At 49.5% G+C, this 57,671-nt stretch carries 45 protein-coding genes and 1 pseudogene (1 of these 46 only partly in view); 19 read left to right on the forward strand and 27 right to left on the reverse strand.

All coding sequences use genetic code 11. From position 1 onward, the window contains the following. A protein-coding gene (gene ahpF, locus BTA35_RS04330; protein WP_077243162.1) for an alkyl hydroperoxide reductase subunit F crosses the window boundary here: on the forward strand, nucleotides 1-1,091 show its 3' portion. The gene continues 460 nt to the left of window position 1, outside the view; the window shows 1,091 of its 1,551 coding nt (coding positions 461-1,551); its start codon lies off the left edge, out of view; the stop codon is at nucleotides 1,089-1,091. 378 nt (nucleotides 1,092-1,469) lie between these two features. Further along, nucleotides 1,470-3,407, forward strand: a complete 1,938-nt coding sequence (locus tag BTA35_RS18405; RefSeq protein WP_238377478.1) for a hypothetical protein — start codon at nucleotides 1,470-1,472, stop codon at nucleotides 3,405-3,407. Between the two features lie 104 nt (nucleotides 3,408-3,511). Here the strand turns inward: BTA35_RS18405 and BTA35_RS18410 are convergent. After that, nucleotides 3,512-3,649: pseudogene (locus BTA35_RS18410) on the reverse strand (ACT domain-containing protein); the annotation flags it as partial. A gap of 178 nt (nucleotides 3,650-3,827) precedes the next feature. Then, nucleotides 3,828-4,724, reverse strand: a complete 897-nt coding sequence (oxyR, locus tag BTA35_RS04340; RefSeq protein ID WP_077243164.1) for a DNA-binding transcriptional regulator OxyR — start codon at nucleotides 4,722-4,724, stop codon at nucleotides 3,828-3,830. A 269-nt stretch (nucleotides 4,725-4,993) separates the two neighbouring features. On the opposite strand from oxyR, the gene BTA35_RS04345 reads away from it, so the two are divergent. Next, on the forward strand, nucleotides 4,994-5,227 hold the full coding sequence (locus BTA35_RS04345) for a hypothetical protein (RefSeq protein ID WP_077243165.1): 234 nt from the start codon (nucleotides 4,994-4,996) through the stop codon (nucleotides 5,225-5,227). Nucleotides 5,228-5,417: 190 nt separating this feature from the next. Here the strand turns inward: BTA35_RS04345 and putA are convergent, their stop codons facing one another. Further along, the gene (gene putA, locus BTA35_RS04350; RefSeq protein WP_238377479.1) at nucleotides 5,418-9,077 is read right to left on the reverse strand and encodes a bifunctional proline dehydrogenase/L-glutamate gamma-semialdehyde dehydrogenase PutA; all 3,660 of its coding nucleotides are present in this window, start codon (nucleotides 9,075-9,077) and stop codon (nucleotides 5,418-5,420) included. A gap of 264 nt (nucleotides 9,078-9,341) precedes the next feature. Between putA and BTA35_RS04355 the strand changes: the two genes are divergently transcribed. The 3 genes from BTA35_RS04355 (at nucleotide 9,342) to BTA35_RS04365 (ending at nucleotide 12,308) form a co-directional block, all read left to right on the forward strand. Further along, the gene (locus BTA35_RS04355; RefSeq protein ID WP_077243166.1) at nucleotides 9,342-9,818 is read left to right on the forward strand and encodes an Lrp/AsnC family transcriptional regulator; all 477 of its coding nucleotides are present in this window, start codon (nucleotides 9,342-9,344) and stop codon (nucleotides 9,816-9,818) included. Between the two features lie 155 nt (nucleotides 9,819-9,973). Then, complete coding sequence (locus tag BTA35_RS04360; RefSeq protein WP_077243167.1) at nucleotides 9,974-10,918, forward strand: tetratricopeptide repeat protein; 945 nt, start codon at nucleotides 9,974-9,976, stop codon at nucleotides 10,916-10,918. Between the two features lie 223 nt (nucleotides 10,919-11,141). Then, nucleotides 11,142-12,308, forward strand: a complete 1,167-nt coding sequence (locus BTA35_RS04365) for an MFS transporter (protein ID WP_077243168.1) — start codon at nucleotides 11,142-11,144, stop codon at nucleotides 12,306-12,308. Between the two features lie 4 nt (nucleotides 12,309-12,312). Here the strand turns inward: BTA35_RS04365 and rarD are convergent, their stop codons facing one another. Both rarD and BTA35_RS04375 read right to left on the reverse strand, forming a co-directional pair. Continuing rightward, nucleotides 12,313-13,236: an EamA family transporter RarD gene (gene rarD, locus BTA35_RS04370; protein WP_238377480.1), complete on the reverse strand. Its 924-nt coding sequence runs from the start codon at nucleotides 13,234-13,236 to the stop codon at nucleotides 12,313-12,315. Next, complete coding sequence (locus tag BTA35_RS04375; protein ID WP_202931165.1) at nucleotides 13,229-14,305, reverse strand: hypothetical protein; 1,077 nt, start codon at nucleotides 14,303-14,305, stop codon at nucleotides 13,229-13,231. Before BTA35_RS04375 ends, rarD begins: the two co-directional genes overlap by 8 nt. Nucleotides 14,306-14,526: 221 nt before the next feature. Between BTA35_RS04375 and BTA35_RS04385 the strand changes: the two genes are divergently transcribed. Both BTA35_RS04385 and BTA35_RS04390 read left to right on the forward strand, forming a co-directional pair. Next, the gene (locus BTA35_RS04385) at nucleotides 14,527-14,979 is read left to right on the forward strand and encodes an Lrp/AsnC family transcriptional regulator (protein ID WP_077243171.1); all 453 of its coding nucleotides are present in this window, start codon (nucleotides 14,527-14,529) and stop codon (nucleotides 14,977-14,979) included. Nucleotides 14,980-15,147: 168 nt separating this feature from the next. Further along, nucleotides 15,148-16,335, forward strand: coding sequence for a GGDEF domain-containing protein (locus tag BTA35_RS04390; RefSeq protein WP_077243172.1), 1,188 nt, complete (start codon nucleotides 15,148-15,150; stop codon nucleotides 16,333-16,335). 106 nt (nucleotides 16,336-16,441) lie between these two features. On the opposite strand, the gene BTA35_RS04395 is transcribed toward BTA35_RS04390, so the two are convergent. Together BTA35_RS04395 and BTA35_RS04400 are read right to left on the reverse strand one after the other, a co-directional pair. Beyond that, the gene (locus BTA35_RS04395; RefSeq protein WP_077243173.1) at nucleotides 16,442-18,535 is read right to left on the reverse strand and encodes a methyl-accepting chemotaxis protein; all 2,094 of its coding nucleotides are present in this window, start codon (nucleotides 18,533-18,535) and stop codon (nucleotides 16,442-16,444) included. Between the two features lie 181 nt (nucleotides 18,536-18,716). Continuing rightward, nucleotides 18,717-20,216 carry an alanine/glycine:cation symporter family protein gene (locus tag BTA35_RS04400; RefSeq protein ID WP_077243174.1) on the reverse strand — a complete coding sequence of 500 codons (1,500 nt, stop codon included), beginning with the start codon at nucleotides 20,214-20,216 and terminating at the stop codon, nucleotides 18,717-18,719. 405 nt (nucleotides 20,217-20,621) lie between these two features. On the opposite strand from BTA35_RS04400, the gene BTA35_RS04405 reads away from it, so the two are divergent. From BTA35_RS04405 to BTA35_RS04415, 3 genes are all read left to right on the forward strand, one after another. Then, complete coding sequence (locus BTA35_RS04405) at nucleotides 20,622-23,768, forward strand: ATP-binding protein (protein ID WP_077243175.1); 3,147 nt, start codon at nucleotides 20,622-20,624, stop codon at nucleotides 23,766-23,768. A gap of 139 nt (nucleotides 23,769-23,907) precedes the next feature. After that, on the forward strand, nucleotides 23,908-24,801 hold the full coding sequence (locus tag BTA35_RS04410) for a response regulator (RefSeq protein WP_077243176.1): 894 nt from the start codon (nucleotides 23,908-23,910) through the stop codon (nucleotides 24,799-24,801). 306 nt (nucleotides 24,802-25,107) lie between these two features. Further along, complete coding sequence (locus BTA35_RS04415; protein ID WP_077243177.1) at nucleotides 25,108-26,817, forward strand: cation:proton antiporter domain-containing protein; 1,710 nt, start codon at nucleotides 25,108-25,110, stop codon at nucleotides 26,815-26,817. Between the two features lie 84 nt (nucleotides 26,818-26,901). Here BTA35_RS04415 and BTA35_RS04420 read toward each other — a convergent pair whose 3' ends face one another. The 3 genes from BTA35_RS04420 to BTA35_RS04430 are packed head-to-tail and all read right to left on the reverse strand — an operon-like array spanning nucleotide 26,902 to nucleotide 30,024. Next, nucleotides 26,902-27,207 (reverse strand): diguanylate cyclase, encoded by a 306-nt coding sequence (locus BTA35_RS04420; RefSeq protein WP_077243178.1) that lies wholly within the window; start codon nucleotides 27,205-27,207, stop codon nucleotides 26,902-26,904. Further along, on the reverse strand, nucleotides 27,173-29,017 hold the full coding sequence (locus tag BTA35_RS04425; protein ID WP_077243179.1) for a sensor domain-containing diguanylate cyclase: 1,845 nt from the start codon (nucleotides 29,015-29,017) through the stop codon (nucleotides 27,173-27,175). Before BTA35_RS04425 ends, BTA35_RS04420 begins: the two co-directional genes overlap by 35 nt. Next, complete coding sequence (locus tag BTA35_RS04430; protein WP_160055090.1) at nucleotides 29,014-30,024, reverse strand: ABC transporter substrate-binding protein; 1,011 nt, start codon at nucleotides 30,022-30,024, stop codon at nucleotides 29,014-29,016. The genes BTA35_RS04425 and BTA35_RS04430 overlap by 4 nt, the downstream gene beginning before the upstream one ends. Nucleotides 30,025-30,334: 310 nt before the next feature. Here BTA35_RS04430 and BTA35_RS04435 point away from each other — a divergent pair, with 310 nt between their 5' ends. From BTA35_RS04435 to BTA35_RS04445, 3 genes are all read left to right on the forward strand, one after another. Continuing rightward, on the forward strand, nucleotides 30,335-30,775 hold the full coding sequence (locus tag BTA35_RS04435; RefSeq protein WP_077243181.1) for a DUF2383 domain-containing protein: 441 nt from the start codon (nucleotides 30,335-30,337) through the stop codon (nucleotides 30,773-30,775). A 92-nt stretch (nucleotides 30,776-30,867) separates the two neighbouring features. Continuing rightward, entirely contained in the window at nucleotides 30,868-32,082 is a 1,215-nt protein-coding gene (locus BTA35_RS04440; protein WP_077243182.1) for an EAL and HDOD domain-containing protein, read from the forward strand. A 94-nt stretch (nucleotides 32,083-32,176) separates the two neighbouring features. Further along, nucleotides 32,177-33,406, forward strand: coding sequence for an EAL and HDOD domain-containing protein (locus BTA35_RS04445; RefSeq protein WP_077243183.1), 1,230 nt, complete (start codon nucleotides 32,177-32,179; stop codon nucleotides 33,404-33,406). A 40-nt stretch (nucleotides 33,407-33,446) separates the two neighbouring features. Here the strand turns inward: BTA35_RS04445 and BTA35_RS04450 are convergent, their stop codons facing one another. The 10 genes from BTA35_RS04450 to BTA35_RS17850 all read right to left on the reverse strand — a co-directional run bounded on the left by BTA35_RS04450 (nucleotide 33,447) and on the right by BTA35_RS17850 (nucleotide 43,467). Continuing rightward, a complete protein-coding gene (locus BTA35_RS04450) occupies nucleotides 33,447-33,767 on the reverse strand; it encodes a Rieske (2Fe-2S) protein (RefSeq protein WP_077243184.1) in 321 nt (106 codons plus the stop codon). A gap of 20 nt (nucleotides 33,768-33,787) precedes the next feature. After that, a complete protein-coding gene (gene hepT, locus BTA35_RS04455) occupies nucleotides 33,788-34,198 on the reverse strand; it encodes a type VII toxin-antitoxin system HepT family RNase toxin (protein WP_077243185.1) in 411 nt (136 codons plus the stop codon). Next, nucleotides 34,191-34,616, reverse strand: a complete 426-nt coding sequence (gene mntA / locus BTA35_RS04460; RefSeq protein WP_077243186.1) for a type VII toxin-antitoxin system MntA family adenylyltransferase antitoxin — start codon at nucleotides 34,614-34,616, stop codon at nucleotides 34,191-34,193. Before mntA ends, hepT begins: the two co-directional genes overlap by 8 nt. A gap of 229 nt (nucleotides 34,617-34,845) precedes the next feature. Beyond that, nucleotides 34,846-35,391, reverse strand: coding sequence for a putative Fe-S cluster assembly protein SufT (gene sufT / locus BTA35_RS04470; RefSeq protein ID WP_077243187.1), 546 nt, complete (start codon nucleotides 35,389-35,391; stop codon nucleotides 34,846-34,848). Between the two features lie 54 nt (nucleotides 35,392-35,445). Further along, complete coding sequence (locus BTA35_RS04475; protein WP_274378416.1) at nucleotides 35,446-36,678, reverse strand: cysteine desulfurase; 1,233 nt, start codon at nucleotides 36,676-36,678, stop codon at nucleotides 35,446-35,448. A gap of 71 nt (nucleotides 36,679-36,749) precedes the next feature. After that, nucleotides 36,750-38,066, reverse strand: coding sequence for a Fe-S cluster assembly protein SufD (sufD, locus tag BTA35_RS04480; RefSeq protein WP_077243188.1), 1,317 nt, complete (start codon nucleotides 38,064-38,066; stop codon nucleotides 36,750-36,752). Next, nucleotides 38,063-38,815 (reverse strand): Fe-S cluster assembly ATPase SufC, encoded by a 753-nt coding sequence (sufC, locus tag BTA35_RS04485; RefSeq protein ID WP_077243189.1) that lies wholly within the window; start codon nucleotides 38,813-38,815, stop codon nucleotides 38,063-38,065. Before sufC ends, sufD begins: the two co-directional genes overlap by 4 nt. Before the next feature lie 238 nt (nucleotides 38,816-39,053). Next, nucleotides 39,054-40,496 (reverse strand): Fe-S cluster assembly protein SufB, encoded by a 1,443-nt coding sequence (gene sufB / locus BTA35_RS04490; RefSeq protein ID WP_077243190.1) that lies wholly within the window; start codon nucleotides 40,494-40,496, stop codon nucleotides 39,054-39,056. Between the two features lie 79 nt (nucleotides 40,497-40,575). After that, nucleotides 40,576-41,106 carry an SUF system Fe-S cluster assembly regulator gene (locus BTA35_RS04495; RefSeq protein ID WP_077243191.1) on the reverse strand — a complete coding sequence of 177 codons (531 nt, stop codon included), beginning with the start codon at nucleotides 41,104-41,106 and terminating at the stop codon, nucleotides 40,576-40,578. 273 nt (nucleotides 41,107-41,379) lie between these two features. Next, entirely contained in the window at nucleotides 41,380-43,467 is a 2,088-nt protein-coding gene (locus BTA35_RS17850; protein WP_077243192.1) for a methyl-accepting chemotaxis protein, read from the reverse strand. 293 nt (nucleotides 43,468-43,760) lie between these two features. Here BTA35_RS17850 and BTA35_RS04505 point away from each other — a divergent pair, with 293 nt between their 5' ends. Together BTA35_RS04505 and BTA35_RS04510 are read left to right on the forward strand one after the other, a co-directional pair. Continuing rightward, the gene (locus BTA35_RS04505; RefSeq protein ID WP_139363612.1) at nucleotides 43,761-44,006 is read left to right on the forward strand and encodes a hypothetical protein; all 246 of its coding nucleotides are present in this window, start codon (nucleotides 43,761-43,763) and stop codon (nucleotides 44,004-44,006) included. A 42-nt stretch (nucleotides 44,007-44,048) separates the two neighbouring features. Next, nucleotides 44,049-46,094, forward strand: coding sequence for an alpha/beta hydrolase (locus tag BTA35_RS04510; RefSeq protein WP_077243194.1), 2,046 nt, complete (start codon nucleotides 44,049-44,051; stop codon nucleotides 46,092-46,094). 83 nt (nucleotides 46,095-46,177) lie between these two features. Here the strand turns inward: BTA35_RS04510 and BTA35_RS04515 are convergent, their stop codons facing one another. From BTA35_RS04515 to guaB, 4 genes are all read right to left on the reverse strand, one after another. After that, on the reverse strand, nucleotides 46,178-47,527 hold the full coding sequence (locus BTA35_RS04515) for a PepSY domain-containing protein (protein ID WP_077243195.1): 1,350 nt from the start codon (nucleotides 47,525-47,527) through the stop codon (nucleotides 46,178-46,180). Beyond that, a complete protein-coding gene (locus BTA35_RS04520; protein ID WP_077243196.1) occupies nucleotides 47,514-48,551 on the reverse strand; it encodes an Abi family protein in 1,038 nt (345 codons plus the stop codon). Before BTA35_RS04520 ends, BTA35_RS04515 begins: the two co-directional genes overlap by 14 nt. 275 nt (nucleotides 48,552-48,826) lie before the next feature. After that, entirely contained in the window at nucleotides 48,827-50,404 is a 1,578-nt protein-coding gene (gene guaA / locus BTA35_RS04525; protein ID WP_077243197.1) for a glutamine-hydrolyzing GMP synthase, read from the reverse strand. A 200-nt stretch (nucleotides 50,405-50,604) separates the two neighbouring features. After that, complete coding sequence (gene guaB, locus BTA35_RS04530; RefSeq protein ID WP_077243198.1) at nucleotides 50,605-52,074, reverse strand: IMP dehydrogenase; 1,470 nt, start codon at nucleotides 52,072-52,074, stop codon at nucleotides 50,605-50,607. Nucleotides 52,075-52,263: 189 nt separating this feature from the next. On the opposite strand from guaB, the gene xseA reads away from it, so the two are divergent. Both xseA and BTA35_RS04540 read left to right on the forward strand, forming a co-directional pair. Beyond that, nucleotides 52,264-53,799, forward strand: coding sequence for an exodeoxyribonuclease VII large subunit (xseA, locus tag BTA35_RS04535; RefSeq protein ID WP_077243199.1), 1,536 nt, complete (start codon nucleotides 52,264-52,266; stop codon nucleotides 53,797-53,799). Nucleotides 53,800-53,835: 36 nt separating this feature from the next. Further along, the gene (locus tag BTA35_RS04540; protein WP_077243200.1) at nucleotides 53,836-54,843 is read left to right on the forward strand and encodes a M23 family metallopeptidase; all 1,008 of its coding nucleotides are present in this window, start codon (nucleotides 53,836-53,838) and stop codon (nucleotides 54,841-54,843) included. Nucleotides 54,844-54,993: 150 nt separating this feature from the next. On the opposite strand, the gene ykgO is transcribed toward BTA35_RS04540, so the two are convergent. Then, nucleotides 54,994-55,137, reverse strand: coding sequence for a type B 50S ribosomal protein L36 (gene ykgO / locus BTA35_RS04545; protein WP_077243201.1), 144 nt, complete (start codon nucleotides 55,135-55,137; stop codon nucleotides 54,994-54,996). Between the two features lie 60 nt (nucleotides 55,138-55,197). Continuing rightward, nucleotides 55,198-55,461, reverse strand: coding sequence for a type B 50S ribosomal protein L31 (locus BTA35_RS04550; protein ID WP_077243202.1), 264 nt, complete (start codon nucleotides 55,459-55,461; stop codon nucleotides 55,198-55,200). Nucleotides 55,462-55,771: 310 nt separating this feature from the next. Here BTA35_RS04550 and BTA35_RS04555 point away from each other — a divergent pair, with 310 nt between their 5' ends. Next, a complete protein-coding gene (locus BTA35_RS04555; protein ID WP_139363613.1) occupies nucleotides 55,772-56,026 on the forward strand; it encodes a hypothetical protein in 255 nt (84 codons plus the stop codon). A 143-nt stretch (nucleotides 56,027-56,169) separates the two neighbouring features. Here BTA35_RS04555 and cysN read toward each other — a convergent pair whose 3' ends face one another. After that, entirely contained in the window at nucleotides 56,170-57,591 is a 1,422-nt protein-coding gene (gene cysN / locus BTA35_RS04560; RefSeq protein WP_077243204.1) for a sulfate adenylyltransferase subunit CysN, read from the reverse strand. Between the last annotated feature and the right edge of the window lie 80 nt (nucleotides 57,592-57,671).

A 57,671-nucleotide genomic window follows, 5' to 3' on the forward strand; every position in this document is an offset into this window, starting at 1 on the left:
TCGACGGCGGCGTGTTTCAGGATGAAGTGAAAGAGCGTGAGATCATGGCCGTACCTTCCGTGTACCTGAACGGAGAGCTGTTCGGTAACGGTAAGATGACCCTGGCTGAGATTCTGAACAAAGTCGATGACGAGGCGGATGCCAAAGCCGCTGCGGCACTGGCCAATAAAGAAGCTTACAACGTACTGGTCGTTGGCGGTGGCCCTGCAGGCGCATCATCTGCCATTTACTCCGCCCGTAAAGGTATCCGTACCGGTGTTATCGCTGAACGCTTCGGCGGCCAGGTGGCCGATACGGTGGGTATCGAGAACTTTATCTCTGTCTCTTATACCGAAGGCCCCAAACTGGTTGCTCAACTTGAAGAGCACGTTAAAGAATACGACGTCGATATTATGAAGGCCCAGCAAGCAGTTGCTCTGAGGGAAGGTGCCGACGGCCTGAAAGAGGTCGAGCTGGCCAACGGTGCCGTACTGAAAGCCAAGTCCGTGATTCTGGCTACCGGCGCTCGCTGGCGAGAGATGAATGTACCGGGCGAAGCCGAGTACAAAGCAAAAGGTGTCTGTTTCTGCCCGCACTGCGATGGTCCGTTGTTTAAAGGCAAGCCGGTAGCGGTGATTGGTGGAGGCAACTCCGGTATTGAAGCCGCTATTGATCTGGCCGGTATCGTAGAACAGGTCACCGTTCTGGAGTTTGGTGATAGCTTACGGGCGGATGATGTTCTGGTGAAAAAAGCGGAGTCTCTGCCAAACGTGAAGATCATCAAACAAGCGATGACCACCGAAGTGTTGGGCGATGGCAAAAAGGTTACCGGCCTGACCTATAAAGACCGCGCCACCGATGAGGTTCACACGGTCAATGTGGACGGTATCTTTGTCCAGATCGGCCTGGTACCAAACAGTGACTTCCTGAAAGATACGCTGGAACTGAGCAGCCGTGGCGAGATCGAAGTAGACCCTCGGGGGCAAACCAGTATGCCCGGTGTCTTTGCCGCTGGTGACGTGACCACAGCCCCTTACAAGCAGATCATTGTTTCCATGGGTTCCGGTGCAACGGCAGCCCTCGGAGCTTTTGATTACCTGATCCGCTCATAAAGGTCAGACCCACTACAGAATGATAAGCGGTATATCCGGCAGCGCCATCAAACACCGCCGGTCAGAAAGTGTTCCATTTACTTGATCGCCGTCTGGTTTATGACGGAGTTCCAACCAATACGACTCTATGCGCCTGAACCGCAGACTATCGTATTGTTTTACCGAAGGGCTTTTCCACAGAAGAGTTCCTTCGGTTTTTTTGTCCGCTATTAATCAAACAGCATTAATATATGCAACCATACTAAATTTTCACAGCCAATAGCCGATATCATTTTCAGTTCACATTTTATTTATACCAGCTAATCTTAATAAGCAAAATGTGATAGGGATAGCATCACAGATTTGTCGAATCTGTCATTACCACAAGGAAGTCAGACCATGTTGAATACCAGCCATTATTTCGGCCGTTTTTTTAACACCTCAAACACCGCCACGACCGGAACGCAAAACCCCTCATCACCTTCTGAGTCTGTTCAACAGGCAGTACAGAGCGCCCGAGAAAACACCAAAGTACAAGTCCGGGAACTCGGTATTGAAGATGGTGCCAAGTTAGTGCCTATTGAACAGGCAACCTATAACGACCTTTTTCATGGCGAACAGAAAGTCAAAGCCGATGCCTTACTGGCGCGACTATCACCGGAACAACGGGACGTCATAATCAGTAATATCCGTGATTACGAGGACTTACTGAAAGGGGATGATATTTTCCAGTTGGCGGAAAATCTCAGCGACGAAGAGCTGTCCCAGTTCACCGATATTATGATTGCCATGCAATCGGAGGGTCACTATGGTTATCTCTATCCAAAAAGCTATGATCTTCAGAATCTTATCCACATTCGGGATGTAATGCAGACTCTGGCTGACAGCGATCCAGCACTGCGTCAACAGATTCTCGACCAAGCCCATGCCTATGCTGAGCAGGTGCAGCCCTACACAGAACAGGTTCAACCAAGAGAAAAGCCGGACACCTACAGCCGAAAAGAACTGTTTCGCCTACCCCAAAACAAAAACAGCTCAATAGATAACCTGAGCACATTTCTGAATGCCCTGCAAAACACCAAAGACCATCAGAGCCTGATGAACAATCTGGACAGTGTTGACGAGACGCAAAAAATCCCCTTAATGCAGGTTTATATTCTGGATGAAGAGTTAGGGGTACGCAGCTACGAAATGCTGAAAAACAAAGCGTTCTCACCGGAAGCAAAAGAGGGATTACTGCAATTTATTGCTGAGACCGCTGATAAAACCAGGCACATGCTTGACCTAAAAATAAAAGCCGATAACAACAGCAACCTGAATGACGGCACAGCAGCCAACGTGGCTTGGCTGGATAATCACAGCTACTCCATTGGACGAGATATGGTTAAAGATACGCTGGACCTGCTGGATAACTATGAATTCAGCGATGAGCAGTTGTTGAATATGACCGGCACGCTAAACAATCTGGACCGTAGTAACCAACGCGCTTATCTGGAAATTACCGTGCAGGGTATGGAACACCTGTTTGGCAGTGATTATCTCGAACCGCTTGATCTGACAGAACACAGCGATGCTTTGGCTGCTATTGATGCGGTAAGAAACAACGCAGAGGCCCGAGACCTAGTTTTTATGTCCCGAATGGGCGATCTCTCTCGGCCAGCCGGAAAAACAAGTGATGCCATGTACTTCCAGAAAGAAAAAGGAGCTGATCCCTACAAAGATATGGCAGAAACAGCGGAGGTACTGGTCGCCAATGCCTGGATAGGGCAGCGTAAACTGGACTCGGATATCTGGCCACCTAAAAATGACGAGTATGAAATCCCGCCATTAAATCAAGATACACTGAATATGGTACGCCAGCTTAATCTCTTATCCGCCAAAGAGCGCGACCTTAGTGTGGACCGTCTGTATGCTTTTGGTGATCTGACCCGAGGCGCGCTGGATGTGCGCCAGCACGGCGTGCAAACCTTATTCAGGTCAGAGAGCTGCATACAGAAAAGGGCCACTAGAGCGGCCCTTTTTTCTATCTGGTGGTTACTGTCAAATTCCATTTTTTATCCGGCAACCTTCTCTTCGCTGTTAAATTCGATCATCAGATCACTACCCAGTGCCTCAATGGCTTCTTCCACCTGGGGCAGAGTCACACTGCCGGGCACCGTCAGAACCATATCAGCCTTAAACAACATCTCCGAGCTCATCGGTGCAGGCTCGCAACAGGTATCTAACTCTTTAACGTTCACCTGCAGACGGCTCAAAACCTGTGACACCTCTTTCACAATACCCGGCTTATCGTTACCCACCACAGACAGCGAAACAGCAGAACCTGAAATCACATGACTGCCGGCCTTAGCGGCCGTAACCGTCAGTCCAAAATGTTCCAAAGCGACCAAGTCAGCGACCAGGGCATCCGCCTGATCATCGGCTACCGCAACGGTCAGTATACCGGCAAACTTATCCGCCAGATGGGACATACGGCTTTCCAGCCAGTTACCATGGTGCTGAGCGATCGTTTCAGAAACTTTTTCCACAAGACCGGGCTTGTCATCACCGATCAGGGTTAATACCAGTTGTTGTGACATAGCCTTTCTCCGCTCTGCTTTTATTATGATCTGTGGCTACCCTGCCGTATTTAGAAGGCAGTCACAGCTAAACTATCCTTTAGAAATAGCATGCTTTGGTATGCTTTCAAATCACTTTTTATGGCAAAACAAGTTGTTAGATAACCTATGATCTGGCGTAGTGCATCGTAGAACACATTCAGAGCAAATCTTTCATTACATCCCGTATACAGCTGACCACTTCACGCACGCAGGTCATCCGGGAGTAGTTCGGCCGGATCAGCAGAGAGATATTTCGGGTTGGCTCAGGAGTCTTAAACCGGATATAACGAATACGGTGGGTATCTTCCAGGTTATGTGTTGCCAGCCTTGGCAACATTGTCATACCGATACCGCTGGCGACCATATAACGCAGGGTTTCCAGGCTTGTGGCCTGAAAACGGTGATCTTCTTTTGCTCCGGCAGTAAAGCAATAACCCAGAGCCTGATCTCTGAGACAGTGACCATCTTCCAGTGTCAGTAGCTGTTGATTATTCAGGTCATCAAAGGTCACCTGAGTTTTGTTTGCCAGCGAATGCTGAGGCGATACAGCAAGATCCAAAGGCTCTTCAAACAGGTCATAACGTTCAACCCCTTGCATATCCTCCAACCAGGGCAAAATCAAAAGATCCAACTTGCCTTCATTCAACTCCTGCATCAACACTTTAGTCTGTTTCTCATGCAGATAGAAACTGACCTTAGGCAGGCGCTCATTCAGAGGCTCCATAACATAAGGCAACAAATAAGGTGCCAGAGTCGGAATCATTCCCACATGCAGATCCCCTGCCAAAGGGTCCAGCAATGTACGGGCTGTTTCTTCAAATACATGTGCAGCGCTAAGTACGTTACGGGCTTCCTTTACCAGCTGTTCCCCTGCAGGAGTTAACATTACATTTCTTCGATGACGCTCTACCAACTGTAGATTCAATTGCTCTTCCAGCTTCATAATCTGCCCACTTAGCGTAGGCTGACTCACAAAACAGGCCTCTGCAGCCCTACCAAAATGTTTAAAGCGGTCAATTGCGTCCAGGTACTCCAGATCCCTTAGCTTTACCATAGGCTTCCCCTTACTTATGAGCTATTTATTTTTAGGTTTTACCTATCTTAGGTTGACCAAACCACGCCTGCAATGACCTGAGGAAACACAAGCTTCGAATAAGATACAAATAATAACCATGATAACTAATCCAGCATCTTGATTTATATCTGATATAGATCAAAATACCGCCCCCCAGATAACACAAAGCGACACAAAAGTAACAATAAGAAAAAAAGGTTATTTGGCAGGCGGCAATAAATACTTCATAGATCACCATCAGGATCATCATGGCAATATCAGGCTTACAAACCGCGAAGAAAACAAAACGCAGCTATAAAACAGCACAAGTACCAACTCCATCTGTGAAGAGAGATCAGAGCCTGGACAATAAGTTAGCAAATGCCCTAAAGCTGGAAACGGCCATGCTTGAGCTGCAAAAAGAGTTCCGTAATCGCAGTAAAAGTATCTCTCATCATGTAGGGGAGCTTGGGCAACTGTTAGGGCTGAATCACGCTACCTGAGAAATACATGAACAAAGTATGCCGGAGTGTACAGGGAAGGCCTAGCATCGTTAGGGCTAAGGATCTGTCGGCAGAAGACTGTGGTGGGCCAGGAAAGAACGCGTCTGTATCTACGGTAAAAACGGACAGGGCCATTGGCACGCGAATGACCCTGTCCAAAAGTTTTACTATGTTATGTGATTGAGTGTTCTCAGTTCGTGGAAGCGATCAGGCTTGCATTACCACCAGCAGCGGTTGTATCCACGCACAGGTGACGTTCATGGACAAAGCGCTCAGGCAGATGAGCTTCTGTCAGTAACGGCAGTAAAACACCATCTCGCTTAGCCAATACATTACGATATGCTGTCAGCACCTCGGTGTTAGCATTGCTGGCAATACCATCAATCCCGGTCAGTCCTTGCAATACAGAAGCCTCAACTGCACCATCCAACCCAACCACAGGAAGGCCAGCTTCAGCCAGCTGATCCGCCAGTGCTTTAATACCCGGCGCAACCACTACGACCTGATTCCCCTGAGCCAGTGCAACAGCCGCTTGTTGAGTTGCACTTTCCATATCAGGGCCTACGCACAGAACAAGTCCCCGAGCGTGGAAACTCAGGCGGTTTAACTCTCCCGTCGGCCCCGGCATTTCTCGGGTAACCAATAAATCGGATCTCACATGAGAAGCCAGAGCACCCAGCTGCTGTTCAACCAGCTCAGTTGCTTTGTCCGATTCAGGCACTGCCAATTTCAGTGCGCTGTTAACAGCTTCCTGAAGTACCGCTTCGGATACCGCATCACCCTGCAGGGGCTCTGCCCGGTTCTCACCGGCAATATTCTTAAAACGACGTACATACAGTGGACCACCGGCTTTAGGCCCGGTACCGGACAAACCTTCACCACCGAAGGGCTGAGAACCCACAATGGCACCAATCTGATTACGGTTCACATAGCAGTTACCCACATGAACACGCTCAGTTACGTAGTCGATACGGGAATCCATACGGGTGTGCAGACCAAAAGTCAGACCATAGCCACGACCGTTGATATCGGCGATCACCTGATCCAGCTCACTGGATTCAAAGGTGCAGACATGCAGGACAGGGCCAAAGATCTCTTCTTCCATCTCATTAATGCTGTCCAGCTTGATCACGGTTGGCGGTACAAAAGTGCCGGTTGTTGGCACTTCATAGGTTTTCAGGCAGCGACCTTGCTCTTTAAAGGCGTTGATGTGCGCCATGATCTTGTCCTGAGCCAGCTTGTCGATAACAGGCCCTACATCAGTGCTGATCAACCAGGGGTTACCCACGGTCAGCTCATCCATAGCGCCGTAAAGCATCTCTAGTAGGTGCTCGGCAATATCTTTCTGTACATAGAGTACACGCAGTGCGGAACAACGCTGACCGGCACTCTGGAAAGAAGATGCCAGTACATCACGGATCACCTGCTCAGGCAGGGCGGTAGAATCCACAATCATGGCATTCATACCACCAGTTTCCGCAATCAGCGGTGCTTCCGGTGACATATTGGCGGCCATAGAGCGGTTGATGTGTTGTGCTGTTGGCGTAGAGCCGGTGAAGCAAACACCCTTGATACGGGAATCAGAGGTCAGGGCTGCACCTACAACGGCACCCGCCCCTGGCAACAGCTGAATAACATCTTTCGGTATACCGGCTTCATGCATTAGTTCAACAGCACGGGCAGCCATTAGAGCGGTTTGCTCTGCAGGCTTAGCCAGAACCGCATTACCAGCTGCCAGAGCAGCACAGATCTGACCGGCAAAAATCGCCAACGGGAAGTTCCACGGAGAGATACAAGTGATCAGGCCCCGGGCTGTACCATCAGCACTGTGCAGTTCCGCTTCATCCGGGTAGTAAAGTGCAAAATCCACGGCTTCACGGATCTCAGCAATACCATCCAACAGAGACTTACCCGCCTCACGGGTCGCCAGTGCAAACAGCTCCCCGGCATTCGCCTCCATCAGATCGGCGAATTTACGGATGCGGGCACCACGCTCTTCAACCGACAGCGCTTCCCAGGCTTTTTGGCCACTTTGTGCGGCAACGATAGCGGTTTCGATATCTTTTTCAGAGGCTTCACGCACCTCACCCACTATATCCTGGTGATTGGCCGGGTTGATGACCGTTTTGGTGTTCGCACCTTCAACATCACCGGCAATCATAGGTCCTGCCTGCCACTTATGACTCAGGTAGGCTCCGCGCTCTTTATCCAGCTGTTCAACAGTACGAGCATCAGTGATATCCCAGCCAATAGAGTTACGACGGGTTTCACCACGCTCTTTATTGCTAAACAGGTCAGCAGAACGGGTAATAACAGGGTTAGAAATACTGTCCAGTGCCATTACCGTGTCAAACGGATCACGGGCAATATCAGCCGGTGCAATATCATGATCAACAATCTGGTTTACAAAAGAGCTGTTCGCACCATTTTCCAGTAGGCGGCGTACCAGATAAGCCAGCAGATCCTGATGTGCTCCCACAGGGGCATAGATTCGGCAACGTACTTTACTTTCCTGCACAACCACATCGTGCAGAGACTCACCCATGCCGTGCAGGCGCTGGAATTCAAATTTATCCAGATCATCCGCCAGATTCATAATTGCAGCCACAGAGTGTGCGTTGTGAGTCGCAAACTGCGGGTAGATGCGGTCAGTCATTTTCAGCAACTTAGTAGCACAAGCCACATAAGACACATCGGTGTTCACTTTGCGGGTGAATACCGGGAAGCCTTTCAGGCCCATCACCTGAGCACGCTTGATCTCTGCATCCCAGTAGGCACCTTTCACCAGACGCACCATGATCTTACGATCCAGTTTCTCAGCGGTGGCGTACAGCCAATCAAGGACAAAAGGTGCACGCGGGCCAAAGGCCTGAACCACCACCCCAAAACCATCCCAGCCCGCCAGTTCAGGGCGTGCCAGTACCGCGCCAATGACATCCAGCGACAGGTCCAGACGATCCGCTTCTTCCGCATCGATGTTAAAGCCCATATTGGCTTCTTTCGCCATCAGCGCCAACTGGAAGGTACGCTCAACCAGAGTATCCATTACACTGTCGTATTTACCGAATTCATAACGCGGATGCAGAGCTGACAGTTTTACCGAGATGCCGGGATTTTTACGGATATCATCATATTTGCAGGCCGATGCGATTTTAGCTATCGCTTCAGAATATGCGCGATGATAACGCAGTGCATCAGCATCAGTACGTGCCGCTTCACCCAGCATATCGTACGAATAGTTGTAACCACGGGCCTGTTGCTTCTTACCGTTTTTGGTGGCTTCTTCAATGGTGCGGCCCAGTACAAACTGACGCCCTAGCTCCTTCATCGCTTGTTTAACGGCGGTACGAACCACAGGCTCACCCAAACGCTTAATCATGCCACGTAGAGTCTTGGTCAGGCCCTTTTCATCAGGAGACGCAATCAGTTTTCCGGTCACCATCAACCCCCAGGTGGAGGTGTTGATCAGTGCTGATTCCGACTGCCCCAGATGCTCCTGCCATTTACCAGGAACAATTTTATCCTCAATCAGCTCATCAATGGTTTCAGCATCCGGTACACGTAATAGTGCCTCTGCAAGACACATCAGAGCGACACCCTCTTTTGTGGTCAGACCATATTCCGCAAGAAAATTTTCCATCATCGAAGGTTTTGCAGATGTGCGAACGCGGGTAATCAATTTTGCCGCTTCATTTGAGATCTGCTGTCGTGTTTCGGCAGACAAGCCTGCCATCTCAACCAATGCATTAACCGAATGGGTTTCATCTGCCAAGTAATGGTCACGCATCGCTTCACGGATAGCGGTCGTGGTCATAGCGGCATTTGTTATCGTCTTCATTGCCTGAGTCATATCGACACCTTTCGTTATTATGGGAATAATGCTCTGCATTCTAGCTTTTGACGAATAGACTTATTCTCTATTTTTTTTTCATATTTAAAACTTTGTTTTATTTTTCAACCAAAAAACAAACCGAATATTAAAAATAAGTCTATTTATTTAGTTAATTAGACTATAGAGTTCTAATAAACTATCTAACAACCTGAATGGCAGGGGAAATTGGCTGAATACAGCCAAAGCCTGCTAAATAACTCATCAGTAAAGGACGTCACAGGAATGAAACGAACAGATGATCTCGACCGGATTGATCATGCTATTTTGCGCGAGCTGCAAAAAAATGCCCGCCTGACCGTCACAGAGCTTGCCTCAAGGGTAGGTCTATCTAAAACCCCTTGCCAGTTACGTATGAAAAAGCTGGAGCAGCAGGGCTTTATTTTGGGGTATGTGGCTCTGGTCGATCAGAAACGTCTGGGCGTTAACCACATCGCCTTTGTGCAGGTTAAGCTCAGCGATACCAAAACCAAGGCACTGGACGCCTTTAACGAAGCCGTACGTAAAATTCCTGAAGTGGAACAATGTCATATGATTGCAGCCGGTTTCGATTATTTACTGAAGGTTCGTACCAGTGGCATGGAAGATTACCGTAAAGTTCTTGGGGAGCAGATCTCAACCCTGCCCTTCGTGCTGCAGACCAGCACTTATGCGGTTATGGAAAGCGTTAAAGATATCGAATCCCACCTTCTCAGTAGCTGATTATTAATGGGGTGCGCCCTACAAGCTGCCGCCGGGTATTGCAAAGATAAATCCGAACCAGCCCATAAAATAAATAGGGTTATCCCTAATACCCAAAGCCGTTACATAGAGTTACAATTAAATCGGTATTGTTCTTCCTTATCTGAGGCACCTCCATGTCAACCCGGCAGTTTCCTGCATCACTCCCAGTTTCTGAATCTTTTCAGACTGTTATTAAAAAAACCTCGCAACGGATCTGTCTGCTACTGCTTTTTACCTTACCCATCCAGACCGAAGCATCTTTTGACAAAGGTATGCGCTTCTATGAGCGAGAGCTGTATACCCATGCCCTGAACACCTTCCTTAAAGCTGCCAAAGCAGGTGACGCCAGAGCACAGTTAATGGCGGGACGCTTGTACGCAGATGGACGTGGTGGAGATTATGACGCCGACCAGGCCTACATCTGGTATCAGAAAGCAGCAAACCAAGATTTGCCGGAGGGGCAATATCTGCTGGGTATGCAGTACCTTGAGCCAGGTAACCCGAACTACAGTCAGGCGAAAGCGATCAGCTGGATCAGGAAAGCAGCTCAGCAGGGACTGACTGATGCTCAATACCAACTGGGAATGATGTATAAGCAAGGTACCGGAACAGCTTCCAGCCTGAAAAGAGCCGGGATTTGGCTGCAGAAAGCGGCTGGCAAAGGCCACAGCTCAGCCCAGTATGAAATGGGGCTGTTATCGGAAGATGGCCCCGGAGCCAGGCAGAACTACCGGGCAGCGGTAAGATGGCACACCCTGGCTGCCGAACAAGGCCACCCAAAAGCCTCACTGGCTGTCGCTTATCTGCACTACTATGGCCTTGGAACCTCTGTTAACCTGGAACAGGCCATTCATTGGCTTCAGAAAGCATCCGATGCAGGCCTGCTGGTAGCCCAATATAATCTGGCAGTATTGTACGAACATTACCCCCGCATAAAACCCAATCTGGATGCATCACGCAAGTGGTACAAGTCAGCTTGTAGCAGCGGCTACACCAGAGCCTGCGAGCCCTACCAAAGGTTACAGGTGTCATACCAGAAAAAGCTGGAATCAACTGTTGAAACAGCAAAATATCCGTAGTGCCATTGAATGCTTCTGCTGCGCAGCAAAAAAAACAGCACAGACAGCTCCTCGTGGGGCATCTGATTTTATTAAACGGGTAAGCTGACCTAAGCGGAAAAAGTGCAGTGCCCCTCATCTGGCCGAACAGGCCTGCCGGATAATCTTCCGCCTTCGGCTCGCACTGTGCTAGTGTACATACTCTTCTCCCCTAAACCTCTTGTCGCCATTAACAGTGAGCCCCATGCCTGAATTTTCTGCTCTGGTTTTTGCCACCGCTATCAGCATGCTTTATCGCAGCATTATCACTGTCATTGCACCCGATCTGTCCCGGGATCTGCAGCTGACGGCGGATGAACTGGGTACTCTGGCCTCGCTGTTTTTTATTGGTTTTGCCGTAGTTCAGCTACCTGTAGGTATTGCATTGGACAGACTTGGGCCTCGGCTGACTATTGTCAGCTTTATGGTACTGGCAATATCAGGCACCGCCCTTTTTGCGACAAGTAGTACACTCTGGATGGCCTGCGCAGGCCAACTGCTGATCGGTGCTGGCTGCGCACCTCTTATGACAGGTTCAATGGTGGTGATATCCCGGCGCTATAGCCCTGAGCACTTTGCTTATATGACAGCCCTGATACTGACATTAGCTAATCTGGGTGATCTCTTCAGCACCGTTCCTTTTGCTTTTATATCTGAAACTCTGGGCTGGCGAGGTGCTTTGTGGATTATTCTGGCCATTACCAGCTGCTCAGCACTGGCCTGCTTACTCTTTCTTGGCCGGGACCGGCAAGCTGAAGGCAGTACACCGGAAAGCCTGTCGCAAATGATTGGTGGCATGGGCAGAGTTGCTCTGATTCGTGCAATCTGGCCGATATTACCATTGGTGCTGACCGGTTATGCCGCTTTGATGACTATCCGTGGTCTATGGGCAGGGCCATGGCTTGCTGATGAATATCTTCTGACAATGAATGAAAGAGGTTATCTGCTACTGGGCATGTCATTGATGATGACCCTGGGTATGTACCTATATGGCTTTCTGGACCGTCAGACAGGACAGCGAAAATCTTTAATTATTGCCGGAACCCTACTCCTGATCCTTTCAATCATACCAATCAGCACGCCTTCCCCTCCTTTCCCTCTGGCTGCTTTCAGCCTGATGATGATAGGGCTATTTGGCTATACCTATGCATTATTAATGGCCCATTGCCGGAGTTTTATACCGGCTCAACTGATGGGTAGAGGCATTGCTTACCTGACTCTGGTCGGCTTCTTTGGCGTAGGCCTTTTACAGACACTGTCCGGCTGGCTAATGAAGCACTTTCACTCTTACAGCCTGCTCCATGCCAGCCTGGCAGCTATACTCATCATTGCAATAGTCTGCTACAGCCGCAGTAAAGCTCCGGCGGAGTAGAAGACTACTTCTCAACCGGGTCAACTCCTATTATCTGTCGGCGTTGCCGGTAACGAACCAGACGCCCCTCTCCGGTAAAGAGCAACAATCCAAACCATATCAGAGCAAAAGTCACAAGCTTACTGCTATCCAAAGGTTCTTCATAAACAAAGACAGCCAGAACAAAAGTAATACTTGGTGCTAAATACTGGAAAAAACCTATCATCGACAACGTCAGTCGACGGGCGGCACCAGCAAAAAACAATAAAGGGAAAGTGGTCACCAGACCGGCTACTACCAGAAGCAGGTCGGTTTGCAAGCTCTGGTGACCAAAAACCAGCGAGCCATCAGACTGCATCCAGCCGAGGGCGATCAATCCAACAGGCAGTACGATCAGCGTTTCAATAAATAAACCCGGTACAGCCTCCACCACCAGTTGTTTGCGTAAAAGACCATAAAATCCAAAGCTAAAGGCCAGCACCAAGCCAACCCAGGGCAGACTGCCAAACTCAATGAGCTGATAAAGCACCCCTAAGCCAGCAAAGCTTAGTGCTAACCACTGCATCGGGCGTAACCGCTCTGACAAAAAAACCATTCCTAAAAAGACACTAATCAATGGGTTTACAAAATAGCCAAGACTGGTTTCCAGTATGCGCCCTTCCGCTACAGCCCAGATAAAGACCAACCAGTTCAGAGAAATGATCAAAGCCGTCACCATCAGTCCTCCCAGCAACCTGGGCTGCCTGAAGACCGCAACCACCTTCCCCAGACGGCCGGTAAAACCGATAAAAAGCGACAGAAATACTACAGACCAGATAATCCGGTGAACCAGCACCTCAAAAGCAGGCACATGGGTTACAGACTTAAAATAGACCGGGGCGATTCCCCAAATAGTATATGCAGCCAGGGCAAAGATTATGCCTTGGCGCAGATTTTTATCTTCAGCCACGTTCTGCGACCTCATGGTTAATAGTAGACGTTTCTGCCGCGATATCAGTAGGGGCAGAGTGCGGGGCACTCACGGTTCCTGTCACCAGGTAGGTTTGCCAAAATGTATCACTGGCATAGCGCAGTGCGCGGGTAACAACCGCCACCAATGTCAGGCTGAATATCAGGCGGAACCAGAGCGCTGCTGAGATATCCGCACCCATCACCATAATCAGCAAGGTATCTTCGATCAGGCTATGACAGACACTCAACAGCAGCATCGCTGCAAAAATATCTTTCTTATTGATATGCCCTTTGCGGGATTCCTCTATCAGTAGCCCGCCACCAAAAGAAAGTCCGAGGGTCATACCCACAATGGTCAGACTCGCAGCCTCCGGGCGAATACCCAGTAGGCGCAATACAGGCTTCAGCAGGAAAATCATCAGACGCTCGACGTGTATCCAGCGCAGAAAACGCAACAGACTGATCAGGCTGGCGATAACCAAAACAATCATGGCAAAGCTCTGGAGCTGCTGCCAAACCCACGCGGAAAGAGTTACTTGCTGCACTTCGGGTTGCCATACCAGCTCAGCGGGGTGCTGCAACCAGTTAAAAAAGTCATAAATATGAAACAGCAAAACACCGAAGATTAGCGCCGTCACCAAACGCATGATAAGAGCCGCAATCAAACGTACGCCCGCAATCTGCACAATACGTACCTCTAGAGGCAGGCTATGGGCCACCAGCATCATACCGCCTAAAATACTCACCTGGGCAACGGTCATCGGGTAATCCGGTACTAACTGAAAAAAGACCATCAGCCCTGCATAAATATTGGTGATCAAATTGGTCGCCAACACCAACCCCATCGCCTCCGGTAATCCCACCAGAGTCATCAAGGGTTCAAGCACACGGGCTATAACCGGAATCGCTCCCAGCTCCTCCAGAACCCTGACGACAATTAAAACAGGGACCATCAGCTTGAACAGCATCCAACTGACATTAAAAATTTCACGCCCCAGTGATGGCAGCGTCCTGCCCCGGAACCCCTGCCACCACCGCAAAAAAGAGAAATGATCTGTTACCGCCATATACCGATACCTTAATCAAAGCCTGAATCTGTTGTTCCCGGACGAAACCGATCAGGGTTAACTGTGCCGGAGAGGGAGCCAGTTTACTCCGCTTTATTTTTATAAAATTTCTTTTATCTTTGTAAAAGCGAAGAAATATTTCTTTTTCTTCCAAAATAGATATTAGAATTAGAAAAAAACACATCCATAAGAAATATTATTAACCTTGGCGAGATCTACCGATGGATCGTATCGATAAAAAGATTCTCAACCTATTACAAAAAAACAACCGCATCAGTAATCAGAAACTGGCCGAAACCGTTGGTTTATCAGCCCCTGCTTGCCTGAAGCGGGTCAAAAAACTGAGAGAGAGCGGTGTCATCATGGCTGATGTCTCCATCGTCAGTCCTCAGATTGTAGGACACCGGATCAATGTCATTGTTGAAGTAGAGATGGATCGGGATACGCTGGATGTTTACGACAGTTTCAATCGTCAGATGAGCGCATGCCCGGAGGTCACCCAGTGCTATCAGGTGACGGGGGAAGTGGACTTTGTTCTGGTGGTTCTGGTGCCGGATATGCAGACCTATGAAGCCTTCGCTCGCCGGGAGCTGGCCAGCAACCGCTACCTGAGAAAGTTTCGTTCCCTGATCTCCCTGAGACGAGAGAAGTTCCGCACCGCCATCGAGCTTTGATTCTGACCGCACTATAATCCTATTGACATATAGCAATGGATTGCTATCTAACAGAAAACGTCCCTTTGCCCCGCCTCCTTAACTGATTACATTACCTCCTCAACTCACTCACCACGACTTAACAGGCGCGCAAGAAAAAGAATTAGCGCGCCCAAGGAAGAAGGCATAGTGGATACACTGATACAATCGATCTACCAACTTTTTGGCGTCAACTCTAAGGAACAGTTTGCTGACCTGGTCAGCGCTAAGGGCCATCAGGAGATTATTCGACAGCACAGAGCAGATCTTATTGCCAGTCGTATTTTCCCCTTCGCTGTGCTGTTTGGCATTGTCGTGCCAGCCTGGGGTATCCTCGACCTGATTTATTTTCCGACTGAGATCGCTCTGACTTTCGTTGCCATGCGCCTGGCATCCGGTGGTGCCTTTTTTATTCTGGCCTATATCACAAAAAAAGTACGCATAGGTATGAAGCGGGCACTAACAAGTCTGATGGTCATGCTGATGATTCCAACACTCTTCTACCAGCTCAGCACGCCCCTGATTGCATCAGCGGAACTGACAGGTATGGCAACGACCCTGATGAGCCTCTACGGCCTGCTTCCTTATGTCGTGATCGCATCCCTGGCCCTTTTTCCATTAACACTGAAAGAGTTCTCTCTTTTCTCTCTTGTTCTGGTCATTTTATCAGGCATAGGCCTCTATCGCAGTGAGGGCAGTGACCTGAATATGCTACTGGCTCAGCTTTGGCTACTGTTGGTCATTCTGGGGGTTTCCATGTTTTCTTCCCTGCAGCAGGTACGCTATCTGATCTCTCAGATGGTAAAAGCCAGCTATGACGGTCTGACCAAACTACTGACCCGCCGGGCAGGTATGGATATTATGGAGTCACTATTTCGGGCGACAGGCCTCCAGCAATCCAACTTCTCGGTGCTTTTTTTAGACCTGGATAAATTCAAAGGGATCAACGACACCCTGGGGCACGATGCCGGGGATGAGGTTCTGCGGCAAACAGCCAAAACACTCAGCGAAAGCATCCGTCGTGGTGATGCCGCGATCCGCTGGGGAGGAGAAGAGTTCCTGATTCTGTTGCCACATACGGATTCCGAATCCGCCAAGAATGTTGTCAGTCGCCTTATGAACCGTGGTCTGGCAACTCTGCCGGACGGCACACCGGTTACAGCCAGTATAGGGTTATCTGAACAACACGAAGACAATACACATAGCTGGAAGGATCTGGTGGATATTGCAGACAAACGCCTTTACCACGCAAAACAAACCGGTCGGGCCAAATGTGTTGCCCCAGATGGTAGTGAAGTCCATTTCCCTGCACAGAACGCTCGGGTTAAAGCCAACTAAAACAACATACTATTCTGGTATTCCAGCATAGAAAACAGCTCCTGAATAAGCGGACTTCAGGAGCTGTACTATGCTACAGACGCATCAGTGACTATCTTCAAAAAAATCAGTACCGGAAGCGGCTCAACTGAGACTCCAGCTGCTTAACCAACGCTAACAAAGCCTGACTCTCCTGATTTGCAGCAATGGCTCCGTCTGCGACCAGGCTGGTTTCGTCACTGATATTAACGATATTACGGGTAATATCTTCTGTTACGGCCCGCTGTTCCTCCACCACACTGGCCATCTGCGTGGTCATATTATCGATCTCAGCAATGGCACCAACGACCTGATTAAGATGCGTGGAAGCCTCCTCTGCCATCTGCAGACACTCATCAGACTGAGCATTACCACGCTGCATCGCTTCCAGAGCCTCTTTGGCACGTAGCTGCAACTGGTCAATAAGCGCCTGAATTTCCTCAGTGGACTCCTGTGTTTTTGATGCAAGTGTTCGAACCTCATCGGCCACAACAGCAAAGCCACGACCCGTCTCACCAGCCCGAGCAGCCTCAATAGCCGCATTCAATGCTAACAAATTCGTCTGGCCGGAAATTCCCTGAATAGTTTCCACAATCTGGCTAATATTCTGACTGTCTGTCGCCAGTTGGGCCATAAGTTGCGATGTACTGGAAACCTGATCCGTCAGATGCCGGATAGAGTCTGCACTGCGGTTCACATTCCCCGCACTGTTATCCACCGAGCCCTTAGCCTCACTGGATGCATTGGCTGTTGTCGTTGCAATCTCTGCCACTTCGCCAGCAGAGGCCGACATTTGATTGATTGCAGTGGCGATCTGATCAACCTCAGCCCGCTGCTTCTCAATACCCTGAGTACTATTGTCGGAGATCTCCGCCGCCCGGCGTGCCGATCCCTCTACATCTTCCATGGCAGAAGCGATATCTTTAACAATGTCGTGAGTTTTATGGATAAACGCGTTGATATTGCGGGACAGATCCCCCACTTCGTCACTGCGATCGGTCGGCAAGCGAAGTGTCAGATCCCCATCCTGGGAAGCGAGCTGCTGAACCATCTCAGCCCCTTTCCGGATAGGCGCTGCAATACCTTGAGCAATAAGCACTAAGAGTAAAATACCAGCAACAGAGACAACAAAACCGATAATAACCGTCGTCACCACACTTTCCCGGAACTGGCTGACCATCGATAATTCAACCTTCTTAGCGCCAGCAAGAACCCACTCAGCATCCTGGTGGATAATCACGGCCCACGGAGTAGAAACACCATCTGGAGAGATGGGCTGTACAGACCAAAAGCTGGAACCGATCTGACGGGTTACCGCCTCACCCGATTCAACACTCGCCAACAAAAACTCTTTTTCAGTACCAGTATAAGGTTTAGTCAACTCCAGCGAGTCATCAGAATCAGCCGTCACTAAGCCTTCATTACTCAGCATAAAGACCTGTCCCTTTCCTTCGTAAAGCGAGCGGTCAGCCTTATCCACCAAAGTTTTCAGAAAGCTCAGCTCTATATCAACACCGGACATTCCGACCACTCTGTTTTGCACAATAATAGGCATAGTAATCGATGTACCAACGATGGTTTTTCCTCCCGCCTCCCAGGAATAAGGCTCCACCAGGCAGGCAGACCGGCTTTCAATCGGACAGCTATACCAATCTCCATCGCTGGTTCCGGCAGCTATTGCAGCCTCGACATTCTCCATTCCCAATGTGCGATACCCCAAAGAGCCATCCTCCTGTAGAAACCAATAAGGAGCGAACTGGCCATTTTCATGGGTATGCCGCGCACCATTATGGAGCGAGTCATCATCTACCGCATTTTTTTTCCACGCCAGATAGGTAGCCATAACGATGTCCATATTTTGCGCAAGAACATCACGGGTGTATTCATAGAAGCGCTCCCGACTGATTTCAGCACCCTGGCCTGCAATAAAGCTGGCGCTCGTATCAGCAAGGGCCTTGGTCACAGCAAGGGCATCGCTCAGCTTAATCTGCGTTTTGCCGGCTTCCGCTACAGCGGAAGCAGATAGTTGAGCCAGTGCTTTTTCAGTTAACTCACTGACAACCATAGACCGGGTTCTCTGTTCTACCTCGTTGTTTTTCCAGGCAAAAGTTCCCAGAAGAAGAATAGATGAAAGCGCCAGACAGGCACCTGTTGCAATAGCGATGCGAGTTTTTATTTTCATAAGACAGCCCAACTAAAGATTTATGTGCTCAATGAACATATCTATAGCATAGATCTTGCCAGATTTGTGCTAAACAGTACTGATCAAACGAAAAAGGCATGCACCCAAGCAGAGTACATGCCTTTTGATCAACTACCACAAAAAAACCTGTGGCTTTACCGGACTGTCGTTTTGCTTATTGTTATTTGCCTGATTGCTTTTTCTCAGCCAGGCGTTTTTCCCAGTAAGTAGCACCTTTAATGCCTAACTTCTTAGGATCAAACGTGTACTCAGTTACACCCGCTTTCTGTTGCTCTTCATAGTCCTTCAGTACCTTCATGGTCGGCTTGGACATAAAGAAGATAATGATAATGCCAACGATATTTAGCCATGCCATCAGGCCAACACCTACGTCACCAAGGCCCCATGCCAGATCAGCAGCTTTCACAGCACCATAAAAAGTAGACGCCATAATGGCCACTTTCAATCCCAGAATCAGGCCCGGAAGATTGATGGTACGCTTCAGATACGCCACATTGGTTTCTGCAATGTAGTAGTGCGCCAGAATCGTAGTGAAGGAGAAGAAGAAGAGTGCCAAAGCGATAAATGGCTTACCAAAACCAGGCATAGTGGTTTCAATCGCCATCTGAGTGAACACCGGGCCGTTAGCCGCAATATCCGCTGCAATGTTCTGAACCAGGAAGGTATCACCAACGCCATGAACGTTATAAGCACCCGTAATCAGGATCATAAAGGCAGTCGCAGAACACACGAACAGAGTATCGATGTATACGGAGAAAGCCTGAACCAGACCTTGCTGTGCAGGGTGATCAACTTCAGCAGCCGCTGCAGCGTGAGGACCTGTACCCTGACCCGCTTCATTGGAGTAAACACCACGCTTCACACCCCAGCCAATTGCAGCACCAAAGCCCGCCATTGGAGTGAAGGCGTCACCCAGAATCTGACCGATGATCGCAGGAATCTCAGCAATATTCAGCAGAACGATAACGCTTGCGATGATGATGTAACCCAGAGCCATGAAAGGTACAACGATCTGAGTAAAGTGTGCAATACGCTTTACGCCACCGAAGATGATGAAGCCCAGAACCAGAACCACAGCCAGACCGGTGAAGATCTTAGCAGAGCTCAGTTCACCCAGACCTGTCTGAATCATCGCACCGGAACCAAAGGTTGCTTCTACCGCATTACCGATACTGTTCGCCTGAACCCCCGGCAATAACAGACCACACGCCATGATCGTTGCAATAGCAAAGATCCATGCGTACCACTTCTGGCCCATCGCTTTCTCGATATAGTAAGCAGGGCCACCACGATACTGACCATCCTGCTCTTCTTTATAAAGCTGAGCCAAAGTTGATTCTGCATATGCTGTTGCGGCACCAAGGAAGGCAACAACCCACATCCAGAAAACGGCACCAGGGCCACCGAAGCCAATAGCAGCGGCAACACCTGCAATATTACCCGTACCTACCCGACCAGACAGCGAAACAGCCAATGCCTGGAAGGATGAGATACCTTTGTCAGAGCTTTTTCCGGAAAATAGCAGACGCCACATTTCGGAAAAGTGCCTGACCTGAACAAACCGGGTCAGAATAGAGTAGAACAAACCGGCACCCAGGCACAGATAGATCAGTACCGGACTCCAGATAATGCCGTTCATAAAATCGACAAATGCTTGCATTAAAAATGCCTCCCGTTAGAGGTAAGCGCTTAAGCGCTTTTTAGTTCTTAGATTTATAGTAAATTACACGTGGAACATGTTTATCAGACGACAGTCCAGAAAGAGATTTTACCTAAGTCGAAACAGAAAAGCACTCTGATTTTATGACTTATCAGGCACAAAAAACCTATTAATAAGAAAAATACAGAATAACCCTACAATCAAAACAGGATAAAGCAGCAATAATTATTGCAACACAAACAGATAATGCCGATACAGTACAGAATCTCCTCAGAATTCAGCTAGAATGAATCTCATTAATAGACTTATAACTCGGTATAAAGATGAAGAAAACCAGTGATACACTAAAACTCACTGCCATAGACCCTTTAGGTACACGGTTTTTCCGCCGTTAAGGAATGATGCATGTATCCTCCGGTAGAAACGGACAGACCTCCGGTCAAAATACGTACTGTTTTTTTGCGTATTTTTCTGCCTCTAGCACTCATAACCTTGCTGGTCTGTAGCCTGATCACCCGCATCCTTTATGAAAACGAGCTAAACCTGATTCGCTTGCATGAACAATCGCTTCTGGAGCGAAGCACCCAAAGCCTGCAGCAAAACCTTCAGCCGCCACAAGACCACCTCAGAAGCCTTATTACAGAAGCTCCGGTACTCTACAGCCTGAGAAACCCCGCCGACAATCTTAAAGCAATGGAAGGTAGCTTTGCGTCACTATTAAGCCGCAACAAAGACTACTTTCAGGTTCGCTGGATAGACGAGACCGGGCAGGAACGCTTGCGCCTTGAACCCGCACAGGATCGCTCCCGGGGGTATATTCGGATCAGGGATGTACAGCTACAAAACAAATCGGAGCGTTACTATTTTCGTGCCACCCAGGCATTAGCCGGCAGTAACAGGCTCTTTCTCTCTCCAATGGACCTTAATGTTGAACAAGGGAGCATAGAGCGCCCTATACGCCCAACCCTGCGTATGAGCATTCCGCTTCAGGATAGCGGAGAAAACCGGGGCATTATTATTATCAATATCGATATGCGAAAGTATCTCAGTGATCTGCAACAGGTTCTGGAGTCCGATACAGACCGAATGCAACTGATCAACCCTCAGGGATACTGGCTCCAGCACCCGGATAATACCTTGGAGTGGGGCTTTCAGCTGCCCCATGGCCAAGCCTTCAAAAAACAGTACCCTAATATCTGGCAGAGAATGCACAGCTTCAGTCAGAACCAATGGATTCAGGACCAAGGCCTTTGGAGCTGGGCCCCGGTTTATCCGGATAATGATCCTCAAATATTCAACAATCAGAGTATGGGATGGCTGCTACTTGAGCAACCTCCCGAAGTCATTAACCAGCTGCGCCTGAAGTTCTGGGGTGGTGCTTTGCTCTTACTTCTGCTGACAGCAGCTATCGGTGGCTATATTTTGCAGCGGCTGCTCAAAGCCCAGCAAGTACAGCAGCAGGCAGAAAGCCTGGCCCTACAGAACCAGATGCAGGCAGATCAGCTTAATAAGCAGCGGGAAGATGAACAGCGCTTCCGGGTTATTTTTAACGCCTCACATACACCCCTTTTAGTTTGTAATAGCCAGGGCAATATCGCACTGGTGAATCCAGCTCTGGAGAAACTCTTTGGCTACAGCGCCTTTGAGCTCTCAGGTCTGCCTATTGAGCACCTGATTCCTGTAAAAATGCGCAAACAGCATGTCACAGAGCGCACTCAGTACCTCAGCCATCCGCGCCCTCGTCCTAAAATGATGAAAAACGGCGAAAGTCTGCAGGGCGTTCGGAAAGACGGAAAACTCATTCATGTCGAAATAGGCCTGAGTCCCTACGAAAATGAAGGGGAGACCTATATTCTGGCAACGCTGGAGGATATCAGCAGTCGAGTTCAAGCAGAGCGTAAAATAACCGAGCTCCACGCCAGAAAAACACATCACCTGGAAAAAGCCAGAAAAGATGCAGAACGCCTGGCCCGGCTGAAAACCGACTTTCTGGCCAATATGAGCCATGAGATCCGTACACCACTGAACGCCATTCTGGTTCTGAGTGAATTACTCGACCAAGAGCTAACTGAGCAACAGGCATGTTCCGGAAATACCAGAGAGCTAAGCAAAAACATTCAGCAAGCGGGAGAAAACCTGCTATTGATCGTGAACGATATTCTTGACTATTCCAAGATTGAAGCAGGGGGATTAAGCCTGGAAAAAACGCCTTTCGCGCTACAGGATCTCTTTCCCCAAATACTCTCCATATGCCGCCCTCAAGCAGATAAAAAAGATCTGCTGCTACAGCTGGACTGCGATGGCAATGAAAGATTACGCCTGATTGGCGACCCTCACCGTATCCGCCAGGTACTGCTTAACCTGGTCAGTAATGCCATAAAATTTACAGACCAGGGTAGCGTCAGCATCAGGGTTCATGCCCGGGAAAAAGAGCAAAATCAGATCAGCCTTCAATTCAGTATCACAGATACAGGCCCGGGAATTGAGCCGGAACAGCAAACTGCTATCTTCAATGCTTTTACCCAGGCTGATAGCTCTGTAACCCGTAAATTTGGTGGTACAGGCCTAGGACTCACCATCAGCCGTCAGCTGGTATATCTGATGGGAAGTCAATTGGAGCTCAGTAGTCAACCGGGTAAAGGCAGTAACTTTAGCTTTACCTTAAGCCTGCCCTTGGCAGAGGAAGCCGTTTCTGAAGACTCGTCAGAATATACAGAGCAAGCAGGGACCGAAGCATCACTCTGCCTTGAGGGACGAACGCTTCTGGTTGTTGATGATAGTGACCTTAATCGGGATATTGCCCGGCGCATCATTGAGCGAGCCGGAGGCGTGACAGTGTTAGCAGAAAACGGGGCCGTCGCACTGAGTAAAGCAGAGAGTATGGTAGAAACACCACCAGACCTGATTCTCATGGATCTGCAGATGCCTGTTATGAGTGGTTATGAGGCAATCAAGCAGCTTAGGCAACGACCAGCCTATCAGAAAACCCCAGTGATCGCCCTGACCGCAGGTATTACTGAATCGGCCCATAAACAAGCATTGGAGCATGGCGCAGATCAGGTGTTGACGAAACCTTTCACCATTCACCAGATTATCGCTTGCCTGAAAGCCTGTCTTGAGGGGAAAAATAAAACAGACACGGCCTCAAAATACCTGCCGCACCAAGGTACCACACCCTTGATACAGCATGCCTCCCAGGCAGAGCAACCCCCTATCATGGACGAAAAAGCAGCCCTGCTAAACTGGGGTGACGAAGAATCCCTGCAGCATTTTCTGACACAGTTCCAAAGACAGTACAGCCATTGCTGCCAGGAAATTACCGAATATCTTTTGACAAATAAACGCAAGCAAGCCGAAGGTCTGACTCACAAAGTTAAAGGGGCTGCTGGCAGTCTTTACCTTTGTGCACTGGAGTACAGCCTCCAGCAGCTGGAGCACAAGCTGCGGGAGGGAAGTGAAACGAACGAAATGATCACAAAGCAAATATTACCAACGATTTCTGATACGTTAAATAATACACTGGCATTTATCTCTGGCTATTCTGGTAAATAGAAGCTAACTATAATCAGGTAATAAACACATTGAAGAAGCTAGCCCTGTATGCAGATAACAAACCATTGTTGACTATCAAACGGATACAGGCTTTGTAACAAGGTCTCTTCAACACAGTTAAACAGCGTAAGGAGCAGCTATGAAGCCTTATCAGGTTCTTTTAATTGAGGATGAAGAGATCATCGCCGGGTTCATTGAGCACACTCTGGCTAAAGAAGATATTCAGGTTGTTCTTATGCCTAATGCTGAAAGTGCCTGGACCTATCTGCAGGACAACCCCTGTCAGACGGATGTCATCTTACTGGATCGCCAATTACCGGGTATGGATGGCATTGAGTTTCTGCAGCGATTAAAACAGGACACCGCACTACAGCGAATTCCCGTCATAATAGAAACGGCTGCATCAGATCAGGAAAGTATTCAGCAAGGAATCGATGCAGGGGCTTATTACTATCTGGTTAAACCTCTGCAACGGGAGCTGTTAATTCCCATTATTAATGAAGCTGCCAGCCAATATCGTGAGTTCTGCACCCTGCAGGAGACTCTGAACGAAACATCCCAGGCTCTGCAGCTTATGAGCCATGCGGAGTTTACACTGCGCACTTTGCCAGAAGCTCGTTTATTGACCAATGCACTCAGCCAGATTTACCCTGAACCCAAAAAGGTTGCAACAGGCCTCCTGGAGTTACTGGTCAACGCTGTCGAACATGGCAATCTGAATATCAGCTATGAAGAGAAAACACTTCTGTTAATGAGCCGCCAGTGGCATGAAGAAGTGGAAAAGCGACTGAGAGACCCGAAATATAAAGAACGCCGGGTGCACGTCAGTTATCGCAAAGAATCCAACCGCATTGTGTTAACCATTACCGATGATGGTAACGGCTTCAACTGGGAACCCTACCTGGAAATCCAACCTGACCGTGTCTTTCACCTGCACGGTCGCGGAATTGCAATGGCCCGTAGAATAAGCTTCGATACGATCGATTATCAGGGTAATGGCAATCGTGTTGTCGCGATGGTTCAACTGGGATAATTCCGCTGGTTAGGCTAATATACCCGCGATTTGTCGGGTTATGCTCAGGTGCCGGTATCAGATATACCGTGCTGGCACCGGGCGTGAGAACAGATACAACCCCATCTGTAAGCCTCTGAAGCATTATCTGTTTTTCGTCTTTATTCCTCCCGTCAATCTGACCGGCGACCCAGCTGATAGCTGGCGCAATAAAAACGCAACGCCCAGCCAGTAAACTCGGCGCTGAACCTTTGGATTTGACCTTCAGCAGACCCCGTCACCCTTTTGGATTGACATCACGCTCATCGCAAATAACGGAACAAGCGAATGCACTTGGACACATTTATTACCTCAGCTTTGATGGTTCTGATCGCAACTTCAATTGCGGTTGCTGTATTCAAACACTTTGGACTTGGCTCTATTCTGGGCCTTCTGGTGGCAGGGATTGCTGTCGGTCCTCACTCCTTTGGCCCGGCAATCACAACAGAAGTAGAAGATGTCCGCCACTTCACAGAACTCGGTGTGGTAATGCTGCTGTTTCTCATCGGCCTGGAGATGAAGCCTGCACGGCTCTGGTCGATGCGGCGCGAGGTATTCGGTTTAGGCTTACTGCAAATTCTGCTTTCCGGTGCCGTCATTGCGGCTTATTTTCTGTTCTTTGAGCCTCACTGGACCAGCGCCCTTCTCATCGGCCTGACCTTTGCGCTCTCCTCCACTGCCATGGTTCTGCAGATACTGCAGGAAAGCGGAGAGATCAACAGTCGTCACGGTACCGCTGCTTTTTCTATTCTGCTGATGCAGGATCTGGCCATTGTGCCTTTGTTAGCAATCGTACCGATTCTCTCTCAAACCGGCCGCTTATCTTCTGAAGTTCCTATGTGGCAGCAGTTCAGTACTGTCGTCGGGATGCTGGCACTGATCGGTGTTTTTGGCCGCTATATTCTGCCGATGACCCTGGATGCACTTTCAAAGCGGGGTAACAAAGAGGGCTTTCTTCTCGTTGTGCTGATGGCGGTCTTCCTGTCGGCCTGGTCAATGCACCATGCCGGTATCTCCATGGCTCTGGGTGCCTTTATTATGGGGATGCTGCTGTCCGGCTCTAAATATCGCCTGCAGGTTCAGGCCCTGGTTGAACCCTATAAAGGCATGCTGATGAGCCTCTTTTTTGTGGCTGTGGGTATGTCAATTGATATCAGTGCTCTGGCATCGAAACCACTGCTCTTTATGCAACACGTTGCTGTTATCGTAATACTTAAATTTATTGTATTACTGGGTCTGGCAATAGCGTTTGGTTATATTCGTCAACAAGCGATCCGTATTGCACTGCTCTTATCTCAGGGCGGTGAATTTGGCTTTGTCCTTTTTGGCTCCGCCAAGGCACTGCAGGTTATCAGTGATGAAACCTTTGTTCTGGCTGTTGGTGTTATTTCTGTTTCTATGGTTGTCACGCCCCTGGCACTGAAAGCCGCAGATATGCTGAATCACATGCTCTCCGGCAAGAAAAACACAGAAGATACCCCTCAGATTGAAATTCCGGTGCAAAACTGCCAGGGCCGGGTAATTATCGGTGGCTTTGGTCGTGTTGGTTATACTGTCGCAACCTTACTGGAAGAGCGTAGCGTCCCCTATATCGCCTTTGACACCAATCCAACTCATATTGCCAAAGGCCAGGAACAGGGTATGCCAGTTTACTATGGGGACGTGGGTGATCATCACCTGCTGGAGGCAGCACATATGCATGAGGCTTCACTGGTTGTTATGACCATCGACCATACACCTTCAGCGCTACGGGCTATTCAGCATATCCGTACGGACTATCCTAACGTGCCTATTATTTCACGGGCGCGTGACCTGGCATCCTGTAACGAGCTTATTGAGGCGGGAGCCAATAGCGCCTTTCCTGAAGCACTGGAAAGCAGCCTGCATCTTGGGGGAGAAGCACTGAAGATGATCAACGTGAAAGAGAACGAAGTAAGCACCTTACTGGATGCCGTTCGTGAGGACGGTTATCAGGTACTTATAACGGATAAAAACTAACCTCTGACCCCAAGCAGAAAAGCACAATAACCACTTAAAAGAGCACTGAATATTTTCAGTGCTCTTTCAGTCAGTGCTCAGTGGCTATTCAGTGTCAAAATCGCTCATATAGGCAGCATAAAGACTATACTGGTTACGCCCGGCTTGCTTAGAGCGATACATGGCAAGGTCGGCATAACGCAGAAGTATATCTCCGGTCAGGGCATCATCAGGAAAAAAAGCCACCCCGATACTGGCGGTAACCCGGCATTCATGGCCCGCTATGATATAAGGCTTCCCTATAACGGTAACAACTCTCTCAAGGCCAACAATCGCATCTTCAGTTTCAGTAAGACCGGAAAACAGCAGTACAAATTCATCGCCCCCCCCCCAGACGGGCGATATCATCATGTTCCTGCATACAGAGTTTAAGCCGGTCAGCAACAGCCTGCAGTAACTCGTCTCCTATATCATGACCATGAGTATCATTAACCTGTTTAAAACCATCGAGATCCATCATAGCTACCGCCAGGATCTTATGATTTGCCTGACTGTCAGCTAACTGCCTGGTCATATTTTCTTCAAGAAGACGGCGATTTGGCAAACCTGTTAAGGCGTCATAGAAGGCCAGTTTTTTTAACTGATGCCGACTTTCTTCCAGCTGCTTCTGGACTGCACGGATTTCAGTGAGGTCCATATGAGTACCCACAAGGCGTTCCACGTGGCCATTTTCATCTTTCAGGGCAATGGCCCGGGATAAGGCATAAACCCAGTGCCCCTGCTTATGCCGCAGCCGAAATTCAACTTCATATTGATCTTTTTTCCCGGTCACACAACGGGCAGCCTCTTCCCGGGCGGCGAGTAAATCATCCGGATGGAGCAGGCCCTCCCATACTGATAATTTATTTTCCAATTCATCATCAGCGTACCCAAGCATCCCCTTCCAGCGAGGAGAGAAATAAATACTGTTATCCCTCAAACGCCAATCCCAAAGGCCATCGTTTGATCCCTGCATCGCCAGCTGGAACTGTTGCTGGCTCTCTTTCAACGCAGCCTCAGTTCTTTTTTGCTCACTGATATCAGAGTGAGTACCTGTGACTCTAAGCGCTTTGCCGTCACTGTCGCGCTCAAATACCATTCCCCGATCCATAAACCATCGGTAATCACCATTTTTACAACGCATACGGTAGGTGGCACGATAAACCTCAGTATCGCCCGCAAGGTGAGCTTCGACGCATCTTAGGGCCTTATCCAGATCATCAGGGTGAACCCGACCGGACCAATCTTCGAATGTGTCTCCGATTTCATAGCTTTGGTAGCCCAGCATCCGTTTCCACTGACTGGAAAAAAACAACGTATTGGTGCGCAGATCCCAGTCCCAAACACCATCACCCGCAGCATCCAGAGCCTTAATCCAGCGCTCCTCACTGCGTCGGACCTCTTGCTCAGCCTCACTTACCTGAGTCATAAGTTCATTGAAGTTTTCTGCCACCTCCATCAGTTCACAGCTACCCTCCAGTTCAACCCGGGCCAGAGCATTGCCCTGGCCATACTCCTGCATCCGCAACCTGATCAGGTTTAACGGTTTAACAATGAAATGATTCAGAATCAGCGTAATGACAAAGGCAACCAGAAGAGCAAACGCCAGTAAGCGAACCCACTGTTGAGGATTCCAAACCTGTTGCGTTAACGCCGTCATCGCCGGGGACATGTCATACTCCACCACAAGAGCGGCAAGACGTTCCGGACGCAGAGAGGTACTGCGCTCAAGCATTGTGACCGGCATAACAGAACAAAGGTGATTTTCACGACTGGGATGGGCAACAATGACAGGAGAAGATTCAGTTACAGCCTCACTAACCCAGGTTCTCCGATAGCAGCTGATATCCCCGACTTTTGAACCTTTTAATGAGAGCTGATTAGCCAATAAGACACGCCCCTCATCAATCAGAGCAATCGCCCTGAACGGGGTGCTGGCAGAATAACTGGTGATAAAACCTTCAGTGGCAGCCCGGTTATCAGCCAACATAAGGTCCGATATCGTTTGCCACATTCGGGCGGAGCTTTCATTGAGGCGCTGTAGCTGGCGGGATTTTTCCTGGGGAACCAAGGTATATTTATATTCCAGCCAACGATCAAGTATCACTAACGTGACCAAAATCAGGCTGATCAATATTGTCAGACCACGGGTAAGCCGCCAGCAGTTATTCAGTCTTATCATTCATCAGCCCTGGGTAAAAAACTATCCGTCAGAAAATCATCACCAATACTGATCTTCTGGCTCAGTAAGCCGGTGTTAAGCATCATCTGCTTAAGCTGAAATATCTGCTGCTTAAATCCCCCGGATTCGCCTAATAGGTTTCTGTTTTCCTCAAGGTCCGGGATACGGATGCTTTCAAAACTACTCAATACCTGATACGGAGGTATTTTCAGACGCTCGGACATAATACTCGCAGACTCAGCCCGGTTTTCAGCCATAAAGGTCAACGCGCGAAAATGCCCGGCAAGAAGGTGGCGTAACTGATCTGGTCTATTTCGGGCTGTTTCCTCATGCACAACCAGTACATCCATAACCCTCCCCGGTATCTCACTGCTATCAAAGAGTACATGACCACCTTCCAGTGTCAGTAACGACTTAAAAGGTTCAAAGGTAACAACTCCGGCAACAGCCTCATCCTGCCACAGCTTCAGGTGCTCATTGACCGGGGCATTGCGAACAGAAATTTCATATTTTTCCAGGCCCGCTTTATCCAGAGCACTTTGCATAATAATAGCGCCTACAGCGCTTTTCTCGACAATAAGGGTACGACCGGAAAGCTCCTGAAGCGTCTTAATCCCCGGTTTAGCAATAAGTACATCTGCACCATGGGAAAAATCCATTACCGCAATCACCCGCAGATCCCGAACACTAGCCTGCAGGGTCAGGGCTTCATCCATTGTTAATGCAGCCACGTCCAGCTGACCCGCCTTAAATGCACGCAGAACCTGTGTAGCATTAACACTCTCTGTCAGAGACACCTGCTCCGGGTTAATAAATTGTTTATCGCGGGCAATATAAAGGCTTTCATAACCGGGCCAGATATTGGTGCCAACTTTCAGCGGAGGGTGCGTTTGTTCGCACCCCTGAAGAAAAAGAAGTGTCAGAAATAAAAAAGCAGGCAATATGGCCATAACAACCTGACGGCCAAAACCTACCAGCGGCCTGACAGAAAAAAACGGTAAAGACACCTTCATAAATCACCTTTGCAGGTCGTGCATCATTCTGTTCGTCTTTTACAGCAAATACGTAGCCAGTAAATCAACAGAAAAAACAGCCTTCAACACACCGATATATTGGCCGATGGAACATAAAGTGCGCACAAGACTTACCTGAGAGACCAACCATTCTAAACACACAATTGCCAGTTTGGCGACAGGGCTGCAAATACCTCTGACTATTTTGCTGCCATAAACAATCTGCCACTCTCAGGGAGCCATAGCCACCTCCACTGTTTAGAGTCATAATGCGCATAAATCTTTACAGGCCTGAGGCTTAACTATGTTGCTTGATGAAGCTCAAACAGCTGTTTCTGATCTGTTAGAAGCACTGCATGAATCACTGGATGATTATCAGGATAACCTTCAACGTTTACACCGCGCAGAGATCGCTCAGGAATTCAACGATGCGATGAACCGACGGACGCAGCTGGTTAACACCCTGGAAGAACGTATAAAAGAAGAGCTTTCCCTGCGCCCCCGTGCAGCAGATACAGAACGCGAGGACTTTAACCACCTGTGGAGCAAGCTTAAAAGCCTGGTGTTCGATGAGCAGGAAATGATGCTTCAGGAGAGAGCAGAACAGGAACGTCAGTTAATCAGCCTGGTCGCACGCTGCGAAAGCTTTGACTACCCTGAAAGTATCAACCTGCAACTAAAAATACTGCATCAGCATCTGGCAGAGCAACTCGACCAGATAAAACAGTTTCAGCAATCAGTCTGAATAGAGAGAAACAAAAAGATACATTTGTATAGAATCTTTTTCAGATTCAGATATGATCAGGGAAAATACGAACATAGCCACGGAGTGATCACATGGGTTCTCTTAACCAGCTTTGCATCACACGACTCACCTTTTGCGATAGCGACCTTATTCGCCGCGGGTTTGAGCTGGCATACCATGACACTCAACATACGGCCAACTCCTTAGAGATCAGTGCCAAAATTGCCAGCTTTACACTCCTGGATTACGGGCTTGATCAAGCCGGTAAAAGCGGTAAAGTGCTGTTAACCATCACCAAGGCCTGGTTACCCAATGCCAGCACACTTCCTGCTGCCAAGATTAAGGATCGGCTTGTACTTCAACTCGCTGAAGATATTCCCCCTGATCCCATCACACTGAATGCGCTGCATCACATTCGCAGTAAAGGGTTTCAGGTTGCCCTAACAAATTACACGATCAGTGATCCCCGAAAAGCCCTTTTAAGTGAAGTTGATATCGTAAAAATCAACTGCCAGAGGCTGATGCCAAGCGATCTGAAACACCTTCACGCAGAGCTAAAAGGTTATTCCGTTACCTTAATGGCCGGACAGATTGAAAGCTGGCAGATATTTGAGCAAGTTCGAGCAGCCGGATTCGATCTTTACCAAGGCAGCTTTCTGGGTAAACCCGAGCTTTTGGATACCCCGAAAAACAGCACAAACCGTATTATGCTGGTTAAACTGATGACGCTTCTATTTGATGACAAAAGCAGCATTCAGGAGATCGAAAAGGTGATAGAGCAGGAACCGACACTTTTCTATCGGCTGCTCAAGTTTGTCAATTCCGCTGCATACCAACTGCCTAATAAAATCGATAGCCTGCACCAGGCTGTCATCTATATTGGCACTGAGACTTTGCGAGCCCTGGTTGCCATTCTTGTTTGGGCAAAAGACGACCATAAAGCTTATACGGTCTTGCCACAGATACTCACCCGAGCTAAATCCTGCGAACTGCTGGCGAAAGAACAGGGACTTGCTCCTTCAGATCGTTACTTCACACTGGGCTTTTTATCTCTGTTAGATGTCGCCCTGGATCAGCCTCTGGATAAACTCATTCAGAGTCTTTCACTCTCGGAAGAGATGCAAAATGCGCTCCTGAAAGACGAGGGGCCGCTGGCAGAAGTTTTAAATTTTGTGCGTCAATGGGAAAAAGCTAACTGGGAGATACTGCAACAGAATCAGATGTTCTCTCCGGAAAACACACCTGAACTGATGCAACAAGCACAACACTGGGCACAGGAAACAGAAAAAGAGATGCAGAATATCTGAAGATAAATACCAGTGTCATTGTTAAAGTACAGTCCTACTGAGAGAAATTTCAGTTTCTCCGGTACCATTACCCGATCACCACCAGGAGACCCCAGTGCCTGAATTAAACCATGCTGATGACGTATTTTTTCTGGCTCGTCAGGCGATAGCAGACCGGGAGCTGAATCTCATTGGTTATGAGTTACTCTACCGCCGAAGTAAAACAGCAACCCATGCTGATGTTCTGGATCACCTGCAGGCCAGTGCCCGGGTTTACTCAACAGCACTACTGGATCTTGGAGTGGGTCAGTTAGGCTCTGGCCTTCCTGTATCCCTGAACATACCTCAGCTATGGCTGGAGCAGGATGAACTCTTCCCCAGCGTTACCAGTCAGGTTGTACTGGAAGTTCTGGAACAGGTGCGGCCGACAAAACAGGTGATAGAGTCACTCAATCGCCTGCGCAGTAAAGGCTATACCATTGCGCTGGATGACTTTGTGCTGACAGAGGAAAACCTGGCGCTGATTCCATGCGCTCAATGGATCAAGCTGGATACCCATCAGTATAGTCAGAAAGAACTGGAAGAGACGGTCAGGACTCTGAAGTCTTATCCGGTAAAACTGGTGGCTGAGAAAATCGAAAGCTGGCAGGAATATCGTAACCTGGAAGCCATGGGCTTTGATTATTTCCAGGGCTACTTTCTCTCCCGTCCTCAGGTTTTTAAAGGGCATCAGGCTAACAGCAGCCAGAAAGTATTGCTTGAACTTCTTCAGGAGCTCTACAAAGACGATATGGATGTTAATCAGCTGGTTGACACCATAGTCAAAGATCCCGGTATGACTTATCGCCTGCTGCGCCACATTAACTCTGCCGGTTATATGTTCAAGAAAGAGATCAGAAGTATCCATCAGGCGATAGTTCTTCTGGGACAGGAACGTCTGCGCTCTATGGTAAGCCTGCTACTGTGGAGTAAAAGCCCCTACCGCACCAGCTCTCAACTACCGGGCATTCTGGTTCGGGCAAAAGCCTGTGAGGAGCTCGCCCATTTTTATGAGTTAGACCAGATTCAATGCTGCTTCACCGTAGGCGTACTCTCCAATCTGCACTTAGCACTGGGCATGGAAGCTGAAGAGATGGCTAGTATGCTGAGGCTGGAGCCTGCCATCGCTGAAGGGTTACAGGGTAAAGGTGTTCCTGGCGAGATACTACAGCTGGTGATTGCTTATGAGCAGGGTGACTGGGATGCGATGGAAGCTTCTGACTGGTACCGACCGGAAGTGAATGACTGCTTTATGAATGCCATGAACTGGGCTGATACCGTGATCACAGAGATGAGCAAAGACTGAAGGCTAAAACAGCCTTCAGGCTCCGTAAAAAAAGATTCGCTTAATCTTCCGGCTCATCAGACACTTCAACTAAGCCATCAAGAATACGTACCGGATAAACATCAATATCTTCGTATGCAGGGGGTGCTGTTACTTCACCTGAACGCAGGCAGAAGCGGGCACCGTGACGGGGACAAACAATTTCACCATCCTCAATACAGCCACCTTCCAGGGAGCCGCCATCGTGGCTGCAGACGTTCTCTATGGCATGAAACTCACCATCGACATTCGCTACCAATAGCTCAATATCATCTTCTGTAGTCACCAACTGATACTCACCATCAGCGATGGCGGCGGCAGCATCTACCTTAATCCAACCCATGTTATTGCTTTCCTTTCGATTCAGTCTTCGGTCAGCACGAGCTGAGCCAACCGGGTAAAGTCATTCAAGTGTTTATCCAGAACGGAAATTACAATCTCGATATTCAGGTTCTGGTAATCATGTACGGCGATATTGCGCAGACCAACCATCTTCTGCATGGAAAGTGCCAGATCCGCAGACAGATAACCTAAACGCTCCATCTGAACAAAAGAATCACGGCTGCTTTGCGGCACTGGACCGTTTTTCAGGCGCAGCACCCGGTTGGCAATATCGATAGCCGCTTCGCACAGTCGCTGCAGATTCAGGATGACAGAATCCTGTCGGGTAAGGTTGCTGCGCAGCTGTTCCGCATCCCCTTGATACTCTTCAGCAATACGTTTCAGGCAGCGCTCTATAATGGCAACTTTGTTGATAATCACATCATCATTCATTGTCCGCTCCCGCAGGTGTTGCATCCTGTTGCCAGCGCTTTTTGAAGGCCTTCAGGTTATCCTGACGTTCAAGCTGCAAATCCTGATACATACGGTAGGTTTCAGTCTCAAATCCGGCAGCATCACCCTGAATATCTAACAGCAACTTGCCCTCCGTCACCACCTGATAACGCAGCACAGTGGAACAGCTCATCAGATTGATAAGATCCACATCCCGACCCAGTTCAACCGCCAGAGTTTGCCCCCATGCCCAGATATCTTCATCAGAAACCGGCTGAGACGGCAGAATCGCCAGATCCAAATCACTGTGCTCACCGGCACGGCCGGAAGCAAAAGAGCCAAACAGATATGCAAGCCGGATACGGCCAGCGAAAAGGTGCTCAATAATATCGGGTAAGGCTTTCAAGTCTGTTGTCATGGAGATCAACCTACAGGAAGGAGGCTACCACGCAGAGCGTGGGAGCCAGTTGTTCTGTTTACCTGATCACGCTGAAGGCTACCAAACAGAGCGCGGGAGCCAGTTGTTCTGTTTAGCTGATTCACACTGGAGGCTACCACGCAGAGCGTGGGAGCCAGTCAGTCAGGAGCGTGTCACACAACCAAAAACTCGTTCCCACGCTCCGCGTGGGAATGCAGAAACAGCCTGATCAAAACATACCTGTGGCAAGCTTAGCATCTTCGCTCATCATGTCGCGATTCCAGGGCGGGTTAAAGACGATCTCCGTCAGCACCTTGGATACCCGGGGTGCACCCAGAATCTTGCGGCGGGCATCTTCGGCAATCACATCACCCATACCACAGCCCGGTGCGGTCAGGGTCATCTTGATGATCACGACGGTTTCACCGGTGAGCAGTTTATCGATCCGGCAGCCATAGACCAAACCCAAATCAACAATATTGACCGGAATTTCCGGGTCGTAACAGGTGCGCAGTTGCTCCCAGACAAAAGCTTCCAACTCTTCAGCACTGGCATCTTCGCGCAGGGTCGGACGCTCCTTTGCTTCACCGCCAAGGGCATCAAGGTTGTAGCTTTCGATCAGGTAAAGGCGGCTTTCAAAGCCAACACTGACACTACCGCCTTTAGCCTGCATCACGGTCACTTCACCACCTTCCGGCAGGGTCACCGTTTTGCCAAAGGGAATGGAGATCGCATCCACATCCCGGCTCAGAATAATTTTATCGTCTTTTTTCATGGCTCTTTCTTTTTCCGGTTCCGGTTTGGCCAGACCTGGCCTTAAGAATCAGGCCTAGCGCAACATATCACAGGCACGGTTCAGAGCCGCAATAAAGATATCCACTTCCTCTTTGGTGTTGTACAGGGCAAAGGAAGCCCTTGCCGTCGCATCGACACCAAAGTGATGCAGTACCGGCATCGCACAGTGGTGGCCGGTACGGATGGCGACACCCAACTGGTCGATCAGCACGCCGATATCCTGTGCGTGCACGCCATCGATCACAAAGGAGATGACACCCGCTTTATGTTTCGCCGTACCCAGAATCCGCATACCGGGAATCTGCTGCATCTGCTCGGTGGCGTAGTTCAGCAGGATCTCTTCCCAGGCCGCGACCTTAGCCAAATCCGCCTGCATCAGCCAGTCACAGGCAACCCCCAGACCGATCCCTTCCGCGATGGCGGGCGTTCCCGCTTCAAACTTGTGGGGCAAACCGGCGTAGGTGGTTTTTTCAAAGCTGACGTGGTCGATCATATCGCCGCCACCCTGCCAGACCGGCATGGATTCCAGCAGCGCTTCCTTGCCGTACAGCACGCCGATACCGGTCGGGCCATACATTTTATGGGCCGAGAAAGCGTAGAAATCACAATCCAGTTCCTGCACATCCACCTTCAGATGGGGTACCGCCTGGGCACCATCCAGCAGCACCGGAATTTCATGCAGATGTGCCAGATCGACAATCTGTTTCACCGGATTGATCGTCCCCAGTGCGTTGGAGACATGGGTCACCGAGATCAGCTTGGTTTTGGCGCTGATCATGGCGTTCAGTGCCGCCATATCCAGCTCGCCATCCTCATCCACCGGTGCCACTTTCAACACGATACCCAACTGATCCCGCAGAATCTGCCACGGCACAATATTGGCGTGGTGCTCCATCATGGAGACGATCACTTCATCACCGGCGGCCAGCTGACGGCCAAAGGTGTTGGCCACCAGGTTGATGCCTTCGGTGGTACCGCGAACAAAGATCACCTCTTTACTGGAGCGCGCGTTGATAAACTGACGCACCTTCTCACGGGCCTGCTCGTAGGCATCGGTGGCTTCACCGGACAGAAAGTGTACGCCGCGGTGAATGTTAGAGTTCAGCTCCCGGTAGTAAGCGTTCATGCTTTCGATCACCGCTTCCGGTTTCTGCACCGTGGCACCGTTATCAAAATACACCAGCGGCTTACCGTGAACCGTACGCTTAAGAATCGGAAACTCTTGACGCAGTTCCAGCATGTAAGTGGCCAGTTCGGCCTCATTCATGTCGATTCCCGCTACGTGAGCTTTTACAGAAGCATTCATCTCAGACATTCCCTCAATCGCGCCAGCCTCGTTTACACGAGGCCTTTCAGGTTGAACTTCTCAGGCAGTCGACCAGCTACCGCGTCTTCAAGACGGTCATGAACCGCCGGAATTTCGATACGGTCGATCACCTCATTGGCAAAAGCCAGCGTCAGTAGGCCACGGGCCATCTCTTCACCCAGACCGCGGGAACGCAGGGCAAACAGCGCGTTCTCATCCAACTGACCTGTGGTGCTGCCGTGGGAGCACTTCACGTCATCGGCGTAGATTTCCAGCTCAGGCTTGGTATCGATTTCCGCTTTGTCCGACAGCAGCAAGTTGGCGTTGGACTGATGGGCTTCAATCTTCTGGGCATCTTTATGCACAACGGCACGGCCATTGAATACGCCACGGGAGCGGTCGTTCAGAATGCCTTTGTAATCTTCGTTGCTGTTGGTGTGCGGTGCGTTATGGTTAACCAGCGTGTGGTTATCCAGATGCTGACGACCGTTACCCAGATACAGACCGTTCAGGTTCACTTCGGCACCTTCGCCGCTCAGTTCCACCTGAATATCCTGACGGGCCAGCTTGCCACCCAGACACACATTGTGCGAGGTAAAGCGGCTGTCGCGCTTCTGCTGGATATGCATGCTGGCGATGTGGTATTGCTTGGCGCTTTCCTGCTGCAGCTTGTAGTGCGTGATATTGGCACCATCCGCCAGATCCACTTCGGTCACTACGTTGGTCAGGTTGGCGGCTTCTTCGACACCGGCGTAATGCTCAACAATCGTTGCCTGAGCGTGCGTACCCGCTTTAATCAGAATGCGGGGCTGTACCAGCACAGGATTTTCCTGTTCGGTGGCAACAAACTGCAGATAAACCGGCTGTTCCAGCACCGCGTTGGCGGCAAGATCGATCAGCACGCCATCCTGCCATCCCGCAAGATTCAGCGCGGTAAAGCCACTGAAGTTAGCCGCAGCAACCTGACCCAAAACCGGTTTGGCCGCATTGGCGTTTTTCGCCAAAGGCAGAACCTGAACACCGGCTGGCAGGTCACCCAGGGTTGATGCGCTCTCAGAGAAGACACCGTCAACAAATACCAGACGGATCGCATCCAGACCTAAGCTACTCTTGTTTACCAGGGACTCAACATCCGCCGACGCATTCGCCGTTCCAGGCAGCGAGAAGTTACGTTTAGCCAGTGCTTTAACGTCGGTGTATTTCCAGTTTTCCAGGCGAGCATGGGGTAAACCCAAAACCGCAAACTGTTCAACAGCCCCCTGACGCAGATCGGTTAACCAACCCGGACCTTCACTGATCTGCGGGGTTACCGCGCTCAGCCACTGATCGGTAAATTCGGCCAAACTCATTGAGCCGCCTCCTCGATTACCCAATCGTAACCGCGTTTTTCCAGTTCCAGGGCCAGGGACTTATCACCGGATTTAATAATCTTACCATCGGACAATACGTGGATATGATCCGGTACGATATAGTCCAGCAGACGCTGATAGTGAGTCACCATCACGATGGAACGACCGGCATCACGCAGGCTGTTAACGCCTTCGGATACCACTTTCAACGCATCGATATCCAGGCCGGAGTCGATCTCGTCTAACAGGGCCAGTTTCGGTTCAAGAATCAGCATCTGCAGAATCTCGTTGCGCTTCTTCTCACCACCGGAGAAGCCTTCGTTCACCGAACGGTGCAGGAAGCTGCTGTCCATCTTCATAAACTGCAGCTTTTCCCGTACCAGCTTCATAAACTCGGGGGCTTCAATCTCTGGCAGACCCAAGTGCTCACGTTTGGCATTCAGCGCCGCTTTCAGCAGATATACGTTTTTAACCCCCGGGATCTCAACGGGGTACTGGAAGCCCAGCAGCAGGCCGGCGCGGGCACGATCTTCAATCTCCATGTCCAGCACGTCTTCACCCTCAAAGGTGATGCTACCGCCAGTCACTTCATAACCGTCACGACCTGCGATAACCGCTGACAGCGTGGATTTACCGGCACCGTTCGGGCCCATAATAGCGTGAACTTCACCGGGATTAATGGTCAGGTTCAGGCCTTTCAGAATCTCTTTGTCTTCAACACTAACGCGCAGGTCTTTAACTTCTAACATGTGGTTTTAACCTTTATCTGTGGATGGCGGCCTGCAAGGCTGCACCATCAAATCTGAATTCTTTGTCTGTTGAGCTGTATCGGTATTACCAGCGACTGACTGGGCTGCAGTGTATCGGCTTAACGAAGCCATGGATGGCGAAGTCCGGCTCCTCGGAACAGGGATGTTCCGGGAGCCGGAAACCGATACCGGCCAGACCGGTTAACACTCCGGTCTGAAGCCCGCTGTTTAACTCAAACTAGCCAACTGCACCTTCAAGGCTGACGTTCAGCAGGGCTTCCGCCTCTACCGCAAACTCCATCGGCAGCTCTTTGAAGACGTCTTTACAGAAGCCGTTCACGATCATGTTCACCGCATCTTCTTCGGAGATGCCGCGCTGGCGGCAGTAGAACAGCTGATCTTCACCAATTTTAGAAGTGGTCGCTTCATGCTCCACCTGCGCCGTGCTGTTACCGATCTCCTGATACGGGAAGGTGTGCGCACCACACTGATCACCGATCAGCAGGGAGTCACACTGAGTAAAGTTACGGGCGCCTTTAGCACCGGGCAGAATCTTCACCAAACCACGATAGGACTGATCGGAACGACCAGCAGAAATACCTTTGGAGATAATGGTGGAACGGGAGCCTTCACCGATATGGATCATCTTGGTGCCGGTATCCGCCTGCTGCATGTTGTTGGTTACCGCCACAGAGTAAAACTCACCGACGGAGTTCTTACCTTTCAGCACACAGCTTGGATATTTCCAGGTCACGGCAGAACCGGTTTCCACCTGAGTCCAGCTGATTTTAGAGTTATCGCCACGGCATTCGCCACGCTTGGTGACAAAGTTGTAGATGCCGCCTTTACCCTCTTCATCACCGGGATACCAGTTCTGCACCGTAGAATATTTAATATCGGCATTTTCCAGAGCCACCAGCTCAACCACAGCAGCATGGAGCTGATTCTCATCCCGCATCGGCGCCGTACAACCCTCCAGATAAGAGACCTGGGCGTTGTCTTCACAGATAATAAGCGTGCGCTCAAACTGTCCGGTATTCTCAGCGTTAATACGGAAATAGGTAGACAACTCCATCGGGCAGGTCACGCCCTTAGGAACAAAGACAAAGGAGCCATCGGAGAAAACAGCAGAGTTCAACGCGGTATAAAAGTTATCCGCCACCGGCACAACAGAGCCCAGATACTGCTTGATCAGATCAGGGTACTCACGGATCGCTTCTGAGATGGAGCAGAAGATAACACCCGCCTCTCCCAGTTGCTCTTTAAAGGTGGTTGTAACCGATACAGAGTCAAACACCATATCCATCGCCACACCGGCAAGGGCCGCGCGTTCATGCAGAGGAATACCCAGTTTCTCGTAAGTTTCCAATAGCTTAGGGTCAACTTCATCCAGGCTTTTCGGACGATCTTCGGAGGACTTTGGCGCTGAGTAATAGGATACCGCCTGAAAATCGACCTGAGGAAAATCCACATGAGCCCAATCCGGTTCCGCCATCGTCTTCCACTGTTCGAAAGCAGCCAGACGCCAATCCAGCATCCACTGTGGCTCTTCTTTTTTTGCGGAAATAAAGCGGATAACATCTTCATTCAGGCCGGGAGGCGCAGTATCTGACTCGATATCGGTTACAAAGCCTTGCTTGTACTCACGACGTACAAGCTGCTCCATCTCTTGACTTGCCATTGGTCTCTCCTCACCCGGTTACAGGTTTTGTCGGAAGCTAATTCGGTTCTTCTGATCCTGCGGCGGCTGCCGGAGGATCTTATTCTGTCGTCAGCGAAACGAGAGGAATCTCGGCGCTGACGCTGTCTTTATCGGTCTGCTGTGCTGCGGGCAGCTCTGTGCCTGCGGTGTGGATATCATTACCGGATATCCATTGCAGCTGCAGGGGCTCTTTCTGGGCCAACTGAACCAGTGTGATGCTCTGCAACAACTGATGCATCGCCAAGCTGACCCGTTGCCAGTTATCCGCTACGCCACAGGTGTCCTGCAGATCACACAGAGCGTCCTCCTGACTGCAGTCTGTCATTGCGAAGGGGCCTTCAATGGCAACCAGAATATCGCTGGCGGTAATCTGTTTTGGTGGACGGGATAGCCCATAACCACCCTGAGCACCTCGATGAGACACCAGCAAGCCGCTCTTCTGCAGCATCTTAAGCGCCTTACTCACCGTTGGCTTAGGAATCTGTACCTGTTCCGCAATATCGGTGGTGGTAAACAGCTGATCCGGTGTGCGGGCGATATGAGCCATCAGCACCGCCGCGTAATCGGTCATTTTGCTCAGTTTCAGCATGATTCTACCTTCATCGTTATAGTGGACTATTTTAGTCCCATTTAACTTTGAACAAAACCCTTATACCCGAGTTTTTTACTGTGTTTTGCAAGATAACCGCGATTAACCGGCTTTTGATTGGGGTTTTAACGACGTTAGCAGCAAGTTATTGAGAATCGTTTTCAACAAGAGGCGCCCGAAGAGGTAAAAAAGAAAGCCCATCTCAAATGGATGGGCTTTCTGCCAGTGCAACCGGTAAAGTTCAGACAAGGTCATGCAAAGCAAAAAAATGCCTTATACGACAAAGCGGCAGGTCTTTTCATTCAGGTCTGAAGCCAGAGCCCTTAATTGACAGCTCTCCTCCCGGTTACTATTGGCACCATCCAGCAACTGAGCAGCCATTTCGTTTACATGATTAACAGCTTCCACCAAGTGATCCGCAGCCTGCTGCTGTTCATCGACAGCAAGAAACACTTGTTGGCAGCGACGGTCGATCTGAACAATGCCTGTCACCACCTTGTTCAGTATCTCCTGGGTCTGCTGTGACTGCCTCAATACCGACTCACTACGATGACCACTGCGCTGACTGGAAGTGACAATCAACTCAATGCTGCCAAGCAGCCGTTCAATAACACCATCGATTTCACCGGTAGCTGTCTGGGTTTTCTGTGCCAGCATACGGACTTCATCCGCTACAACAGCAAAACCACGCCCCTGCTCTCCGGCTCTGGCTGCCTCGATAGCCGCATTCAATGCCAGAAGATTAGTTTGCTCAGCGATGGCTCGGATCGTTTCCAGAATCTGATGAATCTGGTTGCCATGCTCTGATAGCTGGGCTGACTCTGTACAGGCCTGGTGAATCTCACTATGCATCGACGCCAGTTCATGGCCAACGTTATACATCACCTCCTGCGCCTGAGAAACCTGAGCATTAGCCTGCCCTGCATCCTGGGTCAGTTGCTCCATGCTATCGGCGATCAAATGAGAGGATTGAGACAGCTGCTCCACTGAAGCAGAGATCTGACTGACCTGTTGTTGCTGAGAAACCAACTGCGTATTCATCTGCTCAGACAGAGCCGCTCCCTGTTGGGCGGAACCCTGCACCTGTTTACCCGAACGCTGTACACTATCGACCAGAGCCTGAAGCTGACCGACAAACTGATTAAAATAACCTGCTACACGACCCACCTCATCCTCACGACTGACATTAAGTCGACGGGTCAGATCGCCACCACCCTGAGCCACCTCTTTCAGCATCGCCTGAACCTGGTTTAAAGGTGCCAGGCGGCAGTGAATGAGCCAGGCTGCCAACAACAGCGTCAGCAGTGCCAGCACAGGCCCAAGCACCAGCTGCATCAGACTGGATTCTTTTTGTACTTCGGCAAACCGCGCCTGCAGGTGTACCAAAGGTTCTAGCACAATCGCCTTAGGTACCTGAATCTGCAACATCCAGCCACTACGGGTTACTCCTTGCAGCCGAATAGGCACATCTGCAGTGAGAAAATCAGCATCCTTCCGGTCACTCCCAGACGCGCCCTTCAGAGGACTACCTACGTCATACGGTCGATGACTATCACCCAAAACGATACCCTTTCGACTCAAAATCCGTACCTGTGCCTGCCCCTGATAAAGGCTCTGACTGATACTTTGAGCCTGCTGCTGAATAAAGCCCAGGGAGAGATCGGCACCCACCATGCCCAGAAAGCGCTCTTTATGCATAACGGGCACAACGACCGAGGTTAGCAGCCGATCCTGTCCCTGAACCTGAAAACGCTGAGGCTCCAGAAGACAGGCTGTCCGCTGCTCTTTTGGACAGAGATAAAACTCGGCTTTCCGTGTACCGTCAGCAAAACGTTCCTGACTTTCATGCGCTCTTAATGGTGTCATTTCAATATGGCCACTTTCACTGCGACTCAGTAAAGGTGCAAACCGGCCATCTTCAGTTGAACCAGTCAGGCGATTCAACAGATTATCGTCATCCCCATCATCAAACGCATTTGCCTCCCATGCGGTATAGAGCGTCAGAAACTCTTTATGAGCCAGTAGAGAACCTCGCAGGACACCAATAAACTGCCCCCGTTCAAGCTGTAATGCCGGATCTTCCCATGCCACCTCCGACTTTAGCTGTCCGGCGGTCACGGCCAACCCATGGGTAACCTGATAAGCCCGGTCCAGCAACTGCTGTATCTGGCCTGCCTCCAGGGTAGCTCTCTGCTTCAAACGAATCATGGCTTCATGGCTTAATAGCTTACCCGCTTCATCTGCCAACAGCTGTCTGGAGCGATCGCTATAGTACAGCCCGACCAGGAGCTGAGCACCCAACACCAAAATTAACAACAACCCCAGCCCCAGAATCAGCTGATTTTTAATTGAATAGCGCACACGTCAACCCTCAAACTGGTATATACCAAATAGATGGGATTTTCGCGTTTTAAGGTGTCAGAAATATGTCAGAAAAGGCAGGGAGCGACCAAAAACAGTAAAGAAATGTAAGTAAACCTATGACAACTCTCCATTTGAACAGATCACCCTTAGCAAACAGGAGAGACCCTCAACTTACATGCAGGGATTGGAATAAAACCCTGACAGGCTAGAATAGGAAGCCATAAAGAATAAGCCGTACACTCGGCTTGCTGATGTTCAACCATCAATTCGACATTATCGGAGATCCCGGCATGCCTCTGTGGTTACAACTGCTGATTATTTTTATCGTATCAATCAGCGGTATCGTTTTTCATATCATACTGATTAAAAAAATCCGCGTTTGGGCCATTAACGACCAGATCAACGCACTTTCTGGTGATAACAGCGCCAAGAAAGCTCATCTTCATAACCTGCATCAAAAATTATTAGCCGATAAAGTACCCCACAAACACCATCAGGATCGGCTGGAGGCAGCAGCCCAGGCATTTGAAGATTAAACAACCTATGCAAAGCGGCCTATAACCCAGGAGAAGGATTCTATGTTTGCCACGTTCAATAAGCTTTTGCCAGAGAACGGATTCACGTTAGATACCACAGCGTTCAATGATCTGCTCGCCAGCGGATCAATCAACAGCCCTCTGCCACTAACAGCGGATGCACTGGAAACACTGCTTATGACCAGTAGTGCAGACAACCCATCACGCCTTCGTGGAACCAAGCACTGGCTAAGTGAAATCAACGGACTGATACTGAGGCAGATGCTGCAAATCTCTCAGGTCCAAAGCAACTTATTTCGCCCTTTTGGCGCTCCCGAGTCTTTGTTTACAGGGTGGGCACAACCTCTGATTCAAGCCACAGAAGATGCTGTGAGCAGAAACGAATCACCCGATATGATCACCCAGGCAGATCAGCAACTGGATACCGCCTACGCGGAGCAACTAAAGTCTCTGGTGTCATATTTCACAGAAGAGAAAGATGGCGAATTTTTCTTTAACGAGCAGACCTGCCACTGGGCATGTAAAACATTACAGGGACAGGTCTGGCTGATGACACAGCTAAATAATTTCCGCCTGCTGGAGTGGCAGTACCATAGTCGGGGGCAAACTCACCTGACCGCTATGAAAAACCTGCTGCGCTCTCTGTTTCAGGTTATTACAGGTCAGACCTTTAGCGCGGATGAAGATCAGCCCTATCGTAAAAAAAACACCGAAGGCCAATGGCGGGATAGCGATGAAGACTACCTGAAGGCTTGTGCTCAACGCCTTCTGGAGTTACTGAAATATGATGCTTTTGATCTGCGTAACTTTGCCCTTAATTCTCCCTACTCAAAACTGGGCGCGACCCCATGGGAAACCGTTGCTGGCTCTGAACTGTACTCTGTAAAGCTACGCCACTATCCTCGTCCAAAAGGCGTCAAAGCTAACGGCAAAACCCTGTATATGGCCAGCCCCATGATCAACCGCTGCGAGCTATTCGATCTGGCTCCGGGCAAGTCAGTTATCGAAGGCATGTTGCAACTGGGTTACGATCTTTATCTGGTGGATTACGGCAACCCGGAAGCAGATCAGTCTCAGCTTGGCCTGGACTTCTATGGCAAAACCGTTCACGACAAGTACCTGGATCTGATTCTGGAACGCCACCCGGGTCAGAATATTGAGGTAATGGCTTACTGCATGGGTGGCACTCTGTTTATGCCATACCTGGCCCGCAGGATTGAAGAAGCTCAGATAACCGGTAAGAATGTTTGTATCCGTCAGGTTGTATTGATGACAACCCCTATCCTGTTCGATGATGAAAGCAGTGGCCACAAACCGATGCGGGATGTCATTCGTCAGGATTACGACGCCGATGTCATGCAGCTCTTCTATGGCAACTGCAATGTATCACCCTACGCTATTGAGTCCGGTATGCACGCCATCCAGCCCGGTGTCGAGCAAACGATGCTGGAAGGCTTTTACAGTCGTGCAAACTTTCCCGGTGCAATTGAAGACTCGGCCCCTTTTCTGAATTGGCTGCACAGCGGCACACGCTTTCCTGCACGGGCTCACCGCGAATGGATTCAGAATATTTTCATGGATAATCAGATATGGGAGGGCCAATACTGTCTGCCATCAGAGCAGCCGGAACTGGATGGTAAACCCGTCAATATGGATGCACTGAATAATGCGGATATTGCCCTATTCGATTATGCCGGGTTACGTGACCCTATCGCGCCGGTTGGCTCCTGTAAGACCAGCGAGCGTTGGGGCCGAAAAGCAGAAAACCACCAGATGGTCTGTGGAGGCTTAAATCGTACAATTGAAAAAAATATCGGACATATTTTTGTTGTCAGCCACGCTCTTCTGGGTGAATTTCTGGAAGCTGTCACCGATTTCTTATCGGATGAACCACCCGCTTATCAGGGGAAAAAAACTCCAGTCGCAGTAACAAAAACAGCAGCGACAGCACAAAAAGCACCCCATGCCAAAGCAGCTGCAGCGAAGCCCACTACCCGCAGAAAAACGGCACCAGGAAAAACAACAGCAAGAAAAACAACCCCGAAAAAGCCTGCGGTAAAAGCGGATTCCGATAAATCAGAATCCTGATACCCCTGCCGGCTGATCAAAACATAAAAGGCGTGCCACGGCACGCCTTTTACTGATTCCCGATGGAGCAAATAGTAACCGGATTAGTTTTTCGCCGACTTAGCAACCGACCTCTTTTTACGAACACCTTTCCGCCTTGCCCGATATTTAAACAGCCAGAGCCTAAGAGCCGTTACTGCCAACCAAACAGAAGCCACCATCAGCAGCAAGCTTAACATTCTGCTCCACCAACCCAGCTCCGACTTATGCACCGCCTCAAAACCAGCGGTCATGACATCCACTTTACTCGCCCCTGTCGCCTGAAAACGCGCCAGCAGCTCACCGCTGTGCGCATCAAACCAAACACTGGTCTTAGCGCTCTCATCCGAATAGTCCAGCGAAGAGTAACTACGATACAGATAAGTGCCTTTAAAAGCGGAATGAGATAAACCAACTGGCTGTAGCCGTTCAAAGCCTTGCTCTTTCGCCCACATCTCCGTCAGGTGCTGCCCCGTGGCTACCGCCAGCTCAAGGCTCATCGGTTGTACCTGCCCCAAAGATGAGGTCTCGATAGCTTTATGGGATAGCTGCCTCTGATTAAGAGGGTCAAATATCCCATAATACACAGGCTTTAAGTTGTAACTCAGCCCGGACAACAGAAAAACAACCACCAGCGGCGTAAACACCAGCCCGAGCCAACGATGGTTAAAAAAGTCATTCTGAAACCGGCTTTTCCCTTTTCGATATTTCCAAAAGCTAAGCCAGTGCAGCAGATCCTGTCGCCATTGTTTTTTGCTCTTATTCGAATACCGGAGAGCGCTGTGGTGTGGCCAGCTCAGATACATACCCACAGGAATCATCAGCAACCAAGCCAATGTCAGCCAGCCCAGAATCACCCGTCCCTCCTGTCCAGCCAATACCGAATAATGCAGTTTGTAGATCAACGGCATCAGGTTCAACAGCGGCTGCTCTACCGAAAATACCCCCCACTTGCGCCCGCCCAGCACCTCTCCGCTGTACGGGTTCACAAAGATCTGGTTATGGACTGGAGCGTGGTAATGACCAACGTCATTCCGCATTCCGGCAATCCAGAACACAGCCGCAGGCTGCACACCGCTCTTCCGCACCTGCTGATAACCTGATTCTTTATAAAAACTCAGATCAAACCAGCTGATTCGGGCCTGTGGATAAGCGGTTTGAATCCGTTTTTGCAACTGCCCAACCGACAGAGGCTGAGTATACAGGTCATACTGCTCAATCAGCATCAGATCAGCATTCAACCACTGATCCAGCTCCTGTTTATAAACCAGCAAGCCACCAGTCAGGGATAACAACAGCACCGGCAGAATCAGCAACAGCCCCAGCCAGCGGTGGAGCAGGAGGAAGGTGTGGCGGTTTAGGATAAGAGCAACCTCGATGATAAAAATTCTTTCAAAAGTATCAGTATCGGCGATGCGCCTTAGCTACAACACCCAATACAGCCTCATCTTTGACTACAATATAAGCAGTTCTTTTTTTCAGGACATTACTAGCTTTACTCAGGCTTTCAGTACCGCTACACACTGAAAAGTTATCAGCCAACGCCTGCTCTTCTATCAACTGACCAAGCTCTTTCTCCCTCAAATCAACTACAAGCTCCCCTGCCTGCTGGAAAGATAAAAGATAAGATGCAATATGCTGAGCCTCTACAACAGCCATTAGGTCACCGGAAACATCACAGCACAGTAAAAATCTTGCTGCAGGCAACTGATTTAAAGCCATAGTAACCGGAACGACCCCAAAATCAGCATCACATCGATCCTTAAAGAAAGGTGAAAACTCACCATTCTTAGAAGGTCTTGTACGCAAGATCTGATTCACGGTTGAGTAGTGCTTTACCCATTCTGCAGTCTCCTTGCAAAACCAACCAATGACATTAAGAATCTGACTGTGTTGGGCAGAGATATTTTCCTTATGAATAGGCTCATGATGAGCAATTCTGTTTCTAAATTTATTCAGATCACGAACTATCTTCTGAAACTCTTTACGTGTTGTTTTTTCCGCATTGGGTAACAAATCACTCATATGCTTTTGCCAAAAAGGCCTGTCATACTCCGGACGGAAAAGATTCGACCAAAAATCAAATGTCAGTGTTGCCACCACATCATTTAAGCTCGCTGACTTGGCTCGTGCGATTCCTTTATCCAGGGCATCAGAGCTATCTTTAGACAAAACAGCCCGAAAATAAGATTCATGTAGCCAATTTGAACCAAACTCTGCGCTAAAAACAGCACTCATATGATTCCGCAAAGACACTTCCAAAACATGCAACGGAAACAAAAATGCCTTAGATAATCTAGCGTTATAGAGGTATAGGTTAAAAGCGTACTCTTCAGAATAACCCGCACTCTTTAGATAAGGAGCTAGCCGACCTTCAGACAAGCTTGCTCGAAGCGGAGTAAAACTTTGGTATGGATACGGCAGTTGACTTTCAGCCATGAAGAACTAAAATCCTAGTCAGAGCAGTTGGAGAGGTCCCTCTGGTTGAAAAATCAACTACGCACCACCAACAATCTATATAGAGCCCCGAGACAGATGACTTTCATCCCTCTCGGGGTTTCGCTTTTTCAGGGCATGTTAAAATATGCCTGAGTCTAATACCAGCATATCGCAACGTGCATTCAATCCCCTGAAAAACAAAAAACCCCTGAATTTCTTCAGGGGTTTCTTTGTATCAGCTAACTGATATCAGTGGACTTATTCCAGAGGAACAGTTATTCCCACTCAATGGTCGCTGGTGGCTTGCTGGACACATCGTAAGCCACGCGGGAGATACCGCTGATCTCGTTGATGATACGGTTGGAAACCTTCTCCAGCAGCTCATAGGGCAGGTGGGCCCAGCGGGCGGTCATAAAGTCGATGGTTTCTACGGCACGCAGAGAAACAACCCACTCGTAGCGACGGCCGTCGCCTACCACGCCTACCGACTTAACCGGTAGGAAAACGACAAACGCCTGGCTGGTTTTATGGTACCAATCGAAGTTGTGCAGCTCTTCGATAAAGATGGCATCAGCTTCACGCAGGATATCCGCATATTCTTTCTTAACTTCACCCAGAATACGCACGCCCAGTCCCGGTCCCGGGAACGGGTGACGGTAGACCATATCGTATGGCAGACCCAGTTCCAGACCGATTTTGCGCACTTCATCTTTGAACAGTTCGCGCAGTGGCTCAACCAGTTCCATCTTCATGTCTTCCGGCAGACCGCCCACGTTGTGGTGCGATTTGATCACGTGTGCTTTACCGGTTTTAGCAGCAGCAGACTCGATCACATCCGGGTAGATGGTGCCCTGTGCCAGAAAGTTAACATCTTTCAGCTTGGTAGCTTCTGCGTCGAATACTTCGATAAAGGTGTTGCCAATCACTTTGCGCTTAGCTTCCGGATCAGAAACACCCGCCAGTTTGCCCAGGAACAGTTCCTCAGCATCGGCACGAATCACTTTTACACCCATGTTCTTAGCGAACATGTCCATGACCATATCGCCTTCGTTCTTACGCAGCAGGCCGTTATCTACAAATACGCACGTCAGCTGATCACCAATCGCTTTATGCAGCAGAGCAGCAACCACAGAAGAATCCACGCCGCCAGACAGGCCCAACAGAACTTTCTGGTCACCAACCTGAGCACGTACACGCTCTATCTGATCTTCGATAATATTAGCGGCGGTCCAAAGAGCTTCACAGCCACAAGCTTCCATCAGGAAGTGTTCCAGTAAGCGACCACCTTGCAATGTGTGTGTTACTTCCGGGTGAAACTGCACACCGAAGAAATTTTTCTCTGCGTGGAACATTCCGGCAATAGCGCAACTTGGTGTAGAAGCCAACAGCTCAAAACCTTCCGGCATGGCAACCACTTTATCACCGTGGCTCATCCACACATCCAGAAGCGCCTTACCGTCTTCAGCCAGATGATCTTTTACATCTTTGGTCAGTGCGTTATCCGCTTCGATTTTGACCTGGGCATAACCAAACTCACGCACATCTGAGCCCTGAACTTTACCGCCCAGCTGCTCAGCCATGGTCTGCATACCGTAGCAGATACCCAGAACCGGCAGGCCCATACCGAAGACGCACTCAGGCGCTCGCGGAGAGTCCTGCTCGGTGACAGACTCAGGGCCACCAGCCAGAATGATACCTTTCGGGGCAAATTCACGAATCTCTTCTTCGGTCATATCGAAGGCGCGAATTTCACTGTAAACACCCAGTTCACGAACACGGCGAGCAATAAGCTGCGTGTACTGAGATCCGAAATCCAGAATCAGGACTTTCTGAGCATGAATATCTTGGCTCATTATTTTACCAACCCATCAATAAAGTAACGGTCTGCCCGGGATGAACAGCCTGTATAAAGTGGTCGTCCGGCCAGCAGCAGGTGCTGTTCCGGGAATCATTCGTGCGCCTGCGCCGACGCGTTATTCCGGCATGACATGCCAGGCATGCCTTAAATCAAAAGTGGGGCGCAATGCCCCACTTTTCAGTACCGGTTAACAGATCAACTCACCCGATAATTCGGAGCTTCTTTGGTGATCTGTACATCATGTACGTGGGACTCCATCATGCCGGCACCTGTGATCTTCACAAATTCAGGCTTGGTACGCATGGTCTGAATATCACCACTTCCGGTATACCCCATGGACGAGCGCAGACCGCCCATCAACTGATGCACGATAGCCGTCATAGAGCCTTTATAAGGCACACGACCTTCAATACCTTCCGGAACCAGCTTCTCTACGCCAGCATCTTTATCCTGGAAGTAGCGGTCACTGGAGCCCTGAGCCTGCGACATAGCACCCATAGAGCCCATACCACGGTAGGACTTGTAAGAGCGGCCCTGATATAGCTCGATCTCGCCCGGTGCTTCTTCAGTACCAGCCAGAAGGCCACCGACCATGACAACGCTGGCACCGGCAACGATCGCTTTAGCCAGATCACCAGAGAAGCGAACACCACCGTCAGCAATCACAGGAATATCGTATTTTTCCAGTGCAGAAGAAACATTCGCTACTGCAGAGATCTGAGGTACGCCAACACCTGCAACAATACGGGTGGTACAGATAGAGCCAGGACCAATACCCACTTTAACCGCATCAGCACCGGCTTCAGCCAGCGCAACGGCAGCTTCAGCTGTTGCAATGTTGCCACCGATGACCTGAACCTGAGGGAAGTTCTCTTTCACCCAGCGAACACGCTCGATAACACCTTTCGAATGGCCATGGGCGGTATCAACCACGATCACATCAACGCCGGCCTCAACCAGAGCAGTAACACGATCAGGGGTTTCAGCACCTGTACCGACTGCAGCACCCACACGCAGACGACCATCTTCATCTTTGCAGGCACTCGGGTAAGTACGAGCTTTCTCGATATCTTTAACGGTCACCAGACCCTGCAGATGGAACTCATCATCCACAACCAGTATTTTTTCGATACGGTGCTGGTGCAGCTTAGCTTTAATCTCATCCAGGGATGTGCCCTGCTTAACCGTTACAAGTTTTTCTTTTGGGGTCATGATGTTGGCAACAACATCATCCAGATTCGGTTTGAAGCGAAAATCACGACTGGTTACGATACCTACCAGCTCATCACCGTCTACAACTGGCATACCAGAAAAGCGAGTATCAGCTGTTAGGGCAAGCACTTCGCTTACTCTTGTAGAGGGCGTTACCGTTACAGGATCTTTAACGATAACACTTTCGTATTTCTTAACCTGACGCACTTGCTGAGCCTGCTGAGCAATGGTCATATTTTTATGGATAATACCGATACCACCTTCCTGCGCCATCGCGATTGCTAAGCGAGATTCAGTAACAGTATCCATCGCCGCAGATACCAGCGGGATATTAAGAGAGATACCACGGGTGATTCGTGTCTTCAGGCTGACGTCATTCGGGAGGACGTCTGAGTAACCTGGAACCAGCAAAACATCATCAAAGGTGAGTGCTTCTTGAGCAATACGTAACATATTCCGCGAGCCTGCTGAAGAGTGAGGATAGAAAGAAGAATAACCCAATATTTTATCGTAACTGTTTTTCCGGGTAAACCGCTATTAGACTAGGATTGTTCTCTTTTACCGTCATACACTGTAAAAAACGACTAACACCAGCAGCACCGAAACGATGAATCGCTAAAAAAATGCCAAACGGAGTAAAAAATGCCTGACCAGCCTCCAGCGAATTTCACCCATGGGCAGGATGAGATATTTAAGCAACCCGCGACACCGGCCATCCCTGAGCGAAAAGTGTTAACCGTCAGCCAGCTGAACCGACAAGCCCGTCAGTTGCTTGAAAAGCAATTTGCCCTGATCGTGGTAGAGGGTGAAATATCTAACCTCAGCACCCCGGGTTCTGGTCATTTGTACTTCAGCCTGAAAGACGAAAAAAGCCAGGTACGCTGTGCGATGTTTCGCAACCGGGCAGGCCTTTTAGCATTCCGCCCGAAAAATGGCGATAAAGTTCAGCTGCACGCTAAAGTCAGCCTTTACGAGGGACGCGGGGATTTTCAGCTGATCGCCGAAACCATGGAGGAGCAGGGACGCGGCGCTCTGATCCGGGCTTTTGAAGCCCTGAAATTTAAGCTAAAAGAGGAAGGACTATTCGACCGCAGCCGCAAAAAGCCTCTGCCTCCAATCCCGAATGTCATCGGCCTGATCACCTCTCCAACAGGCGCTGCCATTCGGGATATGCTGATTGTACTCAAACGACGCTTCCCTCTGGCAGAAATTGTTGTCTATCCTGCCACTGTTCAGGGCAATGAGGCTCCGGATACCATCACACGGGCCATTGAACTGGCTCATCTGCACGGCAAAAGTGACCTGCTGATTATTGGTCGCGGTGGCGGTAGCCTGGAAGATCTGCAGGCTTTTAATGATGAGCGGGTTGCCCGGGCGATCTCAGCCAGCTATATCCCTACCGTCAGTGCCGTTGGCCATGAAACCGACATCACCATTGCCGATTATATCGCAGACTACAGAGCTCCGACGCCATCTGCTGCCGCAGAGCAAGTCAGTCCCGATCTTACCCAGTGGCAACAATGGCTAACTCAATCGGAAGCGACACTACATCGTCAGATAGAGCGCCAGCTACAAAATAATCAACAGGGCCTGGACCATCTGGCACACCGTTATCAGCGCTGCCTTGGTGGGCTCCAGCAACAGAGAAAACAGCTTACCCATATAGAACAGCGGCTGATTCAGGGTATGAAAAACCAGCTCTCCAGAAAACAGCAGCAACTGGATAAAAATTCGGGTCGGCTAAAACACCCCAAAACAGAACTGCACCAGCAGCAACAACAACTGAACAACCTGAAGCAGCAACTACTTCGCACTCACGAGTATCAGTCCCGACACCATCACCAACAACTGCAGCAGCTACAGAACCGGCTTTGGCGGGCAGCACCTGCCAAAGGCATTCAGAATCAGCAATCTCAATTACATAAGCTATCACTAAGCTTACAAAAAGCATGGCAACACCAACTTGAAGGCCGCCAACAAAAACTGGCAGAGTTAAGTCACCGACTTCAAACCGTCAGTCCTTTGGCAACCTTGTCACGGGGATATGCCATCGTTCAGGATGACAAAGGTAATATTGTTCGTCATTATCAGGATGTTAATCAGGGGGATCATGTCTGTGCCCGACTGGCTACAGGTGTATTACACTGCAAAGTTATGGCGCAAGATGCCGATAACTAGTCACTGAAGAACAATTGCGCTGTTAAGGGGAAGAAGATGCGCCGAACAATAAAGACCAGACGTTCCGGATTTCATATATTTAGTACCAACAACGGGACTGGCAGGCTTCGCTCTTTTCTGTGTCGCAAAACAGCCATACTCAGAATTCCAGCACTGACCGTGCTGCTGGTTCTGGGGTTCAGCCTAAGCGCAATAAGTCGGGCGGACACTATCTCCAGCTACAAACCCAAGCCAGACCCTATGCCGGGAGGCGTAGCCGTTATTGAGCTGCCAGTTTCCCTCGGCACCGAAGAAGAGCCTGTTGTCTACTTTCAGGGCAGACGGGTTTTTGTAAAAAATCACCCCTATAACCAAAAAAGCGATAACCGCTGGATTACCTGGGTGGGAATCCCTCTGAACACCCAGCCTGGCAAGGTGCCTCTGCTGATAGAGCAGCCAAACGGCCGCAATCGTGAAATCATGATTAATATCCGCCCCTCTAAACACAGCGAGCGCTACCTGGTTAGCCGAAAACCCATTCAGAAAAATCTATCCGCTGCTCAACAGCAACAAATTATGAACGATGCAGATCTGATTAAGCGCCTGACACAGCAGCGTAGCGGATTAAAGCCAGATACTCGGCCGTTTATGCACCCGACACGAGGAGAGGTCATCCGCCCTTTCGGTGACCAAACGTATCTGAACGGCGAGCTGCTGGATAGCCATAATGGTATTGACCTCAGTGGCCAACGAGCCAATGCGCCCGCAGGTGGTAAAGTTGTGCTGATAAAAGACCTGTTCTACGGTGGAAAAACGGTTCTGATTGATCATGGCCGTGGGCTTTTCACTCAGTACAGCCACCTTGCAAGCGTCAATGTGCGTGTCCGTGAGGGGCAGCGCATTCGCCGGGGCGAAGAGATCGGAAAAATAGGCAGATCAGGCCACCGTATCGATATTGGCAAGGACTACGCGGCCGATATTACGCAGCCTCATCTTCACTGGAGCGTCAGCCTGAATGGTGTGTTTGTTAATCCTGAGCTGTTTCTGGATAAAGCAGCTCGCTAGCTTCAGATGACCGAAAAAGGGTAACAAGACAACGCCAGATAACCGGTTAGTAAAAGTGACCGGTTGTAAAATGAAGTGCAGGACAGGATAAATCAACAATCAGGCAGAACCACTATCACTGGTAACTGCCTGATATTCCAGACTTATTATTCACGTACGTTTTCTAGCACTACCCTGACGGGCTTTAAAACGCGGGTTACTTTTACAGATAACATAAAGACGCCCTCTGCGTTTAACTATTTGGCAGTCCGGGTGACGTAGCTTGGCTGTTTTTAATGAGCTGAGCACCTGCATAGATCCATCCTAGAATTACATTATTGATAGGAATATGTTGGTAAAAGTGAACAAAAGCTATCAATCAGCCTTTTTCAAACCACGGCTTCCAAAACGCTGTTTAAATCGTGCCACCCGCCCCTCACTACTCACCTTACGCTGCTCACCTGTATAAGCCGGATGAGATGCACTGGAAACATCCAGGTTATACAAAGGGTACGTTTTGCCATCCTCCCAGACAATGGTTTCACTTGGTTTGCACGTTGAGCGAATACGAAACGTTTTACCGCAGCTGCCATCCCGGAACACAACATAATCATAATCCGGGTGAATATTCTTTTTCATGGTCATTTCTCCTGATAGCCACAAACAATATGTTATAACGTAACATTAAATACAAATGAAAACAATTATCGTTTGCACAGGTAAAGGAAAACCAATAACCTTAAAATCACCAGATTACTTGATGCACAACAAGTATAAGCAATAACTAAACAACAGAAACTCCCCTAGAATATAAGTGAACTAGAGGACAGGCTCAGATTTAAAGCCAGCCCTTAAGACATGACCTTATGGCCTAATTACGGAGATCGCAGTCATGGCAAATCAGTTCTTTCCCGACTTTGCATTATTCGCGAAGGTTATCCCCCAACCTGTGCCGGTACAAAAGGTACAACAACACTGGCTTGATGGAGTAAACAATCTCGTCAACCTGGAACTCGAAGCCATGATGGAATACAACCATCTATGGTTCGACCTCTGGCAGGACTGTGCGTCCGGCGATAAGGAGGTATGTCACGAGCGCCTGATTGACCACTGGGCAGAGCATCACAAACTACTGATGGACCACCAGAAGCGCCGTGAATCGGTAATAACCGAATGGAAAGAGCATATCGAAGAGGTTCTTTAACCTCGTCAGGTTCAGGCAAGAGGTGATGCTCAGCTTTTAAGCCCGGATCTATGAGCAAAAGCAAAAATGGCCATCGCAATGATGGCCATTTTTTGTGTCTGTTCGCAACATATCAGAGTTCAGAATGGACTCCGGGAATGGGATTACTTCAACAGTCCACTGATATCTTTCGCTTCCCAGTGAGGGAAATGCTTACGGATAAGACCGTTCAATTCCAGTTCAAAGGCACTGATCGGACCTGCCGCCGTCTGTGTGCCAGCCTGGGCGATATCTTCGATCATACCCGCACCTACCGTCACGTTGCTCAGGCGATCAACAACGATAAAGCTGCCGGTAAACTTACTGGATTTGTACGCATCAAACACCACAGGCGCTGTCAGTTCAACCGTTACCAGAGCGATGCCATTCAACGGCAGCTCACGTGCTTCGGATTTTTCCATGGTGTTCACATCGATCTGATGCTCGATATGGGTCACATAACCACTGGTGAAGTGAGTACCGACCTTAAAGCTGTACTGTTTACCCAACTCCAGTGGCGCCTCATGCATCCACACCATATGCGCACTAAAGCTATTACTTACTTTTGCTTCCTGACCGGTTTCAACCAGTACGTCACCACGGGAGATATCGATCTCATCATTCAGCGTTACCGTTACCGCCTGGCCCGGCTGTGCCTGATCCAGCTCGCCATCAAATGTCACAATAGACTTAACCGTGCTGGTTTTACCGGAAGGTAGTGCCGTCACGGACTGGCCTTTCTTAACAAATCCCGCGGCAACTGTACCGCAGAAACCACGGAAATCCAGGTTCGGACGATTCACATACTGTACCGGAAAGCGCAGGCTCTCCAGTGCGATATCGTGATTCACTTCCACATTTTCCAGGATCTCCATCAGAGGCGCACCCGTGTACCAGGACATCAGCTCGCTGTTGTTGGTTACGTTTTCACCTTTTAGGGCAGAAACCGGCACAAAACGGGTGTCTGGCAGATCCAGATCTTTAGCAAATCCTTTATAGTCCGCCACGATCTCGTCATAACGGGCCTGGGAGTAATCCACCAGATCCATTTTATTGACAGCAACGATCACATGCTTAATCCCCAACAGAGAGGCAATAAAACTATGGCGACGGGTCTGCGTCAGTACACCATGCCGGGCATCGATCAGAATAATCGCCAGGGATGCAGTAGACGCACCCGTCGCCATATTGCGGGTGTACTGCTCATGCCCCGGCGTATCAGCAATAATAAACTTACGCTTATCGGTGGAGAAATAGCGGTATGCCACATCGATGGTAATACCTTGCTCACGCTCGGACTGTAAACCATCCACCAGCAACGCCAGATCGATCTCTTCACCGGTTGTGCCGCTCTTTTTACTATCACGGCTAATCGCCGCCAGTTGATCTTCATAGATCATTTTAGAGTCATGTAGTAAACGGCCAATCAGAGTACTTTTACCATCGTCCACACTACCGCAGGTGATAAAACGCAGCAGGTCTTTATGTTCATGTTGTTTCAGATACGCTTCAATATCTTCCGCAATCAGATCGGATTGGTGAGACATTTTGTGTCCTCTATAGGCTTGAGGCTGACCAGTTCACTGAACATCTCAGCCCCAACTTAATATTCTTTATCAGATCCGCG

It is taken from the genome of Oceanospirillum linum, assembly GCF_001995095.2.
GTDB lineage: Bacteria > Pseudomonadota > Gammaproteobacteria > Pseudomonadales > Halomonadaceae > Oceanospirillum > Oceanospirillum linum.

Bases quoted from the DNA above. Each gene is read 5' to 3' on its own strand.
- ykgO (WP_077243201.1), bottom strand. From the start codon at position 55,137: ATGCAGGTGCTCAGCTCATTAAAAACAGCCAAGCTACGTCACCCGGAC.
- BTA35_RS04495 (WP_077243191.1), bottom strand. From the start codon at position 41,106: ATGCTGAAACTGAGCAAAATGACCGATTACGCGGCGGTGCTGATGGCT.
- BTA35_RS04375 (WP_202931165.1), bottom strand. From the start codon at position 14,305: ATGGCGGTAACAGATCATTTCTCTTTTTTGCGGTGGTGGCAGGGGTTC.
- BTA35_RS04355 (WP_077243166.1), top strand. From the start codon at position 9,342: ATGAAACGAACAGATGATCTCGACCGGATTGATCATGCTATTTTGCGC.
- BTA35_RS04345 (WP_077243165.1), top strand. From the start codon at position 4,994: ATGGCAATATCAGGCTTACAAACCGCGAAGAAAACAAAACGCAGCTAT.
- oxyR (WP_077243164.1), bottom strand. From the start codon at position 4,724: ATGGTAAAGCTAAGGGATCTGGAGTACCTGGACGCAATTGACCGCTTT.
- BTA35_RS04550 (WP_077243202.1), bottom strand. From the start codon at position 55,461: ATGAAAAAGAATATTCACCCGGATTATGATTATGTTGTGTTCCGGGAT.
- BTA35_RS04510 (WP_077243194.1), top strand. From the start codon at position 44,049: ATGTTTGCCACGTTCAATAAGCTTTTGCCAGAGAACGGATTCACGTTA.
- BTA35_RS04420 (WP_077243178.1), bottom strand. From the start codon at position 27,207: ATGATGATATCGCCCGTCTGGGGGGGGGGCGATGAATTTGTACTGCTG.
- guaA (WP_077243197.1), bottom strand. From the start codon at position 50,404: ATGAGCCAAGATATTCATGCTCAGAAAGTCCTGATTCTGGATTTCGGA.
- sufT (WP_077243187.1), bottom strand. From the start codon at position 35,391: ATGAAAAAAGACGATAAAATTATTCTGAGCCGGGATGTGGATGCGATC.
- sufD (WP_077243188.1), bottom strand. From the start codon at position 38,066: ATGAGTTTGGCCGAATTTACCGATCAGTGGCTGAGCGCGGTAACCCCG.
- xseA (WP_077243199.1), top strand. From the start codon at position 52,264: ATGCCTGACCAGCCTCCAGCGAATTTCACCCATGGGCAGGATGAGATA.
- BTA35_RS04415 (WP_077243177.1), top strand. From the start codon at position 25,108: ATGCACTTGGACACATTTATTACCTCAGCTTTGATGGTTCTGATCGCA.
- mntA (WP_077243186.1), bottom strand. From the start codon at position 34,616: ATGACAACAGACTTGAAAGCCTTACCCGATATTATTGAGCACCTTTTC.
- BTA35_RS04440 (WP_077243182.1), top strand. From the start codon at position 30,868: ATGGGTTCTCTTAACCAGCTTTGCATCACACGACTCACCTTTTGCGAT.
- hepT (WP_077243185.1), bottom strand. From the start codon at position 34,198: ATGAATGATGATGTGATTATCAACAAAGTTGCCATTATAGAGCGCTGC.
- BTA35_RS04505 (WP_139363612.1), top strand. From the start codon at position 43,761: ATGCCTCTGTGGTTACAACTGCTGATTATTTTTATCGTATCAATCAGC.
- BTA35_RS04360 (WP_077243167.1), top strand. From the start codon at position 9,974: ATGTCAACCCGGCAGTTTCCTGCATCACTCCCAGTTTCTGAATCTTTT.
- putA (WP_238377479.1), bottom strand. From the start codon at position 9,077: ATGACTCAGGCAATGAAGACGATAACAAATGCCGCTATGACCACGACC.
- BTA35_RS04475 (WP_274378416.1), bottom strand. From the start codon at position 36,678: ATGAATGAGGCCGAACTGGCCACTTACATGCTGGAACTGCGTCAAGAG.
- BTA35_RS04385 (WP_077243171.1), top strand. From the start codon at position 14,527: ATGGATCGTATCGATAAAAAGATTCTCAACCTATTACAAAAAAACAAC.
- BTA35_RS18405 (WP_238377478.1), top strand. From the start codon at position 1,470: ATGTTGAATACCAGCCATTATTTCGGCCGTTTTTTTAACACCTCAAAC.
- BTA35_RS04540 (WP_077243200.1), top strand. From the start codon at position 53,836: ATGCGCCGAACAATAAAGACCAGACGTTCCGGATTTCATATATTTAGT.
- BTA35_RS04365 (WP_077243168.1), top strand. From the start codon at position 11,142: ATGCCTGAATTTTCTGCTCTGGTTTTTGCCACCGCTATCAGCATGCTT.
- sufB (WP_077243190.1), bottom strand. From the start codon at position 40,496: ATGGCAAGTCAAGAGATGGAGCAGCTTGTACGTCGTGAGTACAAGCAA.
- BTA35_RS04410 (WP_077243176.1), top strand. From the start codon at position 23,908: ATGAAGCCTTATCAGGTTCTTTTAATTGAGGATGAAGAGATCATCGCC.
- sufC (WP_077243189.1), bottom strand. From the start codon at position 38,815: ATGTTAGAAGTTAAAGACCTGCGCGTTAGTGTTGAAGACAAAGAGATT.
- BTA35_RS04400 (WP_077243174.1), bottom strand. From the start codon at position 20,216: ATGCAAGCATTTGTCGATTTTATGAACGGCATTATCTGGAGTCCGGTA.
- BTA35_RS04395 (WP_077243173.1), bottom strand. From the start codon at position 18,535: ATGAAAATAAAAACTCGCATCGCTATTGCAACAGGTGCCTGTCTGGCG.
- cysN (WP_077243204.1), bottom strand. From the start codon at position 57,591: ATGTCTCACCAATCCGATCTGATTGCGGAAGATATTGAAGCGTATCTG.
- BTA35_RS04405 (WP_077243175.1), top strand. From the start codon at position 20,622: ATGTATCCTCCGGTAGAAACGGACAGACCTCCGGTCAAAATACGTACT.
- BTA35_RS04520 (WP_077243196.1), bottom strand. From the start codon at position 48,551: ATGGCTGAAAGTCAACTGCCGTATCCATACCAAAGTTTTACTCCGCTT.
- BTA35_RS04425 (WP_077243179.1), bottom strand. From the start codon at position 29,017: ATGATAAGACTGAATAACTGCTGGCGGCTTACCCGTGGTCTGACAATA.
- BTA35_RS04435 (WP_077243181.1), top strand. From the start codon at position 30,335: ATGTTGCTTGATGAAGCTCAAACAGCTGTTTCTGATCTGTTAGAAGCA.
- BTA35_RS04450 (WP_077243184.1), bottom strand. From the start codon at position 33,767: ATGGGTTGGATTAAGGTAGATGCTGCCGCCGCCATCGCTGATGGTGAG.
- guaB (WP_077243198.1), bottom strand. From the start codon at position 52,074: ATGTTACGTATTGCTCAAGAAGCACTCACCTTTGATGATGTTTTGCTG.